The sequence below is a fragment of the Paraburkholderia phymatum genome (assembly GCF_038900715.1).
Lineage (GTDB): Bacteria > Pseudomonadota > Gammaproteobacteria > Burkholderiales > Burkholderiaceae > Paraburkholderia > Paraburkholderia phymatum_A.
In genome coordinates, this window is the sequence record NZ_JAYMRZ010000025.1 from 1 (window position 1) to 56,513 (window position 56,513).

Consider the following 56,513-nt stretch of genomic DNA (forward strand, 5'->3'; position numbering starts at 1 on the left):
TCGTAAATGGGCCGCATATATGGCTTGAGAAGACCTGTGCGCCCCATCGCCTCATGCACGGTGGCGCTGCCCAGTTCACCGAGTCGCGTCGCGACGTCGCCGTCCGCGCGCTTGATGTTTCGATAAACCACTCCGAGTTCGTACATGTTCACTTTCCTTGAGCTTTGAGCGCGGCATCGAGACGCGGATAAACTCGCCGTGCGTTGCCTTCATAAATCTTGTAGCGCTGTTCCGGATTCATGTCGGCGGCTTCGACGTAGCGCTTCGTATCGTCGAAGTAGTGACCCGTTTGCGGATCGATGCCGCGCACCGCGCCGATCATCTCGCTGGCGAAGAGGATGTTGTCGACGGGAATCACCTTGGTCAGCAGATCGATGCCCGGCTGGTGATACACGCACGTATCGAAGAAGATGTTGTTGAGCAGATGTTCCTGCAACGGCGGCTTCTTCATCTCCTGCGCGAGTCCACGGAAACGTCCCCAGTGATACGGCACCGCGCCGCCGCCGTGCGGAATCACGAAGCGCAAGGTGGGGAAATCGCGGAACAGGTCCGAGGTCAGGCATTGCATGAACGCTGTCGTGTCGGCGTTCAGGTAATGCGCGCCCGTTGTGTGGAAGCATGCGTTGCAGCTCGTGCTCACGTGAACCATGGCGGGAATGTCGTACTCGACCATCTTTTCGTAGATCGGGTACCAGTAGCGCTCGGACAACGGCGGACTGGTCCAGTGGCCGCCCGACGGATCGGGGTTCAGGTTGATCGCGACGTTGCCATATTGCTCGACGCACTTCACGAGTTCGGGGACGCAGGTGGCAATGTCCACACCGGGACTCTGCGGCAGCATCGCGGCGGGAATGAAATGCTCGGGAAAAAGCTGGCTCACGCGGTAGCACAGCTCATTGCAGATCGCGGCCCAGGTGCTCGACACATCGAAGTCGCCGATGTGATGCGCCATGAAGCTCGCGCGCGGGCTGAACACGGTCAGATCGAGGCCGCGCTCGCGCATCACGCGCAGCTGGTTGGTTTCGATCGATTCGCGCAGTTCGTCGTCGCTGATGTGTAGTTCCGACGGCCTGGGCATCTCGGAGGGATGGCCCAGAGCAGCGATCTGACGGTTGCGCCACGTTTCCAGCGCCTTGGGTGCTGTTGTGTAGTGGCCGTGAATATCGATGATCATCGTTGCATTGCTCCGATAAGCCGGTTGGGCTCGGGCGCTCTTCGGCGAGGATCAGCTCGCGGACGGCGCCTTGTGCCTTAGAAGGTGTGCTGCATGCCTATGCCGTACGTGCTGCCCGATGGATTCCCTGTCAGCTTGTCGTAGGAGTAGACCGCGTACACATAGGTGCGCTTTGAAAGGATGTAGTCGTAGGCGACGCTACCGGTATTGCGTACATCGCTGCGATCGAGTGGCGCGCTGTGTTTCGTGCGCGCCCATTCTGCGAGAATCACGTTCGCCGGATTAAGGGGAACGGATACGCCGAGCTCATACGTATGAGAGCCCGTTTCCACATTGTCATTGCTGGTCAGCTGTGCGGCGCCGTAGACCTTGATGAACTTCGCATCGTAGGCGGCACCTATCAGATACAAATCCTGTCCCGTCGAAGGGGCGACTGCCACCGAACGTACGCGCTGTGCGGAGAAAACGGCCGTCAGCGGTCCGTGTACGTACGTCAGATGCAGGCCGGCATTGTCACGTCCCTGATGCCCCGTCGTGCTGCTCACGCCGTAGATCGCCGTGCCCGTCAAGCCGTCAAAACTGGGCGACACATACTCGACTGCGTTCTGCCAGACCGTATCGCCGATCTGCGTGTTGTTGTAGCTCGCCGTGTACGACTGTACGATCAGCGGCGAGAACACGACCGACGAACCAAAAGGATTGACGAACTGCTGGTTGATATACGTCGGGTTGGTCTGCTCGCCGAGCTTCACAGTGCCGAACGCGCCCGTCAGGCCGACATAAGCGTTGCGCGAAAACAGTCCATCCGTCGTGTTGCGCCCCATCTGGCCCGTGTTCGGCCGGAAAAAGCTTTCGAGCGAGAAAACCACCGCATTGCCGCCGCCGATATCCTCGCGGCCGCGCATGCCCCAGAACGACGTGGTCATCCCGCCGCCGCCCATCTGCACCGTGCTCGCTTTACTCGTGCTGAGTTTCGAGCTATCGATATACATTCCGATCAGGCCATACATCTGCACGCCAGGCGAAGTCATCGTCGCTGCGCCCGCTGCGGCTTGCGAAGAATCGGCATGCGCGACGCCGGCTGTAGCCGCGAAGCACGCTGCTGCGACACAACGGGAATTGAAGCGCCAGTTGTGCTTCTGATTGTTTTTGCTTTTTCCGGTTAACTTCACCGTATCTCCGATGGTTCGCTTTTTTTCGGGCGTGAGCGGTCCCGCTGCGTGTGCTCGACGCACACGCAGGCCGTGAATCCCTCAGGCGTTTTCCTTGTTCGGCTAGCCGTTTATCCTGCGCGCCGGCGCAGCATTTCGACGTTCAGTTTGGAACGATCGAGTTCGTGTTCCCATGCGGCCACCACCAGCGTCGCAACGCCATTGCCGATCGTGTTGACAATGGCGAGCCCAGTGCCCATAAAGCGGTGAATACCGAGAATCAGCACCATGCCTGACACGGGGATCAGCGGGAACACCAGTAGCGTCGACGTCAGCATGACAAATGCGGCTCCCGCCACACCGCTCGCACCCTTCGACGTCAACATGGACACACCGACCAGCGTGAGCTGTTGCGTCAGGCTCAGCTCGACGTTAAAGGCCTGCGCAATGAACAGAACTGCCATCGTCAGGTAGATGTTCGTGCCGTCGAGATTGAACGAGTAGCCAGCAGGAATGACAAGACCTACCACCGACTTCGAACAGCCAAGGCGTTCGAGTTTCTCGAGCATTTGCGGCAAAGCAGCCTCTGACGAACTCGTGCCGAGCACAATCAGAATTTCTTCACGGATATACCCCATGAAGCGCACGATGCTGAAACCGAGCAGCCTCGAAATCGCGCCGAGGACGGCCAGGACGAAGACAACGAGCGTCAGATAGAACGCGCCAATCAGTTTCAGTAAGGGCAACACTGCGCCGATGCCGTACGTGCCGATCGTGAACGCAATCGAGCCGAACGCACCGATTGCCGCGACCTTCATGATGATGTGGACGATGCCGAAGAACGTGTGCGCAAAGCCCTCGATCATCGCCACAAGCGGCCTCCCGCGTTCGCCAGCGGCCGCAAGCGCAGCGCCGAACAGCACCGAAACCAGGAGAATTTGCAGCACGTTGCCGGACGTGAACGCACCCGTTATCGTGTCGGGGATGATGTGCATCAGGAACTCGACAGTGTTCTGCTGATGCGCAGCCACCGTGTAACCCGTGAGCGCCTTGGTATCGATTTTCGCCGGGTCCAGGTTGAAGCCGCTGCCGGGATGAAAGAGATGCCCGGCCACGAGACCCACCACGAGCGATATTGTCGATACCACTTCGAAATACAGCAACGCCTTGCCACCCACACGACCGACTTTCTTCATGTCGCCCATGCCCGCAATACCCGTGACGACGGTGCAGAAGATGATCGGGCCAATGACCATCTTGATCAGCTTGATGAACGCATCGCCGAGTGGCTTCATCTGCACGGCTAGCGTCGGCACGAAATGACCGAGCAGCACCCCGAGCATGATCGCGACGAATACGTGGAAATACAGCGCGCGATAGAAAGGCTTCTTCGCCTCCCGTGCGCGCGACGTCATGACCGCGCCATTACTCATGACGTCCATCCTCGACGGACGGTGTAGCAAAGCATCTGAATCATCGTGTCTCCTGACCATAATTTGTTATCGAATGCACGGGACATACTGCATCACCGTCTGTCTGCGCATCGTGCGCGGCAGTTAACGCAATTTGTCTTGAAGGGCACTTCAGAATCCGTAAAGGCGCGCGGGATTCGTGACGAGCAGCTTCTCGCGCTGCGCAGCGTCCGGACAGAAACGGAACAGCAGATCGACCAGCTCGCCATCGTTTGGCATGTCCTTGCTGATGTTCGGATGCGGCCAGTCGGTACCCCACAGCACGCGGTCAGGCGCCGCTTCGATCAACGTACGGGCGAAAGGGATCGCGTCGTCGAAAGGCCGCTTGCCGACGGACACACGTTCCGCGCCGCAGACCTTAACCCATGCGAGCGGATTGCGCATGAGCTCGAGCAATTGCCTGAACGGCTGTTGATCGAGCCCCGCTTCCGCGCGCACGCGGCCCATGTGGTCGATCACGAATGGCACTTTGATGCGCGCGATCCGCTCCGCGTATTGCAGGATGTCCTGCGCGTCGAGATGCAATACGACGTGCCAGCCCAGGCGTTCGATGCGCTCCAGCACCGAGTCGAATACGTCAAGATCGGGCGCACCACCCAGATGCGCGACAAAATTGAAGCGCACGCCGCGCACGCCATGCGCGTTCAGATGAGCAAGCTGCTCATCGGTCACATTGCCGTCAACGATTGCGACGCCGCGATAGCGGCCATTGCTGCGCGCAATCGCGTCGAGCATCGCGGTATTGTCCGTGCCGTGGCAGCTTGCCTGCACGATCACGCCGCGCTCCGCGCCGAGAAAATCGTGCAGCGCGACGAGACGCTCAAACGGTGCGTCGGGTGGCGTGTAACTGCGATCCGGCGCATACGGAAATACGTCTGCCGGGCCAAAAACGTGGCAATGCGCGTCGCAAGCGCCGGCGGGCAACGCGCAAGCAGGTCGAACGGGATTCGGATCGGGCGGCAAACAGGATTTCAGACTGGAATTCATTGAGCGTCGTCTCTTTATGCATCTTCCGCGTGGGCGCGGACTGAATTGAGTGATTGGGTGAGCGGATTGTGGCTGCCCCGCGTTCTGACTACAATTGCCATATCCAACTAGCTGATATGTGAATTTCACATAGCTCACAATGGAACTGAAACAGCTCGAGGCTTTCGTTCAAGTCTCCGAACTCGGGAGCTTCACGCGTGCCGCCATCACGCTGGACACCAATCAACCTGCCTTGAGCCGACTGGTACGGCAACTGGAAGTGGAATTACGTCATACGCTGCTTGAGCGCAACGGGCGCGGCGTCGCGCCGACGCCTGCCGGTCAGCGAATGCTTGCGCACGCGAAGGGCATCCTGCAGCAGGTGCAGCGCGCGTCGCAAGATCTGGACGGATTGCATGGCGCGCCTGGAGGGCATTTCGCCATTGGTATAACGCCCAGTTTCGCGAAGGTCGCGACGCAAGAACTCGTGAAGAGCTTTCGCTCGACCTTCCCGGGTGCAACCATTTCGGTCGCGCAGGGGCTGTCCACCTATCTGATCGAATGGTTGATGATGGGCCGCATCGACGTCGCGGTCCTGTACGACACGTTCGATACACCGTTGATTGACAAGCGAACCATCTTTACTGAGGAACTGTTTCTGATCGGTCCGGATACATGCGAAGTCGATGACGATGTATCACTCGCGCGTCCGGGTGCTATCCCATTGCGGGAAATCGCGCGCTATCCACTGGTGATTCCAGGTCGCATGCATGCAATAAGGCGGATGGTCGAATCCGCGGCGGCAGAGCAAGGTGTGCGATTGCGGATCGAACTTGAGGTTGATGCTGTTACTTCTATCCTCGACCTTGTCACCGAGGGTATCGGGTATGCAGTACTGTCGCTGAACGCAACGACAAACGACGCGCTCAAGCGGCGTTTCAAGGTCATGCGTATCACCGAACCGACACTGTTCAGCCGCCTTGCGATTGCAACCAGCAGCAAACACACTCTTTCGCAACTGGCGACTCGAACCATTGCGATGCTTGAATCGAATGTAGTACCACTCTACGGTAGCGCCACATCACGATGAGCGTGAGCGCTGCCGGATTCACGCGGGAGTCGTCTCGCGGACCAGCTTGGATTTCGTGTGAGAAAAATTTCGTATTAACGGCACCATCTCATCCAGTTTGTCCTCCAGGGCGAAGTGCCCTGTATCGAGCAGATACAGTTCGGCCTTTGCGAGGTCACGTTGGTAAGGGTTAGCGCCGTCGGGCGGAAGACAACCGTAACGCACTCAGCCGATCATCGTCCGACGCGCGCACCGTTCGGCTGAGAGCGACCCGCGAGAGGCCGGAACGCCGGCGGCCGACCGCGAGAGCGGCGACGGCACCCGGCTACCTGCTCCTTTTACATCGTGCCGATCCGTTCGTGCGGATGTTCACAACAGCAGCCATCGGGATGATCCACGATGCTAACTTTCAAGGACAAGGAGTCGATCATGAGATGGGTTACCCGCGAACGCCCGAAAGTCGACCGCATTGCCTGCCCTTGGCTCGTGCAACGCTTCATCGATCCCGACGCCGAGTTCCTGTATGTGCACCGGGACGACGTCATGCGGATCGCCAGCGAGCTGGAAGGCACGCCGTACGACGTACCCGATGTGGAACTCGGCCACCATGGCGAGCAGTGCAGCTTTGATGCCTTCCTTCAAAGGTTTCAGCTGACTGATCCCGCATTGCACAGACTCGCGAATATCGTTCGCGGTGCCGACACAGGACGCGTTGATCTTGCCCCGGAAGCAGCGAGTCATTATGCGATGTCCAGCGGGTTGTCACGCACCTTTACGAACGGTCACGAACAGCTGCGTTACGGCATGCTTCGTTACGATGCGCTCTGTGTGTGGTGCAAGCACCATGCGCATGCCTAGATGGGCGACTGAGGGAGGGCTCAGATCATGGCTGTCTGCCGTGCTCCTGCCTCAAGGCGTCGCACCGGGCGCCTTGAACCTGCTTGTCGCCCGTGGTCTTCGCGGCATGTGCGACGGCTTTATCGCCGTGCTGCTGCCTGGCTATCTGCTCGCGCTCGGTCTCGGACAACTGGCTGTCGGGCTCATCAGCACGACCACGCTGTTTGGGTCTGCCCTTGCGACGATCCTGGTGGGCATCGCAGTCAATCGCTTCGCGCAACGCAGCCTGTTGCTCTTCGCGGCGGCGCTGATGACGGCCACAGGTCTTGCTTTCGCTGGACTGTCTTCGCTGTGGCCGCTGCTCGTTGTCGCGTTCATTGAGACGTTGAACCCAAGTTCCGGCGATGTCAGCCTGTTTCTTCCGCTCGAGCATGCAAGGCTCGCCGAATCTGCAACGGGTGCTGCCCGAACCGCGCTGTTTGCACGATATAGCCTCGTCGGCGGGCTGTCCGCCGCAGTCGGCGCACTTGCGGCTGGCCTGCCCGATTTGATCGCTGCCCGCTCAGTTGCCTCGCCACTCGCGGCGATACGCGTGATGTTTATCGTCTATGCGGTGGCCGGATTCGTCAACTGGCTGGTCTATCGGCGTCTGCCAGCGCGCCCGTCGAGTAAAGACACGCCCCGCATGCCGCTTGGGCCCTCGCGCGGAATCGTCTTGCGCCTTGCGCTGCTGTTCAGCGTCGACGCGTTTGCCGGCGGACTTCTTGTCAACTCGCTGCTGACCCTGTGGCTGATCCGTCGGTTTGGACTTTCGCTCGGCGCAGCCGGCCAGTTCTTTTTCTGGGCAGGAATACTCAGCGCGGGTTCACAACTCGCCGCGGCACCCTTGTCACGCCGCATCGGTCTGCTCAACACAATGGTCTTCACGCATATCCCTTCGAGCGTGTGCCTGATTGCCGCCGCGTTTTCGCCGTCCCTGTCACTGGCTCTGGCGCTGCTCCTCGCGCGCAGTGCGCTCTCCCAGATGGACGTGCCGACGCGCAGCGCCTACGTGATGTCGGTCGTCACACCGGGGGAGCGTCCCGCCGCGGCAAGCTTTACCGCGGTTCCACGAAGCTTGGCAGCCGCGGTCGCGCCCACCCTCTCAGGGGTACTGTTGGGCGTCGGGTGGCTTGCCGCTCCGCTCGTCGCGTGCGGCGCACTGAAAATTGCATATGACCTCTCGCTGCTTTATGCATTTCGTCAGGTCAGGGCGGATGGAGGATCATCATGACGCACAGGGGTTTTGTCGCGGGAAGGGCAAGATGGCGAACAAACAGCAAAAAGAAAGGAGAACCTCATGCCGAGCGTTGAGCGAGCCCGAGCGACCATGCTTATCGACGCCGTCTGGCGCCTGGTGCTTCGCCTCGGATTTCGGCTCGCTCGCGCCTGGTGGCATCTTCGACGGCCTCGCCATGAGGGCGCGCTAGTCGCCATCTACGTCGGGCAGGCGCTGTTGCTGGTGAAGTCATCGTACCGGGCCGAGTGGGGCCTTCCTGGCGGTAGTATCCGGGCCGGCGAGACACCCGATGCAGCGGCGCAGCGCGAAATGGAAGAGGAGATCGGTTTCTCGTCGCACCCGTTAGTCCCGTTAGTCCCCGTCGGCAGCGTGTGCGGCACCTGGGACGGACGAAGAGACCGCGTGCACTTCTTTGAACTGCACCTCGACTCCATACCCGAACTGCGGCTCGATAATCGTGAGATCATCGCCGCGCATCTGGCATCTCCGGAGGAATTGCGCAGCATCGCGCTGACAGGCGCGGTCACTGCGTTTCTCGACGGGGATCGCTGCTGTTAGTTGGGCACGTCGAGAAATGAAAAAGGTCCAACTCGTCCGCATGATAGGTGTAGATGCGGGTGTGGATGCACCCGCACCCACCCCAACGCTACCGTGCGTCGAACTGCAGATACTTGTGCGCGAAAGCAATTGCCATGCTGCCCTCGCCGACGGCCGAAGCGACGCGTTTCACGGGACTCAACCTCACATCCCCGCAGGCGAACACGCCGGGCACGCTGGATTCGAGCAGGTACGGGTCTCGCCTATGCGACCAGCGGCCCGCCTTGACGACATCGTCACCCGTCAGGACATAGCCGCGTGCGTCGCGGGCAATTTCAGCCGGAAGCCAATCCGTTTGCGCATCAGCGCCGATGAAAACGAACAGGCCGCCACACTCCAAGCGGCGCACCTCTTCGCTCGTTCCATCGCGCACGTCGATCGCGCTCAGACACGTATCGCCATATGCGCCGACGACTTCCGATCGCAACTGCACCGCGACGTTGTCCTTACCGACGAGCTGCTCGATCAGATAGCGCGACATGCCCTTCTCGAGCGAATCGCCTCGCACGACGAGCGTCACCCTGCGCGCGTGATTGGCAAAGTAGAGCGCGGCCTGTCCAGCCGAATTTCCACCGCCGATCAGATGCACATCCAGTCCGTGCGTCGCGGCCGCTTCGCTGCGCGACGCACCGTAGTAGATTCCTTTGCCAATAAAGCGGTCGAAGCCATCGATCGCGAGGCGCCGCCACGTCACCCCGGTCGCGAGAATGATCGTCTGCGAGCGGACGACATCGCCGCCGTCGAGATGAATCTCGCGTCGTTCGACATCGATTCGCGCCACCGACCGCGTGACCAGAATCTCGGCGCCGAGCCGCCTCGCCTGCTGTAGCGCGCGGCTTGCGAGTTCGTCGCCGGAAACGCCGTTCGGGAAGCCGAGATAGTTCTCGATGCGCGACGACGTGCCGGCCTGCCCGCCCGGCGCCTCGCGCTCCAGCACCAGCGTGCGCAGGCCTTCAGATGCGCCGTACACTGCGGCGGCCAGGCCCGCAGGCCCGCCGCCGATGATCGCCGTGTCGTATTCGGCGAAGCGTGGCTGCGTCTGCAAACCCAGCAAGCGCGCAAGCTCGCGCGTCGCGGGCCGGCTCAGCACCGTTCCGTCGACGAGCCGCAGCGCGGGGCACTCCACCTCGAACGGAATGGCGCCGGGCCAGCGCGCCGGCAGTTCGGGCGCGTCGGGCGTGAGCCAGTCATGGCTGATCTGATTGCGCGCGAGGAACTGGCGCAGCGCGGTACAGGCGTCGTCCCAGCGATTGCCGACGATGGTCACGCGTGCCTTCGGCGGCTCGGCGGAGAGGTTCTGAAGACCGCCGATACGCTCGCGCGCGAGGGCCCCCATCTTGAGCGCAACCTCCGGCGACGCGGCAGCGAGCGCGTAGTAGCGCTGCGCATCCACGCGCATCACGCGCGATGGCTCCGCGGCCCGATACGCGCCGGGAAACGGCGAACTCAGCGCAAGCGGCACTTCGCCGAAGATGGTGCCCGGCAGACGCCAGCCCAAAGTGCGCTCGATGCCGTCGAACGTCTTGATGACTTCCATCTTGCCTGACAGCACCGCATAGAGCGCGCGTTCGCCGCCTTCATGGACGGCGAATTCGCCCGCGCACAGATGCAGGTCCGCGGACGTGTGCGCGAGGCTCTCCAGTTCGTTGGCGGGAAGTGACGAGAAGAGCGGAACTGCCCGGATGTCATCGATGGTCAGCATGGCTTCGTCCTGTCCGGCAGGTGCCGCAGAGCCCGGACCATCAGGCCTCGTGGTCGTCACGTCCGACGAAAGGACATGCGCGGGCAAGCGGCTGAGCGATACGGTTACGGCGTCGTTTGTCTTCTGGTCGCAGCGCTCATCGAACGCGCCCGGTACATCCCGATGCATACTCCAAACGCACTGAGCCAGTATATGACTCTTGTCGACGCGGCGATAACTTCGTACATACGATCAGTGAGCAAGGAGCCGCGAAATCCGCGTGCATGCCGCGCGAAGGCGCCGGGCGCGGTCTTCAAAAACATATGAAGCAGCCAGCGTCAGCAGACCCGACGTCACACCCGTTACGACCGCCTCGGCAAAAGGAAGCCCATAGTGATTCGGGTGCGAGTACGCGTCGCCTAACATCGTCAGGAAGCCGACGATCAGCGCATTGCCGTATCGCCGCGTATAGAGCCTCGCCAACGGCGTGAAAGTCAGCAGCACGGCGAGGATTCCGGTGAATAGTCCTGTTTGCAATGCAATCGTCCAGTGGGCAAGACTCAGGACATTGCCCCAGCTACCCGGCATGCAGGTCATGCACGCGCTGGTCGGTTGCCAGAGACGCTTGACGAACAGCCAGACGCGGCGCTTCCACTCGATTGACATCATGCTTCCCATCGATGCTCTTGCCTTGGGCCGATCCGATAATTCATTTGCCCAAGGCTATTTCCTGGCCGTTCCTTCTGTCCGTCCGTTTTCTGCACGCGACTACGGTGTTCTCGCCACGAATGCGAAAGCGCCTTTCCGTCGGTGCCGGAAACTCGGCGCACACGATGGAATGCTACACCGCGATCGCGCAGATTGTGGCAGGCTGGGATGGCGTGTGTTCTTGACGTTGCATGGCGAACCGGGAGAACTGAATGGCCCGCGCACGAATAGCGGGACGACGAATCGTCTGGGCGCTCGTGCTCTGCGTTGCCGTGACGTTTCTGGCAGTGGGCACGGCGCTGCTGTACGAGTTGACAGTGGTCAGCCGCGCGGTGAGCGATTTCAGTCACGACGAAAGCGATGAACAGGTGCGCATCGCTCGCGGGCGGCTTACGCTCGACGAGCGCCTCAATCCTGCCTACCTGAAACGCTACGGCCTGGACCCGACCCGATACGCCGACAGACAGGGCCGCTTTTCGCCAACGGGCGCGGACTGGCAGCGATGGAGCCTGCGAACCAAAGCGGCGGCGACCGTGATGTGGCTCGGCCACAATCCGCCTGGCATCTGGTGGACGCTACTACAGATCAAATGTGTCGACCGCTTTCCCGAAGCCCATGCCGATACCGAGCCCATCGTCGACGTCGCCGATGCGTGTCTCGGCGAACCGCACTGATTGGCGCAGTGCAAGTTCAGTACGAATGCTTCCCTCGACGCTGCGATCACTCGCGTGGATCGATCGGCGACGGCGGCACGCCACGCGCTTCGATAGCCTCACCGGCGAGCAGACAAAGATCCTCACGATAATGAGCCGCGACGATCTGCACGCCCACCGGCACGCCGTCGACCAGTTGCGTCGTCACCGTCAGTCCGGGCAAGCCCATTGCGGGCAACGCCCGCATCGTCAGCTGCGCCTCCCATACGCGATCAAAGCCTTCCGCGCCCCGCTGATCCAGATCGTCAGGAAACGGCAGTTCCGCGGAGACGGGCATCAGCACGACGGCGTACTGGTCCAGGAACAGGCGCCACTGACGAACCAGCGTGGTACGCCGCACCAGCGAACGACTGATGACATCGGCAGGCAGCCCTTGCACTTTGAGGCGCGCTGCAGCCACCACTGCGGCCGCGCCCGGGTCGCCGTCGCGTGCGACGGAATCGGCCAGCGCGTCGAAGCCGTCGCCGAGCCATAGCCGCTCCTGCAATTGCGCCGCTTCACGCATCGACGGCACATCGTCGATTTCCTCGACGCTCCAGCCCGCGTCGACGAGGCGCCGCGCGGCATCGAGCAATGCGTCCTCGACCTCCTTCGCAATCTGCAATCCGCCGGGACGCAAACAGAGCGCCGCGCGCAGCGGCACCGCGCGCCCGTCGACCGGCATCGGCACATGCCAGGGATCGCGAAGATCGGGCGCGGCGAGTGCAACGAGACCCAGCCGCAAATCTTCGACAGTGCGCGCGATCGGTCCCGCCGCCGACATCAACTGCGCACCGATCGCACGTTCCGGCGACGATGCGTTGAACGCCGGCACGCGCCCAAGGCTCGGCCTGAGGCCGTGCACGCCGCACGCGTAGGCCGGATAGCGGACCGACCCGCCGATATCGGTTCCCAGCCCGATATGCCCGATGCCCGCAGTGACGGCGACGGCCGCGCCGCCCGACGAGCCGCCCGGTGTCAGCGACGGATCGCGCGGGTTGATCGTGCGGCCATGCACGAGGTTCGACGTGAACCAGCGCAACGCGAAAGTCGGTGAATTGCTGCGGCCGAGCAATACCGCGCCGGCTCTTTGCAGATTGTCCACGGCGGGGCTGTTCACCTCGGCGACCAGATTTTCCTGCAGACGCGTACCGTTCGTGGTCGCGAAGCCCGCCTGATCGACGTTGATCTTCACGGTCACGGGCACGCCCGCGAGCGGCCCCGGATCTTCGCCGCGCGCAATCGCGCGATCGATGTTGTCCGCTTGCTGGAGCACCCATTCCGGCTTGTGCGCGACGATTGCGTTGACCTTCGGATTCACCGCATCGAGACGCTCGAGCGCCGATTCCGCCGCTTCCTTCGCGGATACGTCGCGGGTTCGAATGCGTTTCGCCAGTTCCGCCGCGGACAGGCGCCATAGTTCGCTCATGTTGCCTCCAATGATGTCTTCGATGTCTTTTGTACCGCAATGTATCTACGGCCGTTCGGGACATAGTGACTTACATTCCCGCGCGTTCGGGAAACAAGCCAGATACACGTGCGGGTTCAAATAACGTCACGCAAGGTTGATTCATGACAGTGCGACTCGCCGGGACGACATGCAATCGCGAATGCAACGTGCAACGCGCGACGGCCGCCCGGAAGCATCACCGCAAGCCATTCAACTTCTGGAGAATACTCATGAAACTCGTGAAAGCCCTTTTCGTCGCAGCATTGATCTCCGCTCCTGCTCTTTCGTTCGCGCAGTCGAACCAGCCGCTGACCCGCGCGCAAGTGCGCGCTGAACTGGTCCAGTTGCACCAGGCCGGCTACAACCCCGCCAGCGACTACACGCAATATCCGAGCAACATCGAAGCAGCGCTGTCGCGCATCCAGGCACAAAAGGATGCGTCCTATGGCGGCGTCGCAGCGGGTCAGGCGAACTCGGGCTCGCGTCATGACACGGCGCAAGCGCCCGCCGCGCAGCAAAACATCATCGGCCTCGAACCGGTCTACGCGCACTCGTGATCGTCGCCGCTCCGAAGCGAACGCGTGAAAGCGCGTTCGCTTCGGAGCATACGAGCCTGCCGGATGCCCGCCGATGCCTCCCGCGCGGACGCTTATTTATGCAGCTTGGCAGGATGGTGAACTGCATCCTTGACACGTTGCATCCAGCCACCCGGCGCAGTCGATAGGGGCTCCGCTCCCACATGCCCATCATCGGCTGGATGACGCTCCGCGTCGTCCATAGTTCCATCGATAAGCCGACGTGACCCGGTGAATCGCACATGCAGCACGGCGGCGAGCGCCCGCTCATAGGCCTCGACACTATCGTCGCCGGGCACTATCGCCGCAAGCGCGTTTGCGAATCCCGATGCGGCTTCGATGGCGGTCTCGCTGTACGTATTGCTCCGCATGAACGTCTGGCGCACATCGGTTTTCAACGCCTGAATAGCCGATGCTACTTTTTCGTATGCTTGAGCGGGTGCTTCGACGTGATGCCGAAGCTCTGATGCGCACGGTGTCGGCGGATAGGCGAGTACATTTCTATTGGCGTCGATCCGCGCTGCGAGGTTCTTGATATACGCGACTTCGACTGCGGGAATGCTATCGCGCCGCCTAAGGGAATCATGCACTCGTGAAGCGCCCTGCATCGCCGACGCCAAACTTGCGAAATCATGGAAGAGCAGATGCCTCGCGGCACAATCGAGCACGGCATCCGGTGGCAATGCGAGTTCGTGAGCGACCGACAGACTCGTCTTCATCACGATCAAAAGCAGGTCACTCCACTCGTCCTTACGGTAGCCTCTCATCGAACCTTCGTTCATTGCGGACCCCGCGTAGATGTGCGTCGCATGAGAAGCCATACTACGCCGCGCGTGCTTTCAGCACCATTACGCGGCAGCCTTCTGCCGATATTCCGATGATTCAAATCTCACACGATGCGCTCTCTTCCTGCAAGTCATATTGAAGAGCGCATATCGCCGGGAAGGATCAATTGTCGTTGAGTCACGGATGTCTGTCCTGGCTTTTCGGCAGCGCCGTTCGACGGCACTCGAAACACCCGCGATCACAACAGTTCACGTGCGGGAAAATTCAACGTGGGCAGTTCCGCTGCGCGCTGGAAAGCACCGTTCTATACTCCCCAGCACTTCGGAAATCAGCACGGCGCTTCGTCCTTGTCGCTTCGTCTTCGTCGCTTCATGTCCCGCCCGCAGCAATTGCACTTCTTCTTACGATATATCGTCGTTGCGCTCGTGCCGGCGCTCCTGCTCGGATCGTTTGCATGGGTCGCGGGATGGGTCCGGCTGCCGGGCAGCGCAGAACCGCTGACGCCCGACCGTCTGGTCGATTCTTTCGAAGCCGTCGCGGGCAGGCATCCGGGGTTTCGGCGCAATCACGCCAAAGGTGTCTGCGTGAGCGGCTATTTCGACGGCAACGGCAACGGCACGGCGCTGTCGCGAGCGGATGTGTTCAGGCGAGTCCGCACGCCCGTCACAGGCCGCTTCTCGGCGCCTGGCGGCAATCCTGCCGAAGCGGACGGCGACACGACAGTACGCAGTTTCGCGTTGCGCTTTCTTCCCGTCGACGGACAGGAATGGCGCACAGGCATGAATTCGGCGCCTGTCTTCGCGGTGCGAACGCCGCAGGCCGTCTATGAGCAGATGCAGGCGTTGCGCCCGGATGCGCACACCGGCCATCCCGACCCCGCAAAAGTCGATGCGTTCGTCGCGCGTCATCCGGAAACGAGCGCGTTGCGCGACTGGGTCGCGAATCATCCGCCATCGTCGGCTTTCTATGACGCGAGCTATTTCAGCATTAACGCATTCCGCTTCACCGATGCGCGCGGCGTCACGCGATTCGTGCGCTGGAGCGTGGTGCCCGACACACCTTATGCGCCGCTCGACGAACACGACGCGCGCGCGAGCGATCCCGATTTCCTCGCACACGGCCTGAGAACGCGGCTCAAGTCCGGCCCCGTGCGCTGGCGTCTCATGCTCACGCCCGCCGGCCCGGGCGATCCCGTCGACGATGCGACACGCGCCTGGCCGGCCGAGCGCGAGTTGCATCGCATCGATGCGGGCACGCTCGTGATCGATCGTGCGCAATCGCAGATAGACGGTGCGTGCCGCGATATCAACTTCGATCCGACGGTGCTGCCGGCGGGCATCGCGCCTTCGGACGATCCCCTGCTCGCCGCGCGCTCCGCCGCTTACGCGGTGTCGTTCAACAGACGCACGAACGAAGAAGCCAATGCGGCCACGAGCGGCCGTTGAAGATACGGAATCAAAGTGGCGGAACAAGTGCATGGAATAAAGCACCACGGCCAGGTGTTCCGTCTTTAGTTAGACCAGATGGCCCGAGCTTCGCGCCCACAGCCAGACGATCGCACACGATCGCATTCGCGCAAGGTCGGCCTGCACGGGGATCATGGAGAAGAACCTTCGATGAGCGGTGCAGACTTACCCGGCATGCTTCCCGGCATGCTGCCTCGACTGTGGGCGTTCGCGCTTCGCCTGTCGGGCGATCGGCATGACGCCGAGGACCTCGTGCAGCGTGCATGCCTGCGCGGGCTGGAACGCGCGCATCAGCTTCGAGCCGACACGGCCCCGTTGAGCTGGATGTTTTCCATCGTTCATTCCACCTGGATCAACGAGTTGCGCGCCCGCAGCGTGCGCAAGCGGGCGAGCTTCGAGTGTGACGACGATTTCCTCGAAAACCTGCCCGATCCCGTCGATAATCGTCCGGAAACCAGACTCATGCACAGCCAGATCGTCGAGGCGATCGAACGCCTGCCCGAAGCGCAGCGTGTCGTGATGCTGCTCGTCGCGGTCGAAGGGCTGACGTATCAGCAAGCCGCCGACGTGCTCGATATACCCATCGGCACCGTGATGAGCCGGCTCTCGCGAGCGCGGCAATCGGTCGGCGCCATGTTCGGCGGCGAAACGCCCAAGGCGCGTTCCGCCCCGCAGCACAAGGACTCCATCGCATGAAGGCCGACGACGCCCAGTTACTCGCCTATGTAGACGGCGGCCTGTCGCCTGACGAACGCGCCGCAGTCGAAATGCAGTTGCGCGAATCCGCCGAGGCACGCAAGAAGGTCGCGCTGTTGCGCGCCTCGCAGGTCGATTTCGCGGATGCCTTCGCCCAGCAGACGCTGCCGCCCGTGCCGGAATCACTGAGGCTTCGCGTCGACGAAATGGTGCGCGCGCATCGTCCTTCCAGCGCAAACGACGCCGCCATGCCGACTTCAACCCAGCCGTCTTCCGCGCCCGTGCGTTCACGTCTGCGCGGCGTGCCCGTGTGGCTTGCGGCGGCGTGCGCTGCGGGCGCGTTCGTGGCCGGCCAGTTCGTTCATCCCGGCGCGCTGTTCGGACCCGGCGCGCCGGGCTCGGGCGGCTCGCAGATGGCAAGCGCATCGAACGTGTCGCCGTGGGTACAGGCGGCCGTCGGCTATCAGAAGCTCTATACGCGCGATACCGTTGCGTATCACGAGGACGATCCGGCGCTCGCCGCGAAGGTGGTCGAGGACATCCGCCGCGACGACCGCCTCGCGCTGCGTGTGCCGGACCTGAGCAGCGCCGGACTCACCTTCAAGTCGGTGCAGCGTCTGCGCTTCAACAACAAGCCGCTCGTGCAGATCGTCTATCTGCCGCGCAACGGTCCACCCATCGCGCTGTGCGTGATGAAGGACGCGCGCCCGGATCAGGCGGTCGCGTCCCGCACCGTCGAATCGATGGAGGTCGCGACGTGGCGTCAGGCCGAGTTGAGCTATGCGCTCATCGGTGAGGCGAACGGAGCCGATCTCGCCGCACTCGGCAAGCGCATCTCGAACCTCGACATGGCCCCTCTGTTCGGCGATGCGCAACAGGCGGACCCGTCGCGTGCGGGATAGCGCCGTCTCGCGGGAACGCTCCGCGCATCGCATGGAATAACGACCCGACACAGGTGTTATGCCATTGACCCGCATGGCGACATGCGGGCGCGGGGCCGCGACATCACTCGTGAAATGCGCGGCACACGCTCTGCGAACCGCGTTGGATCGGCCTTATGAATTCGGACGACATCGGACTGATGGCCTACGTCGACGGCGCGCTGGCCGCCCGGCAACGTGCGGAAGTCGAGCGCATGCTCGACGACGACCCCGACGCGGCACGGTGCGTCGCGTGGCTCGCTGCGTCACGCCTTCCGTATGCGCACGCGTTCGCGCATCAACGGCTTCCGCCCGTACCCGCGAGCCTCGCCAACACCATCGACATCATGTCGCATATGGCGCGGCGCAGAACTGGTCTCACCGCGTCCATCGATTGCCGCGAGAGCGCGAACGACGCCTTCGCAGAGAAGCGGTGCTGCACGGTGTCAGGCACGACCTCACGCACGGCGTCAAGCCAGCGTCGATGGATCGCGCTCGCGGGGTTCGGCGTGGCCCTGGGCATCGCCTTCGTCGCCGGTGCGTGCGTTTGCAGGTTCGCGATGTGTGTCCCGTATGCCGCGAACTAGCACGGAATAATTTCTCCGCCCGGTTGTTGTGCTGACGAGACCGGCGTTTGCCGGACGCGAACGTTTCTTCGATCAACGGCTGAGCATGAACTATCTTTATTCCGCTTTATTTTGTTTGCGTATGGATCTTCTGACCGGACAGATGACTTGCCGTGCTACCTGTAGAACAGGTAAGTCGCGATATAGGGCGAACTGCCGGGCTGATGCTCTGCCGTGCAGGGCCCGGTCGGCTTCACACCGCCGACTGTCTTGACCCGCTGCACATAGCGCGTCGAAGCGAGCGAGCCTTGCGCTCCTGTCGAGCGCGTTTGCAGCAGAAGTTGCGGCACGCTGTCGGGCATATCGCTCGGCTTCTGCGCGATGACGTGTCCCTCGATGCGGCTGCCGTCGCGCGCTTGCCATGAGGGTCCAGCCGAATGCTCGATCACGGCGGCGCCGTTCGCATCGTAGAGCGTCGCGTGCGGCTGGCGGAAAACCCAGCCAAGCGTGTGATCTGAACCGTATTCGCATGCATAGATCTGCACGCCCGATGCGGTCGCACTCAGAAACGCACGCGCGTCGGGCAGATCGATCGATTCCGCTCGGGCGCACGCGCCTGTCACGGCCCAGATCAAACCAGCTCCAATTGCAATTGGCGTCCCGCGTAAATGACGAATCATCGCGATGCTCCTGTTGTCGTTGGGTCGATGCCACTCGAACCGCTCTTCCACAACACTCCATCGCATGGATCTATTCCAGGCATTTCGCGGGATCGCGCTATGTGCAATATTCGACGGCGTCCGGCTGCTTCCTCTCACATCGCGGATACGATTTGCCAACTGATCGCGGTGAAATCCAGAAGCCCACCGTCGATCATCCCGACAACCTCGAACGTTGGTGCTTTTCCAGTTGCGCACGGGGCATCGCTGAGGCAGATACATCCCGCGTGATGCCCTCATGCCAGCGCAACCGTGATTACCGTGCGGCCTTGGGCCCGATCGACGAGTTCAGAGTATGTCGGCGCGCCGCCCAACCAGCGCGCAAGCCCATAACGCCTCCGATGACCGACGACCACCAGGTCGGCGTCAAGCATTTCGGCATGTTGCGCGATGCGCTCGACCACCTTGCCAATCGCGAAGTGTCCACTGACCTTGATGCCGCTGGCCGTCATGTGATCGATTGCTTCCTGGAGCACGTCACGCGCCCTGTTCTCGATCAGCGCGTATGCCGGCTCGCACAACATGCCCGAAGTCGACATGATCGCTGTACTGGTGTCGACGACGGTAAGCACATGAATGTGCGCATCGAGCGCCAATGCTATCCGACTCGCGCGAATGATCGCGGAACGAGCCTCTTCGGTGCCGTCGTAATAGATGAGTATCCGCTGATTCGAAGTCATTTGTTGCTCCAGTTCTGTTGTCGTTTCCTTCGCGAAACGAGGTGACTTCTCGTCGCGTCCGGCTCTCGGAAAACACGTCAGCGCGATTTCTATTCCACGCGCGAGTACCGTTCCGGTTAGTGGGCCGCACAGACGCATGAGCGAAGCGATTGCCCGTCGCAAACCAAGGCTTCGCGAGACAGTTTTTGCGAGCGACGCGCTCTCGTGGGAACCGGCGGGCATGGGCAGGCCGGTGCAGTCAGCCTGGCGCGTGTGTGAAAGCAATTAGCTAGTCAGGCGTTCAACGTATCGGCCATTTCTCTTTCTATCGCAGCACGCAAAGAGGTTGAACCATGAGTCGATTGACTCACTCGGTGGACGGAATAGAGAAGTCGGCGCCATCGACGACTCAGGCGCCTAGGCGCAGGGGCATTCACCCCGCGCACGCGCGAAATCTGGCGCTCACACTCCGCCGCGCTCGCCACAGACGGCTCATGACCGTGCCGATCGGCACATCGAGTACTTTCGCAGCCTCCTGATAGCTTCTTCCCTCGGCGTCCACCAGTAGTACAACGGCACGCTGCGCATCGGGCAGTTGCTCCACGGCCTTGATGATCTGCCGACTCATTGCCTCGCATTCGGGATTACGCGTCGCAGGGTCCGCGACCATTTCGAGCAGGCTGTCGTCCCATGCTGTGCTTGTGCGGCTTCGCATGCTGCGCGAACGCAATTCGTTGATCCACGTGGAATACACGATCGAAAACATCCAGCTCAAAGGCGACGTGTCCGGCCGCAACCGATGCTCGCGTTCGAGCGCGCGCAAGCAGGCGCGTTGCACCAGTTCCTCGGCGTCGTAATGATCTCGTGAAATCCGTAATGCGAATGTCCATAACCTCGGAAGAAGTTCGGGAAGGACCTTGGCTAAATCGCGATCCATCTACGCCGACCTTATGCTTGATCTTGATCTGTCATTGCGGGCGAATTCGCCGAAAAAGAAGCCTCGATTTTTCAGGAGCTTCGACGTTGGCGACCTTTTCCGGACTCGGATCGTCAAAACCGCATGACGGAAGAGTGATCATTCGCGCGAGCAGGTGCTTGAGTGATTCAAGCGCTTTTCGTCGCGGAAATGGTGCCAGTGACAAGCGTATGTGGAATGCGCAGTCCTCGTCCAACCGCATTTCGCGAAAAAGACTTCGTGAAATTCGAACGGTTACTGTCGATGGTGCTGTGGGCTGCAATTCGGATCGCGCGAAAGTTCCTGTCCGACTCCACGGCAGTTGCCGGCATCGCGCGGATCAACGCAACGCGTAGCGTGATCGGCGGCGTGATCGGGCCGATGGTGATGTTCGTGAATAGCCGGCAGACTGATTCACCCACCCGGCGCGGGCGCGATGTTCTGATTCAGCCGGAACACGTTTGTCGGATCGTACTTTGCCTTGATCGACGCGAGCCGACCGAGCTTGGTCCCATACGCTGCGTGCAATCCGTCAAGGCCTTCGTCGCCGCCCAGATAGTTCACGTATGCGCCGGGCGCCGCGTACGGGCGCAGCGCGTCGAGCAACTCGCGCGTCCATGCGATGTTCCGTTCACTATCCTTCGCATCGGACCATGCAGACGTGACCACGATATTCCAAGGCCAGTTGCGATGCCCGAACGCGGTCGCGGATTCGGGAACGCGGCTCCAAGCACTGTTGCCGTAGTTCTCCAGCACGATCACGGTCTGCCGTGACGGGACACGCGCAAAACGATCGACGACGATGTCGATGGCCGCGTCGTCAAGTGCCTTCAGGTAGCTCGATTTCCAGTAGCTGTGCAGGCCCGGCGGCCACAGGAAGTCCGCCATGCGCTGAGCTTCGTTGTATGGCGTGGGTGCGAACTTGTCGACAAGGGGTGGCCCGTATTCGCGCAAGCGCTGCAAGACTTTCTCGCCCTCTTCCACCGGGCCGGCGTAGACGCCGCCGATACCTGCGACGGGGGCGCCGCGCATCGGTGGAGGCAGCGAAGGATCGTCCGGCATGTGAAACAGAAGCGCGCCTATCGTCGATTCATCCGGTGATTCCGCTTCGAGATCCCGCCATCTGCGGATCGCATTCGCCGCCGCGCTGGCGGGATGGAGCACGATGCCGGCGAGCACGGTTCCCGCTGGGTGCGCCTGAAATTCGAACGACGTCACCACGCCGAAGTTGCCCCCGCCGCCGCGTATCGCCCAGAAGAGATCCTCATTCTCGCGGCTGTTGGCTTTCACCTTGCGACCGTCGGCGAGCACCACATCGGCGCCCAGCAAATTGTCGAGCGCGAGTCCATGCTTGCGGACGAGCCAGCCGAGGCCGCCACCCAGCGTCAATCCGCTTACGCCCGTAATCGACACGAAGCCGCCCGTTGCGGCGAGGCCGTGCAACTGAAGTGCGTCGTTGACTTCAGCCCAATTGCAACCGGCTTCCACGCGCACGGTACGCGCCGACGGATCGACTGTGATCGCCTTCATGAGCGACAGATCGATCACCACGCCGTCGTCGCAGACTGCATATCCGGCGACGTTGTGACCCGTGCTGCGTATGGCAAGCGGCAGGTCGTGCTTGCGTGCGAGCGCCACGATCCTTGTCACGTCGTCGGCGTCGACACAGCGCGCGATCAGAACAGGCCGCCGGTCGATTGAGACATTGAACACGCTACGCGCCTTGTCGTATTCCGGATCTCCAGATTGAATGACCTCACCCTGAAAACCGGATTGGCGAATTTCAGAAGAATTGATCATTTCTTTCTCCTTCAATGATTCGCTGATTTACCCGTCACGCAGTAGAACTTTGTCGACGTAAAACGCTACGCAAAGACGTCGCTATCCCCGCGCCGATACTGCATCGGCTTCTTTTCGAAAAGCGGATGGCGCTCGCAGATCAGTCGACGGACTTCTACAGCGCTTCAGTGCAGACGATTACTGATGTTGGGTGGATCGGGCGGTTCAGGATGGGCGTTACTCTGGCCGATACGGCCCAGTTCACTTTAGGAAAATGTAAGCCGTATATCAAGGTTCGCGACAGGATAGGATTGATTTTCGTTGCGCGTGCAGCGTGTGGTTCCGCGCATTGATCCGACGCACGGTGAAGTGCTTCGTTAATACAGCGGCAGTGGCGGTGGTATTGGATATCGGCCGTTCATCCTGCGAGTCAGTTCAGCGTCTGCGCCTGCGGTGGCGTGAGCTCACGCATGTGGAATTTGCGGTTGTCGTTGAACAGCCAGTCCTCGAAGAGTTCCAGTTGCCCGCGTCCGTCGAGCAGTTGCGCCGGCGGCTGTGGCAATGGCGAAGAGCGACGAAGCGTTGCGAGCGCAATGCTCTCGGCGTCGCCGTCGCCATTCGTCCGATACACCGAAGATTCGATTACACGTCCGTCGCGATCGACGATGAACGAAAGCACCACAACCGAGCGCAGCATCGCCTGCGGATTGTCGTGCAGCACGTCCGACGGGTTGCTCTTCTCGATGCGTTGCGCGACGGCGACCTGGTACTGGTCGAGCTGAGCGGAGGGCGCTTGCACGTCTTTCGCCATCAGTTCGCGATGTATGTCGCGCGCGCGTTTTTCAACGCTATTTTTCTCAGCGCTATCGAGTGGATGCGTCACCTGCCCCAAACGATCATCGACGCCACCTGTATTCGCCTGCCGGCTTCCGGCATTCCCTGCGTCGAGGATCGTGATGGCAACGCTCATCGGTTGCCGTGCGCGGACCAGTTGTACTGCGATAGGCACCCCTAGGCGCAGTTTTGCCACAGCCTCGGAGAATGCGGCCGCATTGCCGATCGCGACCTCGCCGATCCGGACGATCACGTCCCCCGGCAAGATGCCAGCCGCTGCGGATGAGGATTCCGGCTTGACCGCGTTGACCAGCACCCCTGACGGCTGAGGCAAGCCAAGCGCAGCGGCAACGCCGCTACTGACATCCTGCACGTCCAGACCCAGACGATCGGCTCCCCGTCCCATCGGACGTTCCTGTCGGCTTTGCAATGTCCTCAACAGCGCGCTCGCGGCGCCGACGGGAATCGCGAACGTCATTCCCGTATTCCGATCGACATCCGGATGCATCTGCACGCCAATGCCGATGACCTCGCCGGCCCGGTTGAACAGCGGACCACCGGAGTTGTCCGGATTCGTCGCTACCTCGGTCTGGAAGAACGCGAACAGCTTGCCATCGGCAAGGGTGGTCGGCGCAGCGCTCACGATGCCCTCTGTTACCACGTTGTCGCCCGCAGCTGTCGTTCCGATCGCCAGTACCGCTTCGCCGACGCGCACGTGCGAGGCATCGCCCAGCCTCACGACGGGCAGATTCTTTGCATCGATCTTGAGAATGGCCACGTCGCTTGCGCTATCGACCGAAAGCACTTTCGCCTTGTATGCGCGATGGTCGGTCATCGTAACCGTCACGTCGCGCGCGTGATCGACGACATGCGCTGTCGTCAGGATGAGGCCATCGGCACTCGCGATGAAACCCGATCCAGCGCCCGTCATCACGCCCGGAAAATGGCCCGTCGTCGGCCGCATCTTTGGCGATGAAGTGGTGAAAAACGCAACGAGTGGATCGGCGGGATCGACGGCCTCGACCGCCGGTGGCGTCTGCCTGGACTGCGCTTTGACGCTGACTACGGCAGGCCCATAACGATCGACGATTGCCGGAAAACTGCCTGGCTCGCTTTCCGCTGATCCGACTGGCAAAGCGTCGGTTTTTCCTGGCGGAGGTCGAACGATATCGGCAGCGAACGCTGCAGGTAGCGAACAGGAAATACCGACGACCACGGCGAGCGCGCCAGTCCGCAAAGCCCTGCGAACGCGCTTTTGGAGTAACACGGACTACTCCTGCTTCTGCTTCGTCGGTTCGACCGAACGCCTTCTGGCGGCAACGCAACTGCTGCTAAGGATGGCGAGAAGAACCGGCACGCATCTCGCGCGTTCGACTTAGCTCAAGCATACCGAATGCCAGGCTGTGTGCCGCCAGTAGGCGGGCTCTTACCTTAGCGCAGAAGCACGTTTGATTGCTCCGCTGGCCGTTACGGAACACGCCAGTCAACCGCTCGAGTACATCCCCGACGCGTTAATGTTTCAATGGCTATTGCGATTTTTTTCTTCGCTCGCTTTTCGATCCGGTTTCAATTGCCAGACTGGCGTCGTTCAGTGATGTCGCGACGGCCGCAAACGTAAAATGGTTCTAACCGCGCGGCGCAACAGGTTTTCGACGAGCCGCCGCGCCCGCATTGATCCCGTTCTGCACTGAGTTATCGAAGGGAGGCGTTGCATGAAGAACTCGCCGACGATCGGGCCAGTGCTTCTCGCATTGGCCTTCTCGCTCGCTGGATGCGTCACAAGCGGAACGCCGGACGGCGCGCCACATCTGAGCGCAGCGCAATGCCGCGACCTCACCGCTCTCAGAAACCACGCGCCCCTCACATCCCAGCGCAACACGAGTGAACTCGCCGCGCTCGAGGCGGCTGGGTACGACCCGTTCAGGTGGTCTGATCCGTACTATCCGGATGATCTACAGGCGGCGCAACGTCAGGTGGATCGTTGGTACCAGCAGGATTGCCAGCAGGCGCGAACCGAGTGAGGCCGAAGCACGCACGGCACCGCTTGCAGGCTGCTGCGCTGTTTGTCGATTCACAGGCGAAACGTTCGTCGTATCTACGGACCGACCGCGTCCATAGATCTGGAGAACATTATGCGCAAGCTCGTCGTTTCCGCTTTCATCAGTCTGGATGGCGTGATTCAAGCCCCTGGCGGGCCGGGAGAAGATCCCAGCGACGATTTCCGCCTTGGTGGCTGGATCGTTCCCTATGCCGACGAAGCCATCAGCCGAAACTTGCAGGACCTGCTCTCGCAGCCGTTCGACTTGCTGCTGGGCCGTAACACCTACGACATATTCGCGGCATATTGGCCACACGTACCGGCCGATTCGGGCAGCCGGGCCATCGCCGACCTGTTCAACAGCGTACCGAAGCACGTCGCGACGCATCGATCCGATACCCTCGACTGGCAGAACAGTCATTCACTGACGGGCGACCTTGCGGACGCGATACGCGCGCTTCAACGTGAGGACGGCGCCGATCTATTGACGTTCGGCAGCGGCGACATGGTGCGTCAACTGCTCGCAGCGGGTCTCGTGGACGAGCTTCGGCTCGTGATTTACCCCGTCATACTTGGGCGCGGCAAACGCTTGTTCGGCGATGACGCACTGCCGTCCGCCTTCACTCTGGCGCGCTCGATCAGCACGCCTGGCGGAGTGCTGATTGCGCGCTACTTGCGCGACGGCGAGGTGCGCACAGGAGCGTTCGAATAAGACGATCGATACGCGATGCGCAAAGTCGCTTGAGCAAGGTCTGCCGCCCGCGTTGATTCAGGTTGCGCAATTCGACGTGCTGCGCGACGAAGGCGAAGCATACGGACGCAAGCTCGGCGCCGCGGGCATCGAAGTCACGACGACGCGCTACAACGGCACGATCCACGATTTCGGTCTGCTCAACGCGCTCGCCTCCGATGCGCCGACGCATCGCTACTTCGGAAGGCACGTTGGAATCACTCGACAGAAAGCTGCTTGCGACGGCAAGTGCTTCTTGAAGAGAGGCTGATATCTCATTCGCAGCCAAGCTCGGCGCGCAAAACCGAACCCAGGCCGTCGCATCATGAAGAGAGAAAGGCTCGATCCCCTGACGCGTACTTCGCCTTCAACGTCATCTCGTCGAAGTCGCATCGCCGACTTGCATGTCGACGAACGGTGTCGCTGTCATCGCCGCGGCGACATGATCCGATGCGGGCAAAAGCCCGGCAAACGCCGCGATACCCGTTGCGCACATCACCGCAACGGAGATAGCGGCGACGATGGCGAGCGAACGACGGGTTGCGAAGGATGCGACGACGTTCCGCAGGATGAGCATGTCCATCTCCTGAATTGACGCAGCGATTGTTTGCAACAACCGCGCCAATGGGGATGGCATGCGCTCCACTCTGTTCGCCAGAGTGGCGTCTGGCCGTGCTATCGGCGTTTGCACGCGGCGAGCGATTGGCGAACGAGTCGCGATGTTGGATTCGGCCCGACACTGCACCGCGTCCGCTGCGCTCCGGGCCAACACCTGCACCGTTCAGACACACGTCTTCGAATCAAGCAACCGCATTGACAATCCAATCGGCAATTGACGAACTGTTAACTGAGACGATGACGCGGGCGAGTGGCGCGACGCGTCGCCTTGAATAGAAATCAAATAATCAAGCTTCCCTTCCGTTCTTCCTCTTTCAAGTACTTTGCTAATTCCGTATAAAAGTTTCGGGTACTGAAAGAACCATTTCACGTCACTTACGACCGTATTCCGGCGAACCGATTGCTACCTTCGAGAAATCCCCGCGCCATTAGTTGTTCATCACGATCCCGGTCAACGAGCGCTGTGTAGCATTTGATTAACGCAGTGGGTACTACGACAATCATGACTTCATGTGGAAGAAGCAGCGCCGGGTGACTCGCTGACTGACATACGGCTTTCCCACCTTCGATCCCCGCGAAGAGCACACGTCTCAAACATCAGTCGAAAGGCACGTTTCGTTGTCGCAGCCTCGTGTTGCGTTTGGTCTGCGCGCCGGTGCGTTATTGGCACTTCGGGCACTTCGGGCACTTCGGGTTCAGGAAGAAGCGAACAATGGATACCATCCGGGGCAATTCCAGGTTCAAGCTTTTCCTGCACATCGGGATCGCTGCATTGGCCTATTACGCGGGGGCAAAGACAGGTCTCGCCTACGCGGTCGTGGGCGGCGCGATCTCACTGGTGTGGCCTTCCAGCGGTATCGCGCTTGTTGCGCTGCTCGCGCTGGGCTTCAGAGTTGCGCCGGGAATTGCCATTGGCTCATTCCTCGCCAATGTATCCGGGGGCGTGCCTGTTGCAGTGGCCGCGGTGATCGGCACCGGGTCGATGGTCGGCACCTTGACGGCGGCCATCGTGTTGAGCCGCGCGACCCGATTCCAGATCACCCTCGATCGCGTCAATGACGTGTTGGCCTTCATCTGCGTCGCTGCCGTGATGAGCACGGCTGTCAGTGCACTGGTCGGCACGACCGCCCTGCTAGGAGGGGGCCTGGTGCCCGCCACCCAGTACGTTACGGCCTTTCTGAAATGGTGGCTCGGTGACATGATGGGGGTCCTGGTCGTGGCGCCGCCGCTATTCAGCATCCTCACGTACTCGAACCCTGTCCGCTCCGCCGAGCATGCCATCGAGGCGTGCGCACTGACCATCGCGACTTTCTGGGTCAGCTATCTCGTCTTCGGCGCTCCGCAACTTGCGGGGCTTGGCTACTACCCTGCGGCTCTCGCGATCTTTCCGTTCATCATCTGGGCGGCTCTGCGCTTTCAGCACCTCGGCGCCAGCATCGCGACCCTGATGGTCTCTGTCGTGGCCATCTGGGGCACCACGCACGGCACGGGTCCGTTCGCCGCCGCGTCTCCAGTCGACAGCCTCGTGAGGTGGTGCACCTTCGCGAACGTCGTGGCCGTAACGGGACTGCTGCTGGTGGCGGCACGCGCTCAGGAGCAGCGCGTCTATCGCCTGCTGCAGGAAGCTCATATCGAACTGGAACGACGCGTCCAGGAGCGAACGGAAGACCTCGAGAAGGCAAACAATGAACTGAAGGAGGAGATGGCGCGGCGACGTCTGCTGGAAGGAGAACTGATCCAGATCGGCGATCAGCAGCAGAGGCTCATCGGCCGCGATCTGCATGATGGACTCGGGCAACAGCTGACCAGCCTGGGCCTGTACTGCACCGCGTTGAATCAGAAGCTGCAGACGCAAGGCCACCCCGCCGCCGCCGATGCCGCTACCGTCGTCGGCCTGGTGAAGCAGGCGTCCTTGACGACCCGCAGGATCGCCCACGGCCTGGACCCGGTCGCGATGGAATATGGTGGCCTTGCGGCCGCACTGCATGGGCTGGCGGACACGACTCACACGCTCAACGGCGTCGATTGCACGCTGCGGATCGCGCCGGACGTGGACCTGCTCGATCCGCTCATGCAGATCAACCTTTACCGTGCCGCGCAGGAAGCAGTCAACAACGCGCTGAAGTATTGCCACGGCCACCGCATCTGGATCGACCTGGAGCGCGCGGGCGGTCTGCAAACGCTTTCGATCAGCGACGACGGCGTAGGCATCGGCCAGGAAGACATGGAGCGTGCGTCAGGACTGGGACTGCACAACCTGCGTCACCGCGCGAGCCTGCTGGGCGGCTCCTGCACCGTGACGCGCAATGGTCTGGGCGGCACCACGGTCGCCATCAGCTATCCGCTGCCGGAGGGTTCTGGCCATGCACGAGAAATCCGCTAGCCCAGGCCATACGACCCAGATCCTGATCGTGGATGACCACCCCATCATCCGCGAAGGGATGACACATCTGTTGAATCTGCAAGAAGATCTCCACGTCTGCTGCGCAGCCGGCAGCGCAGTACAGGCTCTCGCGGCGATGGACTGCCGGCCCGACATGGCCATTGTGGACATCAGCCTGCAATCGGACTCCGGCCTGGAACTCGTCAAGACGCTTCGTCATCGCTATCCGGATCTGATCATTCTCGTGCTCAGCATGCATGACGAAAGCCTCTTTGCCGAACGCGCGCTGCGGTCCGGGGCAAACGGATATCTGATGAAGCTCGAAGCCACAGAGCACGTCATGAGCGCGATCCGCGAAGTGCTGGCAGGCAATGTCTACTTGAGCGCCGCCATGCACGAGAAGCTGGCGAGAGCCCTTACAGCGCCCCATAAAAAGCCGGAGGGCCGAATTGCGAGTCTTTCGGAACGGGAATTCGAAGTACTGCACCTGATCGGCCTCGGCTTCAGCACCCGCGAAATTGCAGAGAAGCTTAACCGGAGCGTGAAGACCATCGAGGCGCACCAGGCCAATATCAAGGAAAAGCTGAATATCCGAAGTGGCAAGGAACTGATGCGCTTCGCCATTCAGTGGATCGAGAGCCAATAGAAGCTAATAGAAGCGAATAGAACGAAGCCAGCCCGCCGAATAGGGCAATCCCCGATCCTCTTTTAGGACCGGGTCCTTATTCATGCGCATGTGACCAGCGAATACAGTCGACGATGCCGGCGTACTGCGTCGGCAATGTCAATGCACCATGCTGGAGAATGCGATGAAAGCCATGATTTTGATTCCCGTCGCAGCATTGTCACTGTCTGCGATGCAGGTCTATGCCGCCGATGCGGCGAGTACTTCGAGTACGGGTTCCGAAAGCAATGCCGCGATGGCAACCGACTCCGTCGGCGGAACGACGGCAGGTGCGACCACCAGCGGAGCGAGCGTCGGCAAGACGCGCGCCCAGGTCTATCAGGAACTGATCCGAGCCGAGAAGGATGGGTCGCTAAATCGGATCAACGAGTACTACGGTGGAAACTGACGGCTAAGAACTGCGCGGCGCCCGTCTGGAGCCGGCGACTCCCGGGCGCTGCTCGACATATATGGTGACGCCCGGATGCGCAACCGCACGCGGCCGACACGCAGCCAACACGCAACCGACACGCAGCCAGACTGAAATCGATATCCGCGTTGATCGTTCTGCAATGGTGCGATGACGCTCGACGCTTCACGGTCGCATCGGACTAACAGTACGAAGATTTCCCTTCACAGCGCGGCTTTCACAACAGGCAGTCCCCAACCGGATATCACATCGGCTCATTGAACCCAGGCGCCTCAGCACCGAGCGATCCGCTGCCGGTGCGTCTGCCGGAACCATGCGACGGGTGCAGAAGAAGAGGACCCGACGCGACACGCTGAAGGAACAATCATGCGCGCACTCGACATCATGACTACGCCCGTCGTTACCGCTACACCAGACATGACGATCCACGACGCTGCAAGACTGTTCGTCGACAACCATATCAGCGGCATGCCCGTCGTCGACGAGAACGGAAAGGTCATCGGCATCGTCAGCCAGGAAGACCTGTTGCATCGTGTGGAGAACGGCACGGGCCACGGAAAGCGTCAGTGGTGGCTCGAATTTTTGTTGTCGTCGCCGCGCGAGCAGGCCGCGAGGTACGTGAAGGAGCACGGTCACGTCGTCGGCGACGTGATGCGCAATCAGGTGATTTCGATTTCCGAGGACATGCCGCTCGTCCAGATTGCGGACCTCATGGAGCACCGGCACCTTAGCCGCGTGCCCGTGCTCAAGGACGGCAAGCTGGTCGGAATCGTGAGCCGTTCGAATCTTATTCGCGCACTGGCGAGCGTCGTGCCGGCCGTCGACGCTATTTCGCACGACGATGCGAGCCTGCGCGACGCGATCGTTCTGGCGATGCACGGCCAGCGCTGGAGGCTGCCGAAACAGGGCGTGCTCGTCAAGGACGGCGTCGCGCACCTGTGGGGCGTCATCGAATCCGAAGAGGAAAAGCGCGCGATTCACATCGCGGCCGAGTGCGTGCCCGGCGTCAAGCGAGTGGAATACCACCTGGAGTTTCCGAGCGTGATTCCGACGCTTTAGCCGTTGTCCGCGCGCGCCAAACAACATCGCCTGGAGCAAGTCCAGCGACAAGATCGAACCGGAGACCATTCATGAGAACATTGCGCACCTTGACGGCCAGTCTGCTTTGCTGCCTTTTTGCAGCCGCAGCCTATTCCGCCGACATTACGGGGGCCGGCAGCACGTTCGCCGCGCCTCTCTATACCAGGTGGGCCAGCGACTATCAGAAGTCGGGCGGAAGCAAGGTGATCTATCGCAGCACGGGCTCGTCGAATGGACTCAAGCAGGTCATCGCCCACGAAGTCGACTTCGCCGGATCGGATGCGCCGCTCACCGACGATCAACTGGCCAAGAACGGATTGCGGCAATTTCCAACGGCGATCGGCGGCGTGGTGCCCGTCGTCAACCTGCCCGGTCTCAAAGCGGGCGAGGTCATCCTGACGGGGCAGGTACTCGCCGATATCTTTCTCGGCAAGATCCTGTATTGGGATGACCCCGCTATCGCGCGGTTGAACCCGAAGATCAAGATGCCCAACTACCCGATTGCCGTCGTGCGTCGTCAGGACGGCTCAGGCACGACGCTCATCTGGACGCACTATCTTGCGCAAGTCAGCCCGGAATGGAAGCGCAGGGTCGGCGAAGGCACGAGCGTGCGCTGGCCGCTCGGCATCGGCGGCAATGGAAACGAAGGCGTTGCCACTTACGTCGGGTATCTGCCTGGCGCGATAGGCTATGTCGCGTGGGACTTCACGAAGCAAAACCACTTGACGTACACGGCCATGACCAACGCTGCGGGCAACGTCGTTCAGCCCGGCGTCGCGACGTTCAAGGCAGCGGTGGCAAGCGCCGACTGGTCCGGTTCGCTCTATCTGTTGCTGACGAACCAGCCGGGCAAGGATGCGTGGCCGGTGATGGGGGCCACCTACGTGTTGCTTCGTCAAACGGCGGACAAGCCAGGCGACGGCGCAACGTTGAAGTTCTTCGACTGGGCGTTCAACCACGGGGGACAGACGGTCAATACGCTGGACTACATACCGCTTCCGGAGTTGGTCCTGACGAAAATCCGCGCGCAATGGCCTGTGAATGCGGGTGAAACCGTCGCGGGCAAGCGGCTCGCGGGCCAATGATCCGGAACCGCTGACGTGAACGCGCCGCGCGTCGGGCGTCCTTCAGATGAGGTCATGAAGCGATATCGGGCACTGCACGCAGCAGACGAATCCGTAACGTGTGCATTGTCCGATTGCATGGGACAGTTCGGGGCTGTGTCCGCCCGACGATGCACTCACCGTCCCATCCGCCTGTCATAGCTGCGCGAGATGCGATCGAGCAGTGAAGGGTCGCGCGCGTCCTTCGCATTGAACTGCACGACGACACTTCCATCGGCTTGCTGTCGTACGGTCGAGGTCACAGTAGCACCGTTGAATACGCCGACGATCGTGCCGCTCGCAGGGTCCTGTACGGTAATCGACACAGCCTCGTCGTTCATTGCGCCCGCTGCGGCGGCGAAAGAGCGGTCAAAACTGGCCGGCGTGGTGATGACGGTGCCGGGAGGCACCGCATAGTACGGACATCCCGTCAGGGACAGCAGCGAGCCGACAACGCCCGTCAGCAACAGGCACCTGAAGATGACGCCGCCGGGTCCTGGCTTGCCGCGCATAACCTTCTTCGTGCCTGCGCGAAGGCGGCTTGTTCCGCGAAGAATCATCGCTGTTCACCTGGATCGATGCACGGTTGGCTGTCGGCGTTCGCGCTTCATATGTGATGTTCCGCGCCGCTTTTACTGCGTGGCACCGGGCGTGACCGTGATCGCGACGGCTTCCGTGTAGACGATCTCCACCTGATCACCCTTGCGGACGTTCTTCATCTGCTCCGGGTCCTCGACGTGCACGTCGACCAGATTGCCCTGCGGCCCCTTCAACGTGACCGTCTTCGCCTTCGTATCGACCGCGACGACATCCGCCATCACGGTGATCTCCCGGCCAACCGTGCCGCCTGGCTTGGCTCCGGGAGCCGCGCGCTCTTCAATCAGCCGTTGCGTCGCCGAACGCGGACCGTTGGTTTTCGAAAGGCTCAGCGACATCGCTTCCCTGTATTCGGTCGTGACGATATCTCCGACCTTTAGCTGATCGAAATTGCGCGCCTCTTCTCCGACCTCCAGCTGGATCACCTTGCCTTTCCTGTCCTTGAGCGTAACCGTCCGCGTCGCCGGCTCGATTGCGACGACCGTGGCCGTCACCTTCGACGTTCCGACGACCGTCGCGCTTCCCGCCCCTTTCGTGATGTCCACTGAGGTTTGCGGTTGGGCAAGTGCCGGGCACGCCGTCATCACGACGGCCATCGCAAGAAAAACGTGACTCGCTTTCATTTCTGCGCTCCCGGCGATCAACCAGTCGTCCGCCGTCCCGGAACAGGTTCTGCCGGAGGACGAGTGCGGACAACGGTCAATGGCGATTGAATTGAAGAATCCAGCATGGCTCATGTGCGCACAGACGCTCGACGCTTCGTGGTCAGTGTGCGCGCATTCAGTCTAGGCGCTGCCTCTGTTCGACGGTATTGGACTTTGGTCTTATGGACTGAGGACGTCCGGAGCGCGCATTCTTCCTGGACAGGCCGCGCGACTTATTTATTGCCGTCGGCGTGACTGGACTATTCTTCTTTTGAAACGGCATTGCGTCCGCTATCCGGTTAGTCGCTCTTTCGATCACGAGCATCGACACATGCAATCCGATCATCCCCTTCCTGAGGCCGGGCAGGTTGCGGCCAGAGCGCCTGGATGGTTGCGCTGGCTGCCGGGCCTGACGACGCTGAAGCAGTATCAGGCGAGCTGGCTGCCTAGCGATCTGACCGCCGGGCTCGTATTGACCACCATGCTGGTGCCCGTCGGCATTGCTTATGCCGAGGCGTCCGGCGTGCCGGGCGTCTACGGCCTCTACGCGACGATCGTTCCGTTGCTTGCGTATGCCATTTGGGGACCCAGCAGAATCCTCGTCCTGGGTCCGGACTCCGCACTTGCCGCACCGATTCTTGCCGTCGTGATATCGGTCGCGGGCAGCGATCCGTCGCGCGCGATCGCGGTGGCCAGCATGATGGCGGTCGTCTCCGGCCTGTTCTGTATCGTGATGGGCCTGTTGCGACTCGGCTTCATCACGGAACTGTTGTCCAAGCCGATTCGATACGGCTATATGAACGGCATTGCGTTGACCGTCCTGATCAGCCAGTTGCCGAAGCTCTTTGCCATTTCCTTCGACGATCAAGGCCCGCTGCGCGACCTCCTGACGCTCGGCAACGCGATCGCCGCGGGCAAAGCCAACTGGTACAGCTTCGCCGTGGGCGCGGGAAGCCTTGTGCTGATCCTCGCGCTCAAGCGCTTCGAGAAGGTTCCGGGCATTCTGATCGCGGTCGTGCTGGCGACGCTGAGCGTCATCGTATTCGACCTCGACAGCGCCGGCGTGAAAGTGCTCGGCAAGATTCCGCAAGGCCTGCCGTCATTTGCGCTGCCGTGGGCAAGCGATGCCGATCTCGTCAGGATATTGCTTGGCGGCTGCGCGGTCGCGCTGATCTCGTTCGCGGATACGAGCGTGCTGTCGCGCACCTTCGCGGCGCGATTTCACACGCGCGTCGATCCGAATCAGGAAATGGTGGGACTCGGGGCAGCCAATCTGGCAGCCGGGTTCTTTCAGGGTTTCCCGATCAGCAGCAGCTCGTCGCGAACGCCCGTGGCGGAAGCGGCGGGTGCCAAAACGCAGTTGACGGGCGTTGTCGGCGCGGTGGCGGTGGCGTTTCTTCTGATGGTGGCGCCGAATCTGATGCGCTATCTGCCCAATAGCGCGCTGGCCGCCGTCGTCATTGCCGCAGCCCTCGGACTCTTCGAATTTGCAGACCTCAAGCGCATCTATCGCATTCAGCAATGGGAGTTCTGGCTGTCCGTCGTCTGCTTTGCAGGAGTTGCCGTTTTCGGCGCGATTCCCGGCATCTGCATCGCGGTGGTGATCGCGGTCATCGAATTCCTATGGGACGGATGGCGGCCTCATTTCGCCGTTCTCGGCCGCGTGGAGGATTTGCGCGGCTACCATGACATCAAGCGCTATCCGCAGGCCACGCAGATTCCGGGACTGATGCTGTTCCGCTGGGATGCACCGTTGTTCTTCGCGAATGCAGAGCTCTTTCAGGAACGCCTGCTCGAAGCGGTAGACGGATCACCGACGCCCGTGCGCAGAGTCGTCGTGGCCGCCGAACCCGTGACCAGTGTCGACGTGACCTCTGCCGACATGTTGCGCGCGCTGACGCGAATGCTCGGCGAGCGCGGAATCGCATTGCACTTCGCGGAAATGAAAGATCCCGTGCGCGACAAGCTCAGACGTTTCGAACTGCTCGACATTCTCGACGACGAGCACTTCCATCCTACCGTCGGCAGCGCAGTGGATGCCTACGTCGGAACCGATGGACAGCGGCCATGATCGACGACCGATCGCCGGCATCTGCATAACGAACGGCCGACGTTTGCGGGGAAAATCAGAAGCTCACCGCCAGCCCGAACGACACGCCGTGCACATTGTGTCCGAACACGTATCTGACGAGCGCGCGCGTGCGAGTGATGACGATCGGATATTTGCTGCTGTCGAGTTCCAGTCCGACGCCCAGCGACGTCAGATCGTTGAAGCCCAGCACGCCGGCGCTGTCGCCGAAGTAGTGAGAGTACGCAAGCTCCAGCACGTAGCGGACTGGCCGGTCCAGCGCATGCCAGCCGGTCGGCGCGCGCCAGCGCGTCCACAGGCTCAGTTGCTGCGCCATCGCTGAACCCTGGACGGCGTCGGAACCACCGAAGCTGCGCAGATAGATATCGGTCGCTCGCAGTTCAGCATCGATTTCGTAGTTCTCGCGATAGTGCTCGTAATCGAGCATCAGCGAGCCGCCATAGCCGTATGCATCCAGCGATCCGTTCTCGAGAAACTGGAGGTTGCTGTCCGTGACGTGGTTGAAGATCGACTGCCCGACCTTCAGATCGCTCGACACGCGTCCGATCGTACCGTTCAGGATGGGACGGAACACGAGTTCATCGGTGATCCGGAAATCCCAACCGAGGCCCACCGTGCCGCTGAAGGTGTTCCATTTTGTCGGCACCGCACGCTGCTCGGAGCCATCCGAGGCGACGAACGTCGGGTCGTAGCGGCTGTAGGCGAGCGTGCCCTCCATGTACAACGGAAAGGACTTGCTGATCGTGAACCCGCCGCCTAACTGCGTCTGGCCAAAACCCGGGTTGCCCGTCGCACCGCTATTGATCGAGAGCGAACTGGTGGTGACATCGGGCACTGTCGTGTACGTCATGACGGCGAGCACGGCGTCGGCATGCTGCTTCACGTTACCGCCTATCACCGTGCGGTTCGACAGTTGATTCGATATCCCCTGGGCATGTGACTGCGAGGAAAACAGCGCGATCAGCAGATACGCGCCCACCATCCATCGCGCGCAACGCGACCGTTTCCACCGGACAGCGCCGGTTTTCATGCGAGCTCGCGGACCGTCGAGTTGACCGCACGCCCATCTGTTGGTGTGCGCCTGCATATGTGCTCCGTCGATTTGCTGCGTCTGATTGCTCCCTGCAACTTCCCGCCGACCATTCCCGCTTTCTATCCGGCTAATCCTCCGCGCCCGCCAGGCGCGCGGCTTCCTGCACGCCGCGGACGGCCGCCGCAACGATCAGCCCCGTGAACACCACGCCGATCAGCCCGAGCAATGCGGCATCGATCCGACCAAACGTCGAAGTGGGCACCACATCGCCATATCCGACCGTCAGCGCCGTAATCGCGCAGAAGTACACGGTTTCATCCATCGGCGACGGTGTGCGGTTCAACGTCTCCACAGGGCCGCCCCAGTGGTACATGGCGAGCGTCAGCAAAACGAACAGGACGAGAAGGCCAGCCAGAATCGTGCGGAGATACCAGAGGGTCCTGCCGATTTCTCGCAGAATCTCACGAGCACGCAGGCGGACGATGGTATCCGTTGTCGCATTTCCCATTGCAGGCTCCTCTCAGAACACGATGGGCCGCTGCCGGCCAGTCATCTTGTCGATAGCCACCCGACCAGGTTCGGCTGGCTGGCACACGACTGCGTACCGCCTCATCCCGCCTGGCGGCGTTGCTCGAAAAGCAGAAGCATGAAACACGCGTAAATCGTTACCGCCAGAAAGAGCGCCATGCGCACCGCGAACGCCGTGTACACGTCCTTGCCCGCGACGCTGTCCTGCACCGATTGCCCCAGCAGAATGATCATCGTGACAAGACTGTTCAACCAGAAACCCGGCGAGTAGCGCGTCTGGCTAAGGGCGTAGAGCTTGCGTCCCACCAGCAGGCCGAAAAGCAGCATCCACAGGAAGAACATCCACAGATGCACAAAGAGCCTGAGTGAAAACCAGAACCCGATGGCGAGCACGCCGCCGAGCAGCGTCGAGCCGATCAGATCGCGTGCCGCGCTGCGGGCCGTCGTCGTGCAGCTTTGTCTTCCGAGGCTGACGGACTTCATGATGATCGGCATGTAGCTCGCCGGGTCGGTCATGGCGAGCAGATACGCGGGCATCACCACGAGCGCGGCGCGAAGCGCGATGTACGCGGCCTGATCGTCGGGCATGGCGCGCGCGGCAGGCTGCGGCCGCGCGCTCGCGGGTTCGGGAATAAGCCCGTGCATCAGCGCGGATATCAGCACGGCGAGCAGGAGCCCCTTCACCAATGCACCGACGACGGTCATGGCCAGTTCGAAGTCAGCCGTGCCTGCTGCGGAGATCATCGTCAGTCCGGCCACCAGAAACGTCGCGACGAGATTGTTGCCGCCGCGCAGCCCGTATCGAAAGGCGAGGAAGAGCATGAGGCCAATGAGCGCCACGCCGGCGAACGCATAGTGACGAAGCAACGGAACGAGGAGAAGGCCGCTGCCCGTGGTCAGCGCCACGACGAGCGCGAGAAGCACGCCCGCCTTCAACGGCAGTGGCCGGTTTCGCGTCGCAAGCAGATAGACGGCAAACACCGGCGCGACGACGGGAATCGACAGGTCCAGCGCGAAACTGAGCGCGAGACACAGCGCCGTTCCGATAGCCAGGCGGAGCGCGCGTCGACCGGGAAGCAGGAGCCTGTTTTCCATAGCCGCCATCAGTAGAGGTAGGAGATCCAGCTCATCACACGCAGAAACACGCGGCCCAGCGGATTGAGCGGATTGCCCTGACTGGGAAACGCCATGACCTCGGCCTGCCCGCCCACGCGAATGTCGTGCAGACGCGCGCGCTCGTCGCGATCGAACTCGACGATCACGGGAAAGCGTTGAGCGGGACGCAACCAGTCGCGGCTGTTCTGCACGGTGGGCAGGGAACCGGGCGGCGTATCCTGACCCACGCTCACGCCATAGCCGATACTGCGGACCCGGCCTTCGAAGACTTCGCCCGGCAGTGCGTCCAGCGCGATCGCGACGGGCGTGCCCGGCTTCAGATGACCCAGGTTGTTCTCGGTCATCTCCGCGCTGATCCACACATCGCGAATCGCGATCAACGTCATCACCGGCTTGCCTGCCGACGCGAACTGTCCGACCTCGGTGCTGAGATCGGTGATGACGCCTCCCGTGCGCGCCTTGATGCGCGTGTTGGCCAGATCGAGTTCGCTTTTTTCGAGTGCGGCGGCGGCGCTGCGCAACTGCGCGTTCCCCGCCTCTTCGCCACCCTGCTGCTCGCGTGCGCGTTCGACTTCGGCGCGCGCCGCCGCAACCTGGCTCTGTGCCTGCTCATGCGTCGCTCGCGCCACTTCCAGGCGCCGTAGCGAGACCGTACCTTCGTCCTCGCGATACAGCCTTTCGAGCCGCTCGCTGTCCTGCCGCGCCTTGACCTCGTTTGCAATCGCTGCGCGCAGCGACGCGAGCGCCGAATCGATGCCGGCCGTGCTCGCCCCGACCTGGCGTCGTGTGGTTTCGAGGTCGGCCCGCGCGCGATCGGCTGCGATGCGGTACTGCTCGCCATCGATTTCGAAGAGCACGTCGCCCGCGTTGACCTCCTGGTTGTCGTGGACGAACACGCGCGTCACCCGCCCCGATACTTCTGCGGCGACAGGGACGACAAATGCCTGCACGCGCGCCTGCTGCGTGTACGGCGTAAAGCGGTCCGCGAGCAGATACCAGATCATGCTCGCCACGATCAGCGCGACGATCCACTTCACCGCCCTGCGCGACGGATCGGCGGGGGGCGCTGGCGGCGGGCCCGGGGACGGCGACGGCGCCGTCGTCGATCGGGAGGTCTCGGTCGTTTCGCTCATGGCGACGTACCTTCGGATGGTGCGGTGGCCACTGGCGCGGCCGTTTCGTTCAGCATGTCGCCCCAGTCGGTGCGTTGCTGCATCTGCTCGCGCGTCGCGGCATCGACGAGCGGCTGCTGGCTGGTCCAGCCGCCGCCGAGCGCCTTGTATAGCGCGACCAGACTGCCTACCGCATTGCTGCGGTTGACGATGTACGCGTCCTGCTGCGCGAAGAGCGCGCGCTGCGCATCGAGCACGCGCTGGAAGTCCGAATACCCTTCGCGGTAGACCGTGTTGGCGAGCGTGAGCGAGCGCCGCGCGGCCGTCTGCGCGTCGTTCAGGATCGAGTCCCGCTGCAACGCGGCGATCAGCGCGGTGGCGGCATCGTCGGCCTCGCGCGCCGCCTCGCGCACGGTGTTCTGGTAGGCGACCGTCAACTGCTGCAGCCGGGCATCCTGCACGCGCACGTTGTTCGTGATCCTTCCATGATCGAATACGTTCCACGTCACGCTCGGACCGGCGGCAAAGGCCAGCGTGTTCGGCGAGCCGGTCAGCGAACTCGCGCTCCAGACGAGCGAGCCCAGCAACGAAACGGACGGATAGAGATCGGCCTTGGCCACGCCGATGAGTGCCGACTGCGCTGCCATCTGATACTCGGCGGCACGCACGTCCGGGCGGCGCAACAGCAGATCGGCGGGAACGTCCTGGAGTACGGCGCGATCCACGAGCGGCACCACGCCTTCTTTTCCGGACTGCACATCCAGCTCGGGAAGCGGGCCCGGTGGCCGCCCCATCAGCACCGACAGCGCGTGACGCGCGAGCACGATCTGGCTTTCGAGATCGGGGATGCTGCTCAGCGTGCCGAGATACTGCGTCCTCGCCTGCTGGAGATCCAGTTCATCCGTCTCGCCGGCCTTGAAGAGCTTCTGTGTGATCTCGTAGCTGCGCTTTTGCAACTGGGCGTTTTCGCGCGCAATGCGCAGACGCGCCTCGGCCGTGCGCAGCACGAAATAGGTATCGGCGACCTGCGCGTGCAACAGCACCAGTGCTGCATCGCGGTTGGCCTGCGCGGCGAAGAACGCGGCGTCGGCCGACTCGATCGCGCGGGCGAAACGCCCCCAGAAATCAAGCTCCCATCCGAGCGTGAAGCCCGCGCCGTACTGCAAATAGACGCCCGAGCGGGAATTGAATCCATCCGAGCGCTTGCGCGCCGACGCAAGGACGTCGGCGCTCGCCTGTTGCACCTGCGGGTAGCGCCCCGCGAGCGCGATGCCGAGCTGGGCGCGCGCTTCGAGTACGCGCAGGCCCGCGATCTTCAGATCGCCATTGCCGGCATCGGCTTCGGCGATCAGATGCTCGAGATTCGCGTCGCCGAATACCTGCCACCACTGCCGCACGTCGGGCTGCGCCGCCTGCTGCGTGACCTGTTCGATCGACGCGCTGCTCCAGTGTTCGCTCCATGCCTCACGTTGCGGATGAAAGTCGGGGCCCACGCGCATGCAGCCCGTCAGAAACCCGGCAAGGCACGCGACGCACACGATGAAGCCGCCCGGCCGTTGCGGCGGCAGCGGCCCGTATCGGCGAATCGAAGGCAACATGGCGCCATCTCCGCAGCATCTTTCAGGGCTGCTTCGGCTTTTGCCACGGCTCGCGTTCCGGCTGCTCTCTCACCCAACGCCAGAACAACTGGTAGGCCACGGCGAGCATCACGGGACCGATGAACAGACCGATCACCCCGCCCGTCACCATGCCGCCGAGCGCGCCGATCAGCACGACGGGCATCGGCACCGCGACACCGCGTCCAAGCAGCAATGGCTTGAGCACGTTGTCGGCGAGACCCGCGACGAAAACATAGACGGAGAAGATGATCGTCGCCGTGCTCACGCCTTCCGTGACGATCACGAAGACGATGACGGGAATCGTGATCAATGTCGCGGGCAACTGCATGATGCCGATCAGCAGCACGGCGAGCGCGAGCAGACCCGCGCCTGGGATGCCCATCACGATGAACGCGATGCCGATCAGCAGCATCTGGATAAACGCGATCCCGACCACGCCCTGGGCCACGGCCCGGATGGTGGCCGTGCAAAGATCGGCGATCTGCCGGCCGTTTTCGGGTCCCGAGATGCGCGACGCGATCTGCACTGAGCTTTCATAGCCCTTCTCGCCGTGAGCCATGAAAATGCCCGCGACGATCAGCGCGAAGAAGAAGACGAGCAGCCCTGCGCCAAGCCCCGTGACCGTGCCCAGCAGCGCGAGGCCCGCTTCCTTGAGTTGCGGCGCAAACTTTTGCGCAAGACCGGTCATGTCGGTCGAGGCCTGCGCCCAGAAGTCGTACACCCGCTGGCCCACTATCGGCCACGCGGCAATGGATTCGGCAGGCGGCGGAATCTGCAGATTGCCGCTCCTGAAAACGGCTATCGAGCGCTCGATCGAATTGGCCACCGCGACGCCCAGCAGATAGGTCGGCACCAGAATGACCGCAAACGCGACGAGAATGATCAGCGTGGCAATCAGGCCGTCCTTGCCGCCAAGCGGACCGCGAAGTTTTACCTGAAGCGGATACAGCGTGATCGCGAGAATCAAAGCCCAAACCATCAGGTTGAGGAACGGGACGAAGATCCGGAAACAGAAGACGGCCAGAACAGCGATCAGTCCGGCGCGAATCAGGACGTCGAGCAAGTCTCTCGATAACGTCCGTTGGGTAATCGGCGTGAGCATCATCACGTGTCTCCTAACAGGATGCGCAAACAGTTGTCGCTGCCCTGGCGACCCAGGGCCTGCCTGGGACAGGACGCTATCGAGTGCGCGACCTGCCGGCAGAAGTTCGTCAGGACGGACCAGGCCGTCCCGACGTGCCGTCTACTGGCATGCGCTCAAAGTACTTGCCGCGCAGCCGCCGTTTTAACGAATCAGTTTCGTCCCTGTTGCTTCTCGCAACGTCAAGCGGCCGTCGCGATTCCGACCGAATTCAAGCGCGCAAATGTGCTCACGCTTACTCATGTTATTTGACGGACCCAAAAATTCAACGCTGCTGCAATGTCCAATCCGTTTTGCCCGTACCGCAAAAGTCAGGGTGGAGAAGCATCGACTGCCCTTTCGCGGACAGGACGACGGAAACACGACGGCACGTCTTTTCGCCTTCGTGGCTTGTGCTCTCCGGTGTCATCGCCGCATCGATCGTTACGCTATTTCCCGTGCCTTCGTTGATCCATCGAGTGGTCTCGCCGTCGCTCTTCGTGTTGAGCACTTCGACCAGCGCGCTTTTGATCGAGTCCATGTCGCGCTTTTTAACGTATGACAACGGCGTGTCCTTGAGGAAATTGAGGTTGCTCGCTTCCGCAGCCGCCGTGCCAGCCAATAACAACGCCGCTAGCATCACGCGCACGCAATGCGTCGACAGCAGGAACTCGAGTTTCCGTAACGACATAAAAACCTCCTCGTTCTGCCGCCGCTCAGTGCATTGCATGTTCGTCGCGATGCGTGAAGCGCATATAGCAGAGATTAGTTCACGACGCACTACCACGATCCATATTTCATTTGAGGCGCACCCACAGGGGCACCGATTCGAGCAGGTCATCAATGCCCAGCCACAAGATCTGAATTCCGATGCAAAAGAGTACGAACGCGAAGAGCCGCTCGGCGACTTGAGTGCCGACTGGTCCAAGCAGCTTCTCGATGTTCGCGGTGAACCGGATGCACAAGTAGATGCTGCACCATAGAACGGCCAAGGCCATCAGCACACCGGCGAGGTGAATCAACGAGACGCCTCCCCGCGGCCTGCCTGTGCCGAGTGCAATCGCGACGGCGATCGATCCTGGGCCGACGGTGATCGGAAGCGTCAACGGATAAAAAGCCCTCGCGCGCAACGAGGCCTCGCGCGTCGCGTCGGACGCGGTCTTCTGTTCGGGCTCGCGATCCGCGTCCGTAGGCGCGTGCAGCAGATTCCATCCGGCAAACGCAATCACCATTCCGCCGGCCACCCGCAACGCCGGCAGCGATATGCCGAAGAAGGACAACACATACGCGCCAATCGAGAGCGACAGAAACAGGATGACCAGACTGTTGATCGAGATGCTTTTGGCAAGATAGGCTCGCTCAGCCGGCGTCGCTTGCGGGACCAGGCTAAGGACGATGAATCCCGCCGCCGGCGGATTGATGACGGGAAAGAGACCCGCGACGACGAGAAGAAAGGTCTCGGCAAACTGATTCAGCATTCTGCCTCCAGGCCTTCGCGAAAGTCGGATCAACGGAAGGCGTACGCGATCCCGACGCCGTACGTGATCTGGTTGCGTGTTCCTCGCTGCGTGACGATGGGGCTGTTGGCAGCGTCGTCCATCAGGCGCTGGTAGTACACCATCGCTCCCGCATACCAGCTCGGGCTGATCTGATAGATCGCGGCGACCCAGCTGGTGATCTGGTTCAGGCCGCCACCCGGCGTATAGGCCGGAAGTCCGCTCTTCGCCGCATCCTGCGCGGTCACGCCGTAATACGTTTCATTGAAGCCGCCGCTTACCCAAGTGGCGCCGAGTCCGCCGCCGATGAATATCCGCGCGTGCACCGGAAACCACGCGCTGGTGTTCAACGACACGCGCGCGCCCGAGTAGACGACGCCGGCGTTCGTCACCACCGTGATCTCGCCGCGCAGACGATACGGCACGTCGCCGACATGACTGTACTCATAGCCGACGAACCCGCCGCCTTCGAGCGTCGTGTCCACGTTGTGTACCTGGGCGACAACGGGATCGTCGACATCGTTGCGGCCGAGTCGCAGCGCAAGCGCCGGCCCCCATTGGAAGCCTGTCAGGCTGCCGAAGTTGTATTGCGCATAGGTGCCATACCATTCGAAGAGATGGCCGCCGCTCGTCACGTAGCGCATGCCGGGAACCGCCCCGACGATGCGATTGTTTCCGCCCGCGTACTCCGTGGTCGAGCCGACGCCCGCGCCGAAGAAGTTCGGCAACGCATTCGACAGATCGACGGGACTGGCGAGCACGCTCTGCGAGAGCGTACTCGCTGCCACTGCAACGATATGTCTCAACGGCTTTGCCATTAGACGCTTCTCCTCGATGGCAATGACCTATGCTTCAGCAACTTCATTGGCGTCCTTCCACGCACGGCAAGCGAGTGCGGAAATGCCGCCGTTTTTACTTGACTCGTCGTCTGCCGGAGCCATACTCCAGCCGTACTCTTCTATCGCTGCAATCCATCGGGATACTGGAGGGCGCATCATGTTCACCTGGAATCGTGAGTTCACTCGTGGGTTCACCGTTGCGATCGCTGCGATAGTCCTGGCGATGTCTTCCGTTCATTCCGCTGCGACCGAGCAGGCGCAACAACGTCGTGCGGGCCGGGACGTTCGGCAGGAAACCCGTCAGGGGGCCCGCCATACGAAGCAGGAATGCCGCGCCGCCGATCAGAAGAACAATGCGCAATGCCGGCAGGACAAGCGACAGACAAAGCAACATGGACGTCAGGTCGCCCGCGATATCAAGTACTGAGCAGCGAGCCGCGATAACACGGACAGCTTTCATCAAAACGGACCGACGACCAGGCACACGCGCAATCCTGGTCAAGGCCCGCCCTCGCCTTTTTTGGTTTCCCCTTTTTGGTCCCTCGTTAGCAGGCGACAGGAAGCATCGTCACCTGTGACGCGCAATGGCATCGATGGCTGTCGTCACCACCGGATCCGCCTGCGGCCACGGCGCGTACAACCCGCGTTCTTCATGTTTCTTCCTCGCGGCCGTACCGGCGCACGCGAACACACGTGCCCCCCGCCCGCGATGACTCGCGGAAACGTGGCGCGTTACCTGCAACGCGCCATCGGCCAACATCGCGCGCACAGCGACGAGCACCTCGTTGCGGCTCGTGCCCAGTTGCTGCGCAATCTGCATCGCGGTGCGCTCGCCGCCATCCGCCAGCAATGACTTGATTTGCCCAGCCAGCCGTTCCGTCCTCTGGGGCTGACGATCCACAGCGTGGGGAATCAATGTCCCGCTCTTTTCACACATGTCTCGCCTGATCAAAGGCGAACAGGCAGTTAGCCCGCTGTCGTGCTTGCCGGGATTGCGCGCGCGATAGCAACGCTGATCGACATCGAGTCGGCAGAGCGGGTTTTCGAAGATCGTCGTCAGTTGATCGACGGTGAAGCGCGCGCGAAGCGCACGCCATACGTCCTGCCATCCGTCGCAAACTCCGCTGCGAGCGAGCTCATAGGCAGCGTGCCTGATCGTTTCGCGAGTCTGGAGGATGTCCCAGTCGGGCACCCGTTTCATGGCCGGCTTCGCCGTGCGCGGCCCGTGTTTCCCCTGCCCGGCATACGGGCTGTGTGCAATGGGCCCTGAACGGAACACTCTGCCGGCAACATCGCCCGAAATCGGGTCATAGTCGAAGCGTACGGCCAGGCGAGCGCCGCACGGATCATGGCTAGCAGCAGATTCTTTGACGTCGTCATGCGAATCTCCGAAGAAACATACGCGAAGTCAAGAATAGGCCGGGCGTGCGCGAGCGGATATTGGACCTTGGTCCAATACCATCAGGACCAGGCAACCAGTCGACGGGAACCTTGAGCGCGCCCTGTATTGCGCGAAGTAGTCGAGCGATGCGCTCGCGAGGCCGGAGCTTCTTTGCCCATCTTGCGTTGCGGCATATCCGCGCGGACGGATTACGACGATGCGGACCGACGACATGGTCGCGTTGCCGTGGTTCGAAGCGTCACGCCGGAACAGTCCGATTCGCTCACCAAGGCCTGAGCGCTTTTATCGGCGTTCGCCACTTCGTTCACCGTATTCGGTCACGATTACCTGCCAGATGCGGTTTAGCAGATTCCCTGGCGGTTTTCCTATTTCGCTTTCCCTATAACGCGTCTTCTATTCCGTCATATTCTTGCCGAAAAATTGACCGGCAGATGCGGCAATGGCATGAATTACTGGTAAATACGACTCCCCGCAAGGGCGGCTCGTGTGTCGTTGCCCTCCAGCACCTCCACGGTTTGTTTCCGGTACTCGGCAGCGGAAAACTCACATGATCAAAAGACGCCAGATTCTCGGCTGCCTGACGGCGCTCGGCGGCAGCTATGTTCTTAGCGGATGCGGGGGCAGCGGTTCCGGCCCGAGCGCCGTCACCAATAATCCGCGCGTCGTCAATGCTGCGACTGCGGGCACGTTTTACGGTATCAACGGACATTACGACTATCGTTACACGCCTGCCCAGGTCGTCTCGATCATGAAGAGCCTGGGCTGCTCGACATATCGGCTCGGCTGCACGGACGACCCGACGCAACTGAACGCCGTCGCGAAACTCGCTCAGGCATTCCAGTCGGCGGGACTGACCTTGTTCGTGCTCATCGATCTCAGCATTTACGACAGCAACCGCAGAATGTTCGCGAGCGAATCGATCGCGTACGACCGTGGGCAGTCCTGCGCGGCAACCGTCGCCAGCACGCTTGCGCCTTATGGCGTGACGATGTACGAGTGCGGCAATGAGTTGACGCGGGCAGGCGACATCATTCTCGATGCCACCAATGCCGGCACGAAAGCCGTCGATTTCAACAACACCAACTGGCCGATCATGCGCGGCATCATGCGGGGAATGATCCAGGGCGTGAAGTCGGTGCAGCCCGGCGCGAGTTGCGGCATCAATTTCTGCGTCGCCGACATCGGCGCATCGGATGCTTTGTGGGACGGCATGCAGCCGGACGGAACAGGCGGTCATCCGACAGTGCGATGGGACATGACGACGTGGCACAACTTCGAGGTCTACGGGAACATCTTCAATATCGGTTCCGATGGGTCAGGTCCGGGATTCGACCTGCCCGCGTACTGCAAGTCGCGCTACGGTGTGCCGTTCCTGCTCACCGAGTGGAACACGGGGCCCGAAAAGTCAGAGGCATATCGGGCGAGCTATATCAGTGCGCAGTTTGCGAACTACTTCGCGGCCAGAAAGACGGAAAACATCCAGTCGGTGATGTACTACGAACTCGATAGCGGAGACTCGACGTATGGCCTGATGATCGACGGCACCATATTGAGTCAGCCGTATGACGCATTCACCAGCTTCATCGCGGGACACCCCGATACCTGACGGCGCCGCCCCTTGAGCCTGAGCCTACGCGCTGATTCACAGCGCAGCGCGCCGGGATACGCACGAAGCGCCTGGCCCGATCACGGCGAAACGGTCTGTCGCAGACGCAGATGCGTTTCGCCGTGACGGGCCAACGAAGAAAGATCGGTGCTGTTTTACGTCAATCAGTCCGGCATGCCCGCGCCGCGCGTCTCGGGCAGGAACCACGGCAGCACGATGCCGAGCACGTACACGGAACCGAGCGCGAGCGCCGCGTGCGACACGCCGCCGAACGACTTGATCATGCTGCCCGCGATGATCGGGAACACCCATGCGATCAGCCGCGCCGCGTTGAACACGAAGCTGATCGCCGTCGAACGGACGGAACTCGTGAAGAGCTCGCAAGGATAGATGGCCATCCACACATACGCGCAGCCCAGCGTGAAGAAGCCGTTGATGGGCGCGATCACCATCATCGCTTCGACGCTCGACGTCAGCTTGTATGTGATGAACGTGGTCACGAGCGAGCCGACGAACGTCAGCGACAGGAACGTGCGCCGCCCGATCGCATCGACGATGAAGCCTGCGAGCATATAGGCGACGATCGCGCCGACCGTATAGACGATCGACACTTTCGAGCCCCACGACACGGCGTCCTGGATGCCCTGTGCTTTCGCGACGGCCACTGTATAGGTCGGCAGCCAGCTCGATATCGCCCACCAGCCGACCGTCGTGATGATCGACAGCGCAAGCAGGATCAGCGTGCGGCGCAGCGCCACGCGCTCGGCAAACAGCTGTGCGAGCGTGAACGGACGCTTGCCGGCTTGCGGCGCATCGCCGGCCGCATCGCCGGCAGCCGATGCAACCGTGCCAGCCGTGCCAGCCGCGCTCGTGGCCGCCCACCGCTTTTCGCGCACGGCGCGCTGCCACTTCTCCGATTCGCTCACGCCGCGCCGGATATACAGCACGAAGAACGCCGGCACCGCGCCGAGCACGAACATCAGCCGCCACGATTCGGCGCCGAGCGGATGCGTCGACGCAAGCGCATACCAGATCACGGCGGCCGCCAGCGTGCCCCAGCCGAAGCCCGATTGCAGGAAGCCCGCGCCTTTCGCGCGCGCCTGCTCGGGCCACGTCTCCGACAACAGCGCGATGCCCGTGCTCCACTCGCTGCCCATCGCGAGGCCCGTCAGGAAGCGCAACGCGCACAACGTCCAGACCGTCTGAGAAAACGCGGTGATGCCCGAGAAGAGCGCATAGAGAAACACGGACCACAGCATCATCCGCTTGCGGCCGACATAATCGGCGAGAATGCCGCCGACCAGTCCGCCGATACCCCAGCCAAGCAGCGTGATGCCGATCACGAGGCCCGCATACACGGTCTGTGACGCGGCCTGCTCCGCCGTGAGCACCGAATGCAGCATCGGCCCGAGCACGACGACGATCGCGAGCGCCTCATAGCCGTCGAAGATCCAGCCGAGAAAGCTCGCCTTGAGCACCTTCCAGTGCATCGACGTCAGTCCGTCGTACCAGCGGGTGCGCACGCCGACGGCAAGTTGTCCGTGTTCCATCTGTGTCTCCTTCATGCATTCGTTCTGGAATGTCGAATGCCGGTCGCGCGCCGGCTCATCGATCAACGTGATTCGACCTCATTCGAGGTCATTCAATGCCGGGGTGACGGCTAGCGCTGGCCGAACGACGCGCCCTCGAACACGCGTCCCGCGCCGCGCGGCTCGCATCGCCAGTATTGCGGCGGCGCCTTGATCGTCGAGCCGAGTTGCGCAGCCGCGTGCCACGGCCAGCGCGGGTCCCACAGCACCGCGCGCGCCAACGCGATCAGATCGGCCTCGCCTTCGCGGATCACGCGATCGGCTTCGGCGGCATCGGTGATGAGGCCAACGCCGATGGTCGGCATGCCCGTCGCTTCGCGCACCGCGCGCGCAAACGGAACCTGGTAATGCGGCCCGAGCGGAATCTTCTGCAACGGCGACACGCCGCCCGTCGATACGTCGATCCAGTCGCAGCCCCGCTCGCGCAGGCGCTTAGCAAGCTCGATGGTCTGCTCGAGGTCCCAGCCGCCTTCGACCCAATCCGTCGCCGACACGCGCACGCCGAGTGGCTTGCCCTCAGGCCAAACGGCGCGCACCGCTTCGTAGACTTCGAGCGGAAAGCGCATGCGGTTTTCGAGCGAGCCGCCGTACTCGTCGTCGCGCCGGTTCGCGAGCGGCGAAAGGAACTGATGCAGCAGATAGCCATGCGCGAAGTGCAGTTCGATCGCGGCGAGGCCGAGACGCGCCGCGCGCTTCGCGCTGTCCGCGAACGCATCGCGAATGCGCGCGAGCCCCGCGTGATCGAGCGCGACGGGCGCGATCTCGCCGTCGCCTTGCGCGATCGCGGAAGGACCGACCGCCCGCCAGCCGCCGTCCTGCGGCGCGATCTGCACGCCGCCGCGCCACGGCGGTTCGCTCGATGCCTTGCGTCCCGCGTGGGACAGCTGGATGCCGATCGGCATGTCGCTGAACTGCCTCACTTCGTCGAGCACGCGGCCGAGCGCCTCCTCGTTCGCATCGGAATAGAGGCCGAGGCAATACGGCGTGATGCGGCCCGCCGCTTCGACGGCCGTCGCTTCGAGCAGCATCAGGCTCGCGCCCGACAGCGACAGATTGCCGATATGCGTGCGATGCCACGCGCTGGCCGATCCGTCGATCGCGCTGTACTGGCACATCGGGCTGATGACGATGCGGTTGCGCAGCGTGAGCGAGCCGAGTTCGAGAGGAGAAAAGAGTGAAGCTGAAGCGCTCATTGATCTGGTTCCTGAACGAGTGACGCGAATGACCGGCACGCATACGCACATGCGGGCGCGTCGCGGACAGCCTCGACGACGGCATCGGCGGAGCGCCTTAGAATGACGAATCGCGATGCTTGTGTATGCCGATCGAGTCGCGCCGGGCGGCGTGACATGCCTTGTATCGCCGAGAGGATGGGCGTTTCCGGCCTGTTTGAAAACTTCTCAATCTTCAACAGAGCCATCGCGAAACGCGATGTCCGACCGCCTCGCAAATCAAGCGGATCAAGCGGATCAGGGAAAACCCGAGAAAGGAGTGCCAATGCGTGCTGTACCGGACCGGCCAATGCGCTTCGACATGGAGTCGCTGCGCATCTTCGTGGCCGTCGTGGAGGAAGGCAGCATTGCGGCGGCATCGGGGCGCACGCACCTCGTCGCATCGGCTGTCAGCAAGCGCGTGTCCGATCTGGAAACCGACGCGGGCACGCCGCTTCTCTATCGCCATAGCCGGGGCGTGCAGGCGACGCCTGCGGGCGAAGCGCTCTATCACCACGCGAAGCGGCTGATCGAACACGTGCAGCAGATATCGGATGAACTGTCGGAGTATTCACAAGGCCTGCGCGGACACGCGCGCATCTATGTGAACTTCACGGCGATGGTCCAGTATCTGCCGGGCGCGTTGCACACGTTTCTGCGCGCGAACCCCGAGGTGCGCGTCGACATGGTCGAGAAGAGCAGCGACGAAGTGGTGCAGGGCATCGCGAGCGGCATGGCGGATCTCGGCATCTGCTCCGCGCCCCGCGATTCGCTGCAAGACCTGCAATGGCGCACCTATAGCGTCGACAAGCTGGTGCTGATCGTGCCGGACGGGCATCGGCTGGCGCGGCGCCCGGCCGTCAAATTCGCCGATGCGCTCGACGAAGACTTCATCATCATGCCCTACGCCACGTCGATTTCGAAGCTGTGCCGCGCGGCGGCGGAGCGCGAAGGCCGGCGCCTGCGCGTGCGCATCGAAGTGACGAGCTTCGAGGGCGTGCGCAATATGGTCGGCGCGGGCCTTGGCATCGGCGTGCTGCCCGAGGGCAGCGTGATGCCCTACGCGCAGACGGCGAGCTATCGGGTGATCGAGCTCGACGAGCCCTGGTCGCTGCGCCCGATGCTGATCGTCGCGCGCAACTTCGATACGCTGCCGCTGCCCGCGCGCATGCTCGTCGATCATCTGACCAGGCACAAGGCGACGTCTGCGGGAGCGATGGCCGTCAGCTCTCCACCTTCGACATGACGGCCGTGGAAGGATCGTACCGATAGCCTTTCTGGGCCAGTTGCTGCGCCATCGTCGAGCCGATCAGCTTCTTTTGCGCTTCGCGGAAGATCAGTTCGTGATCGGGCTTCAGCCGCTCCAGCTCGAACGAGAGCCGGCGCAACAGCGCCACTTCGCCGGTGCTGCGCGCGTCGATGAACAGGATCTTCTCGTTTGCCTGCTCGAGCCGCTGTTTGATTTCCTTCGCGTAGGTGACCCACTGCTCGGCATTGGCGCGCAGCTCGTTATAGGCCTTCGTGTGGGCTTTCGACTGAGCGTCGATCTGGCGTTGCAGCTCGGCGATTTCGTCCGCGGCGGTGGCGGCTCCCGCCTCGATGGTGGCCTGGTGCTCGCGTTGCGCGTCCCTTGCGGCTGTCGCTGCGCGCTCCTGTTCGGCGAGTCGCTGCTCCAGTTGCGCGGCATGCTGTTCGGCTGCGTCGGCGCGTTCCTTTGCGGCGGATGCTTCGTGAGAAATGCGCTCGCGCTCGGCGTCTGCGGCAGTCCTGGCCTCGCTCATCGCGTCGATTCGCGTTTTCGCTTCTGCCAGTTCCCGCGTGATGCGCTGATGTTCTTCGCGCTGCGCCGCTGCTTCTTCTGCCCGTGTAGCGCTTGCCTGCTGTTCTGCTGCAAGGGTTTGCTCAAGCTGCGCTGCGCGCTGTTCGGCTGCGTCGGCGCGCTGCTTTGCGGCGGATGCTTCGTGCGAAATGCGCTCGCGCTCGGCCTCTGCGGCGGTTTTGGCCTCGCTCATCGCGTCGATTTGCGCTTTTGCTTCCGCCAGTTCCCGCGTGATGCGCTGATGTTCTTCATGCTGTGCCGCTGCTTCTTCTGCCCTCGCAGCGCTTGCCTGCTGCTCTGCTGCGAGACTTTGCTCAAGCTGCGCTGCGCGCTGTTCGGCTGCATCGGCGCGTCCCTTTGCGGCGGATGCTTCGTGCGAAATGCGCTCGCGCTCGGCCTCTGCGGCGGCTTTGGCCTCGCTCATCGCGTCGATTTGCGCTTTGGCGTCTGCCAGTTCCCGCGTGACGCGCTGATGCTCTTCATGCTGTGCCGCTGCTTCTTGTGCCCGTGCAGCGCTTGCCTGCTGTTCTGCTGCGAGGCTTTGCTCAAGCTGCGCTGCGCGCTGTTCGGCTGCATCGGTGCGTTCCTTTGCGGCGGATGCTTCGTGAGAAATGCGCTCGCGCTCGGCGTCTGCGGCGGTCCTGGCCTCGCTCATCGCGTCGATTTGCGCTTTTGCTTCTGCCAGTTCCCGCGTGACGCGCTGAAGTTCTTCAAGCCGCGCCGCCCCTTCATCCGCGCGTGCCGCGCTCGTCTGCCGCTCGGTTGCGAGTGCGCTGCGGGTTTCGTCGAGTTCGGCCTCCACCGCCGCGAGCCGCGCCCGGCGCTCGCTCGCCTGCGCCTCGGCGGCTTCGGCACGCGATGTCGCCGCGCCCGCCTCCTGTGACCATCGCGCCACTTCTTCCGTCTTCGCCCGGCACGCGTCGCTCAACGTCGACACTTCGCGCCGTGCGTCGTCGCGCTCCTGTGTGAGCCGCGCGACCTCGTCGTTCTGACTCGACACCGTCGCGGCCAGCCGTTCATTCTCGTTGCGCTGCTCGTCGAGCGATGCCTGCATGGCTTCGAGCTTCGTTTCCGCCGTCGACGCGCGTTGCCCGAGTTCCTCGACCTTCGCCTCCGCCGTTTCCGCGCGGGCAATCGCAGCGGCCAGTTCGGCCTGAACGCGTGTCGAGGTCTCCTCCGAAGCCTGCAACTGGCTGCGATGCGCCTCCAGATCGGCTTCCAGCGCGGCGACCCGCGCGAGGCTCTCGCTTGCCTGCGCGGTGGCGGCATCGGCACGCGACACGGCGGCGCCGGCCTCCTGCGTCCATCGCTCGACTTCGGCGGTCTTCGCGTGACATGCGTCGTTCAACGTCGCGATTTCGCGCCGGGCGTCGTCGCGCTCCTGCGTGAGTCGCGCGATTTCGTTGTTCTTGCCCGAAACCGTCGCGGCGAGCCATTCATTCGCCTTGTGCTGCTCGACCAGCGACGCCTCCGCCGCCTCCCGCCCGGCCTGTTCCGCCGATGCGTGCTGCGCGAACTCCCCGGCCTTCGCCTCGGCCATCCCGACGCGCGCGGTCGCCTCGGCAAGCTCCGTGCGGGCGCGCGTAGCCGCCTCGTCCAGCGCCTGCAGTTCGCTGGTCAGTCCGTCGAGCCGGTCGCGGCCGGTTTCGACTTCCTTTTCCGTCTTCTGATATTCGGACAGCGCCTCGTCACGCTCCTTCAGCGCGACGGCGAGCTGATGGTCCACCGCGCCCAGACGGTCGCCGAACACTCGCGATGTCGCGTCGTGCGATGCCGTCCAGAGTCGGTGGGCGATGTTCATCAGCGCCTCGGCGAGGTCGTGCGGCACTTCGGCCTGGACCTGTGCGGGCGGCGTCTGCGGCTGTCGCGCGTCGCGCCAGCGTTGCAAGGCGACGGCAACCGTGACGATCGATCCGCTGTGGACCTCCGACCAGATCGTCACAGGGGAAACGTCACGGCCTTCCTGGGTCATGCGGTCTGCGATTGCGGCAACCTGTTCGTCGATAGTGGTGTCTGCGTCTTTGGACATAAGCGCCTCGAGAATCAAAGGGGCCGGGCGAAAACTGGCTCCCGCGATACATTACTACGTTCTGCGCGATACGCTATGAAAGAAGCATGCCCATAGTCATTCAGAGGGCATTTCGTGGCAGGGGTCGTTCGCGAAGGGCGCGAGAAAGTCATGCCGCGCAGGCTGCGCAGAACCGGCCAATTGACGGCTACGACGACGACGCCGAAAACGCCGTCACCGCGCGTTGCGCAGCGAAAACTGCCACGCAAAAAGGCCCGGAATGAAGATCAACAGATCACGGATGCGCCGCGCGCCGGCCAGCGCAAGACTGGTCGCCGGCTCGATGCCGAGCCATCCGCCGATCAGCACGAAGGCGCCTTCCTGAATCCCCAGCGCGCCCGGCACGACGAAGGCCGCGCTGCTCACGGCCTGGATCAGCACTTCGATGGTCAGCGCCGCGAGAAAGCTCACGTTTGCGCCGAGAAAATGGAGCGCGAGCCAGATTTCGAGCGCCGTCGCGAGACATTGCAGCGGTTGCCAGAAGAACAGATAGCGAAGAACGACGGCGCGCCTGCGCCAGATCACCTTGATCGACTGGTCGGTTTTCACCGAGTGGCCGACCAGTGCGGTGAGCTTGCCGCTCGTCATCCGGTCGAGTCCTCGGGACACCAGCGCGAACGGGTTCGCATGCTGGACGAGCGCGAAGAGGATGGGTACGGGCACGAGCAGCGCCGTGCTCCATGCGAGGCCGCCGACCACGTGTCCCGTTGACGAATCGCCGCGAGCCGCGAGAAATCCGATCCCCGCCATCGTAAAGATGAACTGGCTGATGATCGTCAATTGCATGTCGACGACGAGACTCGCGGCCGCCGTCGACGCGCGCACGCGCCAGCGCCGCAACAACTGGAACGAGACCAGCTCGCCGCCGACGCGCGCAACGGGCAACATGCAGTTCACCGACTCGCGGATCCACACGAGCTTCAGCATCGAAAGCAGAGTGGGCCGATTGGCACCGCGTATCAGCGTTTGCCAGTCGCGGGCGTTCGCCAGCATCGGCAGGACATGCGCAAGCCCGGCGACGAGCAGCCCCGCGCCCGCATCGCGCAAGAGACCCAGTACCTCTGCGGGATGACTGCGCCACACGACGAAAAGCGCAATCACAAGACCTGCCAAAGCCGCGAACCTGCTGACGTGCCTGATCATCGAATTGGAATGGGGTGGGAAGCTACCGTTGCTCAGTCGGTGGAAGAACTGGCGGGCGCGACTTTCAGCAGGCCATCGTCGTCTACGTCGAAACTCACGCCTCTCCAGACAACGCGCGAAGAAAGCAGACTTGCGAAAAGAATGGCAAATGCCATCACGTCCCACAACGGCAGAAGCCAGGGTTCACGAACGGAGCGCTTCAGCGCAAGATCCATGCGGCACTGAAGCGCGAGCCTCGCGCACAAGGCCGCCGCGAGCAGATACAGGGTCCACGGCGGCGCGCTTGCGAACAGCAGCGCGAGTAGCGCCAATGGTACCGGGTAACTCACGGCCGAGCCAAGATGGCCATACGGATCGATTCGCCGGATGGTTCGGCTCCAGCGCAACTCATGCTCGACAAGCCGCGCGGGCGTGGACTCGGGGCACGCGTGGCCGATCACGAAGCCGGGGACCACGACGCGCTGCCCTGCCGCTCTCACCGCCATACCGATCGCGTGATCTTCGGCGAGCAGATCCGCGAACTGACGCAGCCCGCCGATGCTATCGAGCGTTTCGCGACGCATCGCAATCGTCTGGCCAAAGCATGGTTGCGCAAGTCCCAACGCAAGCGCGACCAGGACGCCGGGAAGAAACTGATAATCGACGGCTCTCGCCGAAAGCTTCGGCCAGAATCCCGGGTCGCGCGCGCCCACGTAAGCGCATGTGACAAGACCGACGCCTTCCGCCTGAAGTTCGCCCATCACTCTGCTGAGATAATCGCGGCCGACCGCGACGTCGCTATCCGCAAACACGTAGTGCTCGTGGACAGCCAATGGGAGCATGTTGAGAAGATTGCTGACCTTCCGGTTGCAGCCGTGCAATTCGCTATTCGCGACCACGGTGATATGCGCGTCGGGATAGAGCTGTTGAAGCTCTTTCACGACATCGAGCGCGGGATCGCTCGGATCGTGGACACCGAACAGGTACTGCACTTCCCCTTCGTAATCCTGTTCGCAGAAGGTTCGCAGATTCGACAGAAGCGCGGTCTCCATGCCGCGCAGCGGCTTGATCACCGTGACGGGCGGAAAGCCTTTCGGATTGGGCGAGCTTCGCGCGAAGAACCAGCCGACCAGCGCGGCGGCCGCGACGGTGTACAGAATGCCGAGTGCTGCGCATGCGCCGCACAGCCAAGCCGTAAATTCGCGTAAGAGCCCGACATTCGAAACCAGCGCATTAATCGCCATTGGAGTGCCCAATGTGAAGGATCTGTGAACCAGGCGTTCTACTGACGCCGTAGTCGATGGGCCGCATAGCCGCACGTGAAGAACCCGGCAGTGCGGAACCGGCACGAAGCGGAAACGCTGGGGACGTCCGCCGTTCCGATGACCGCCTCGCGACGATAGAAGAGGCCGATCATACGACGACG

At 62.2% G+C, this 56,513-nt stretch carries 51 protein-coding genes and 3 pseudogenes; 22 read left to right on the forward strand and 32 right to left on the reverse strand.

Going from position 1 to position 56,513, the window contains the following annotated elements:
- From VSR68_RS33645 to VSR68_RS33665, 5 genes and pseudogenes are all read right to left on the reverse strand, one after another.
- Positions 1-146, reverse strand: a pseudogene (locus VSR68_RS33645) (4-carboxy-4-hydroxy-2-oxoadipate aldolase/oxaloacetate decarboxylase); the annotation flags it as partial.
- Positions 147-148: 2 nt separating this feature from the next.
- Entirely contained in the window at positions 149-1,174 is a 1,026-nt protein-coding gene (locus tag VSR68_RS33650) for an amidohydrolase family protein (protein ID WP_342943900.1), read from the reverse strand.
- 77 nt (positions 1,175-1,251) lie between these two features.
- Positions 1,252-2,346 (reverse strand): porin, encoded by a 1,095-nt coding sequence (locus VSR68_RS33655; RefSeq protein WP_342943901.1) that lies wholly within the window; start codon positions 2,344-2,346, stop codon positions 1,252-1,254.
- Between the two features lie 110 nt (positions 2,347-2,456).
- Positions 2,457-3,758 (reverse strand): dicarboxylate/amino acid:cation symporter, encoded by a 1,302-nt coding sequence (locus tag VSR68_RS33660; RefSeq protein ID WP_342943902.1) that lies wholly within the window; start codon positions 3,756-3,758, stop codon positions 2,457-2,459.
- A 150-nt stretch (positions 3,759-3,908) separates the two neighbouring features.
- Positions 3,909-4,772, reverse strand: a complete 864-nt coding sequence (locus tag VSR68_RS33665) for an amidohydrolase family protein (RefSeq protein WP_342944014.1) — start codon at positions 4,770-4,772, stop codon at positions 3,909-3,911.
- 151 nt (positions 4,773-4,923) lie between these two features.
- Here VSR68_RS33665 and VSR68_RS33670 point away from each other — a divergent pair, with 151 nt between their 5' ends.
- From VSR68_RS33670 to VSR68_RS33685, 4 genes are all read left to right on the forward strand, one after another.
- On the forward strand, positions 4,924-5,853 hold the full coding sequence (locus VSR68_RS33670) for a LysR family transcriptional regulator (protein ID WP_342943903.1): 930 nt from the start codon (positions 4,924-4,926) through the stop codon (positions 5,851-5,853).
- 408 nt (positions 5,854-6,261) lie between these two features.
- Positions 6,262-6,690 (forward strand): chromate resistance protein ChrB domain-containing protein, encoded by a 429-nt coding sequence (locus VSR68_RS33675; RefSeq protein ID WP_342943904.1) that lies wholly within the window; start codon positions 6,262-6,264, stop codon positions 6,688-6,690.
- The gene (locus VSR68_RS33680; protein ID WP_342944015.1) at positions 6,677-7,942 is read left to right on the forward strand and encodes an MFS transporter; all 1,266 of its coding nucleotides are present in this window, start codon (positions 6,677-6,679) and stop codon (positions 7,940-7,942) included. The genes VSR68_RS33675 and VSR68_RS33680 overlap by 14 nt, the downstream gene beginning before the upstream one ends.
- 66 nt (positions 7,943-8,008) lie before the next feature.
- Positions 8,009-8,506, forward strand: a complete 498-nt coding sequence (locus VSR68_RS33685) for an NUDIX hydrolase (protein ID WP_342943905.1) — start codon at positions 8,009-8,011, stop codon at positions 8,504-8,506.
- 88 nt (positions 8,507-8,594) lie between these two features.
- On the opposite strand, the gene VSR68_RS33690 is transcribed toward VSR68_RS33685, so the two are convergent.
- A complete protein-coding gene (locus tag VSR68_RS33690) occupies positions 8,595-10,247 on the reverse strand; it encodes an FAD-dependent oxidoreductase (protein WP_342943906.1) in 1,653 nt (550 codons plus the stop codon).
- Positions 10,248-10,478: 231 nt separating this feature from the next.
- Complete coding sequence (locus tag VSR68_RS33695) at positions 10,479-10,892, reverse strand: hypothetical protein (RefSeq protein ID WP_342944016.1); 414 nt, start codon at positions 10,890-10,892, stop codon at positions 10,479-10,481.
- Positions 10,893-11,146: 254 nt separating this feature from the next.
- On the opposite strand from VSR68_RS33695, the gene VSR68_RS33700 reads away from it, so the two are divergent.
- Positions 11,147-11,608 carry a hypothetical protein gene (locus tag VSR68_RS33700; protein WP_342943907.1) on the forward strand — a complete coding sequence of 154 codons (462 nt, stop codon included), beginning with the start codon at positions 11,147-11,149 and terminating at the stop codon, positions 11,606-11,608.
- A 46-nt stretch (positions 11,609-11,654) separates the two neighbouring features.
- On the opposite strand, the gene VSR68_RS33705 is transcribed toward VSR68_RS33700, so the two are convergent.
- Positions 11,655-13,055: an amidase family protein gene (locus tag VSR68_RS33705; RefSeq protein ID WP_342943908.1), complete on the reverse strand. Its 1,401-nt coding sequence runs from the start codon at positions 13,053-13,055 to the stop codon at positions 11,655-11,657.
- A 251-nt stretch (positions 13,056-13,306) separates the two neighbouring features.
- Between VSR68_RS33705 and VSR68_RS33710 the strand changes: the two genes are divergently transcribed.
- Positions 13,307-13,633, forward strand: a complete 327-nt coding sequence (locus VSR68_RS33710; RefSeq protein WP_342943909.1) for a DUF4148 domain-containing protein — start codon at positions 13,307-13,309, stop codon at positions 13,631-13,633.
- A 92-nt stretch (positions 13,634-13,725) separates the two neighbouring features.
- Here VSR68_RS33710 and VSR68_RS33715 read toward each other — a convergent pair whose 3' ends face one another.
- Positions 13,726-14,433 (reverse strand): hypothetical protein, encoded by a 708-nt coding sequence (locus VSR68_RS33715; protein ID WP_342943910.1) that lies wholly within the window; start codon positions 14,431-14,433, stop codon positions 13,726-13,728.
- A gap of 375 nt (positions 14,434-14,808) precedes the next feature.
- Between VSR68_RS33715 and VSR68_RS33720 the strand changes: the two genes are divergently transcribed.
- The 4 genes from VSR68_RS33720 (at position 14,809) to VSR68_RS33735 (ending at position 18,106) form a co-directional block, all read left to right on the forward strand.
- Positions 14,809-15,882: a catalase family peroxidase gene (locus VSR68_RS33720; protein WP_342943911.1), complete on the forward strand. Its 1,074-nt coding sequence runs from the start codon at positions 14,809-14,811 to the stop codon at positions 15,880-15,882.
- 171 nt (positions 15,883-16,053) lie between these two features.
- Positions 16,054-16,599 (forward strand): RNA polymerase sigma factor, encoded by a 546-nt coding sequence (locus VSR68_RS33725; RefSeq protein ID WP_342943912.1) that lies wholly within the window; start codon positions 16,054-16,056, stop codon positions 16,597-16,599.
- Positions 16,596-17,501 (forward strand): anti-sigma factor, encoded by a 906-nt coding sequence (locus tag VSR68_RS33730; protein ID WP_342943913.1) that lies wholly within the window; start codon positions 16,596-16,598, stop codon positions 17,499-17,501. The genes VSR68_RS33725 and VSR68_RS33730 overlap by 4 nt, the downstream gene beginning before the upstream one ends.
- Positions 17,502-17,656: 155 nt before the next feature.
- A complete protein-coding gene (locus tag VSR68_RS33735; RefSeq protein ID WP_342943914.1) occupies positions 17,657-18,106 on the forward strand; it encodes a hypothetical protein in 450 nt (149 codons plus the stop codon).
- Between the two features lie 155 nt (positions 18,107-18,261).
- Here VSR68_RS33735 and VSR68_RS33740 read toward each other — a convergent pair whose 3' ends face one another.
- The 5 genes from VSR68_RS33740 to VSR68_RS33760 form a co-directional block, all read right to left on the reverse strand.
- Complete coding sequence (locus VSR68_RS33740; RefSeq protein ID WP_342943915.1) at positions 18,262-18,765, reverse strand: DUF3455 domain-containing protein; 504 nt, start codon at positions 18,763-18,765, stop codon at positions 18,262-18,264.
- 275 nt (positions 18,766-19,040) lie between these two features.
- Complete coding sequence (locus tag VSR68_RS33745) at positions 19,041-19,484, reverse strand: universal stress protein (RefSeq protein WP_342943916.1); 444 nt, start codon at positions 19,482-19,484, stop codon at positions 19,041-19,043.
- Positions 19,485-19,896: 412 nt separating this feature from the next.
- A complete protein-coding gene (locus VSR68_RS33750; RefSeq protein WP_342943917.1) occupies positions 19,897-20,400 on the reverse strand; it encodes an RNA polymerase sigma factor in 504 nt (167 codons plus the stop codon).
- 432 nt (positions 20,401-20,832) lie between these two features.
- Complete coding sequence (locus VSR68_RS33755) at positions 20,833-22,218, reverse strand: FAD-binding oxidoreductase (protein ID WP_342943918.1); 1,386 nt, start codon at positions 22,216-22,218, stop codon at positions 20,833-20,835.
- 409 nt (positions 22,219-22,627) lie between these two features.
- On the reverse strand, positions 22,628-24,166 hold the full coding sequence (locus VSR68_RS33760) for a TonB family protein (protein ID WP_342943919.1): 1,539 nt from the start codon (positions 24,164-24,166) through the stop codon (positions 22,628-22,630).
- A 577-nt stretch (positions 24,167-24,743) separates the two neighbouring features.
- Here VSR68_RS33760 and VSR68_RS33765 point away from each other — a divergent pair.
- From VSR68_RS33765 to VSR68_RS33775, 3 genes and pseudogenes are all read left to right on the forward strand, one after another.
- Positions 24,744-25,052: a DUF4148 domain-containing protein gene (locus tag VSR68_RS33765; protein ID WP_342943920.1), complete on the forward strand. Its 309-nt coding sequence runs from the start codon at positions 24,744-24,746 to the stop codon at positions 25,050-25,052.
- A gap of 111 nt (positions 25,053-25,163) precedes the next feature.
- Positions 25,164-25,781, forward strand: coding sequence for a dihydrofolate reductase family protein (locus tag VSR68_RS33770; RefSeq protein ID WP_342943921.1), 618 nt, complete (start codon positions 25,164-25,166; stop codon positions 25,779-25,781).
- Positions 25,782-25,815: 34 nt separating this feature from the next.
- Positions 25,816-26,070 (forward strand): annotated as a pseudogene (locus tag VSR68_RS33775) (alpha/beta hydrolase fold domain-containing protein); the annotation flags it as partial.
- Positions 26,071-26,172: 102 nt separating this feature from the next.
- Here VSR68_RS33775 and VSR68_RS33780 read toward each other — a convergent pair.
- Entirely contained in the window at positions 26,173-26,376 is a 204-nt protein-coding gene (locus VSR68_RS33780; RefSeq protein WP_342943922.1) for a hypothetical protein, read from the reverse strand.
- 753 nt (positions 26,377-27,129) lie between these two features.
- Between VSR68_RS33780 and VSR68_RS33785 the strand changes: the two genes are divergently transcribed.
- From VSR68_RS33785 to pstS, 5 genes are all read left to right on the forward strand, one after another.
- Positions 27,130-28,800 carry an MASE1 domain-containing protein gene (locus VSR68_RS33785; RefSeq protein WP_342943923.1) on the forward strand — a complete coding sequence of 557 codons (1,671 nt, stop codon included), beginning with the start codon at positions 27,130-27,132 and terminating at the stop codon, positions 28,798-28,800.
- Positions 28,781-29,446: a response regulator transcription factor gene (locus VSR68_RS33790; protein ID WP_342943924.1), complete on the forward strand. Its 666-nt coding sequence runs from the start codon at positions 28,781-28,783 to the stop codon at positions 29,444-29,446. The genes VSR68_RS33785 and VSR68_RS33790 overlap by 20 nt, the downstream gene beginning before the upstream one ends.
- 163 nt (positions 29,447-29,609) lie before the next feature.
- Positions 29,610-29,873: a DUF4148 domain-containing protein gene (locus VSR68_RS33795; RefSeq protein ID WP_342943925.1), complete on the forward strand. Its 264-nt coding sequence runs from the start codon at positions 29,610-29,612 to the stop codon at positions 29,871-29,873.
- Positions 29,874-30,260: 387 nt separating this feature from the next.
- Entirely contained in the window at positions 30,261-30,953 is a 693-nt protein-coding gene (locus VSR68_RS33800; protein ID WP_342943926.1) for a CBS domain-containing protein, read from the forward strand.
- Positions 30,954-31,024: 71 nt separating this feature from the next.
- The gene (pstS, locus tag VSR68_RS33805) at positions 31,025-32,059 is read left to right on the forward strand and encodes a phosphate ABC transporter substrate-binding protein PstS (RefSeq protein WP_342943927.1); all 1,035 of its coding nucleotides are present in this window, start codon (positions 31,025-31,027) and stop codon (positions 32,057-32,059) included.
- 155 nt (positions 32,060-32,214) lie between these two features.
- Here pstS and VSR68_RS33810 read toward each other — a convergent pair whose 3' ends face one another.
- Together VSR68_RS33810 and VSR68_RS33815 are read right to left on the reverse strand one after the other, a co-directional pair.
- Positions 32,215-32,589, reverse strand: coding sequence for a hypothetical protein (locus VSR68_RS33810; protein ID WP_342943928.1), 375 nt, complete (start codon positions 32,587-32,589; stop codon positions 32,215-32,217).
- Between the two features lie 120 nt (positions 32,590-32,709).
- Complete coding sequence (locus VSR68_RS33815) at positions 32,710-33,297, reverse strand: hypothetical protein (RefSeq protein WP_342943929.1); 588 nt, start codon at positions 33,295-33,297, stop codon at positions 32,710-32,712.
- Between the two features lie 352 nt (positions 33,298-33,649).
- Between VSR68_RS33815 and VSR68_RS33820 the strand changes: the two genes are divergently transcribed.
- Positions 33,650-35,389, forward strand: a complete 1,740-nt coding sequence (locus VSR68_RS33820; RefSeq protein WP_342943930.1) for a SulP family inorganic anion transporter — start codon at positions 33,650-33,652, stop codon at positions 35,387-35,389.
- A 55-nt stretch (positions 35,390-35,444) separates the two neighbouring features.
- Here VSR68_RS33820 and VSR68_RS33825 read toward each other — a convergent pair whose 3' ends face one another.
- From VSR68_RS33825 to VSR68_RS33865, 9 genes are all read right to left on the reverse strand, one after another.
- Positions 35,445-36,389: a hypothetical protein gene (locus VSR68_RS33825; RefSeq protein ID WP_428983652.1), complete on the reverse strand. Its 945-nt coding sequence runs from the start codon at positions 36,387-36,389 to the stop codon at positions 35,445-35,447.
- Between the two features lie 178 nt (positions 36,390-36,567).
- Entirely contained in the window at positions 36,568-36,948 is a 381-nt protein-coding gene (locus tag VSR68_RS33830; RefSeq protein WP_342943932.1) for a potassium channel family protein, read from the reverse strand.
- 101 nt (positions 36,949-37,049) lie between these two features.
- Positions 37,050-38,063 (reverse strand): DUF2955 domain-containing protein, encoded by a 1,014-nt coding sequence (locus tag VSR68_RS33835; RefSeq protein WP_342943933.1) that lies wholly within the window; start codon positions 38,061-38,063, stop codon positions 37,050-37,052.
- An 8-nt stretch (positions 38,064-38,071) separates the two neighbouring features.
- Positions 38,072-39,217, reverse strand: coding sequence for an HlyD family secretion protein (locus VSR68_RS33840; RefSeq protein ID WP_342943934.1), 1,146 nt, complete (start codon positions 39,215-39,217; stop codon positions 38,072-38,074).
- Positions 39,214-40,794: a TolC family protein gene (locus VSR68_RS33845; RefSeq protein WP_342943935.1), complete on the reverse strand. Its 1,581-nt coding sequence runs from the start codon at positions 40,792-40,794 to the stop codon at positions 39,214-39,216. The genes VSR68_RS33840 and VSR68_RS33845 overlap by 4 nt, the downstream gene beginning before the upstream one ends.
- Before the next feature lie 22 nt (positions 40,795-40,816).
- Entirely contained in the window at positions 40,817-41,920 is a 1,104-nt protein-coding gene (locus tag VSR68_RS33850) for an AI-2E family transporter (protein ID WP_342943936.1), read from the reverse strand.
- Between the two features lie 301 nt (positions 41,921-42,221).
- Entirely contained in the window at positions 42,222-42,626 is a 405-nt protein-coding gene (locus VSR68_RS33855) for a hypothetical protein (RefSeq protein ID WP_342943937.1), read from the reverse strand.
- Between the two features lie 106 nt (positions 42,627-42,732).
- The gene (locus tag VSR68_RS33860) at positions 42,733-43,413 is read right to left on the reverse strand and encodes a MarC family protein (protein ID WP_342943938.1); all 681 of its coding nucleotides are present in this window, start codon (positions 43,411-43,413) and stop codon (positions 42,733-42,735) included.
- Between the two features lie 29 nt (positions 43,414-43,442).
- Positions 43,443-44,249 (reverse strand): MipA/OmpV family protein, encoded by an 807-nt coding sequence (locus tag VSR68_RS33865; protein ID WP_342943939.1) that lies wholly within the window; start codon positions 44,247-44,249, stop codon positions 43,443-43,445.
- A 178-nt stretch (positions 44,250-44,427) separates the two neighbouring features.
- Between VSR68_RS33865 and VSR68_RS33870 the strand changes: the two genes are divergently transcribed.
- Positions 44,428-44,697 (forward strand): hypothetical protein, encoded by a 270-nt coding sequence (locus VSR68_RS33870; protein WP_342943940.1) that lies wholly within the window; start codon positions 44,428-44,430, stop codon positions 44,695-44,697.
- A gap of 141 nt (positions 44,698-44,838) precedes the next feature.
- Here VSR68_RS33870 and VSR68_RS33875 read toward each other — a convergent pair whose 3' ends face one another.
- A complete protein-coding gene (locus VSR68_RS33875) occupies positions 44,839-45,471 on the reverse strand; it encodes a hypothetical protein (protein WP_342943941.1) in 633 nt (210 codons plus the stop codon).
- A gap of 853 nt (positions 45,472-46,324) precedes the next feature.
- Between VSR68_RS33875 and VSR68_RS33880 the strand changes: the two are divergent.
- Positions 46,325-47,278 (forward strand): annotated as a pseudogene (locus VSR68_RS33880) (hypothetical protein); the annotation flags it as partial.
- A 164-nt stretch (positions 47,279-47,442) separates the two neighbouring features.
- On the opposite strand, the gene VSR68_RS33885 reads toward VSR68_RS33880, so the two are convergent.
- Positions 47,443-48,828, reverse strand: a complete 1,386-nt coding sequence (locus VSR68_RS33885; protein WP_342943942.1) for an MFS transporter — start codon at positions 48,826-48,828, stop codon at positions 47,443-47,445.
- Between the two features lie 110 nt (positions 48,829-48,938).
- Positions 48,939-50,060 (reverse strand): NADH:flavin oxidoreductase/NADH oxidase, encoded by a 1,122-nt coding sequence (locus tag VSR68_RS33890; RefSeq protein WP_342943943.1) that lies wholly within the window; start codon positions 50,058-50,060, stop codon positions 48,939-48,941.
- 304 nt (positions 50,061-50,364) lie between these two features.
- On the opposite strand from VSR68_RS33890, the gene VSR68_RS33895 reads away from it, so the two are divergent.
- On the forward strand, positions 50,365-51,324 hold the full coding sequence (locus VSR68_RS33895; protein WP_342943944.1) for a LysR family transcriptional regulator: 960 nt from the start codon (positions 50,365-50,367) through the stop codon (positions 51,322-51,324).
- On the opposite strand, the gene VSR68_RS33900 is transcribed toward VSR68_RS33895, so the two are convergent.
- The 3 genes from VSR68_RS33900 to hpnI form a co-directional block, all read right to left on the reverse strand.
- Positions 51,302-53,926 (reverse strand): DNA-binding protein, encoded by a 2,625-nt coding sequence (locus tag VSR68_RS33900; protein WP_342943945.1) that lies wholly within the window; start codon positions 53,924-53,926, stop codon positions 51,302-51,304. The genes VSR68_RS33895 and VSR68_RS33900 overlap by 23 nt on opposite strands.
- A 213-nt stretch (positions 53,927-54,139) precedes the next feature.
- Positions 54,140-55,108 (reverse strand): lysylphosphatidylglycerol synthase domain-containing protein, encoded by a 969-nt coding sequence (locus tag VSR68_RS33905; RefSeq protein WP_342943946.1) that lies wholly within the window; start codon positions 55,106-55,108, stop codon positions 54,140-54,142.
- Positions 55,109-55,140: 32 nt separating this feature from the next.
- Positions 55,141-56,331, reverse strand: coding sequence for a bacteriohopanetetrol glucosamine biosynthesis glycosyltransferase HpnI (gene hpnI, locus VSR68_RS33910; protein ID WP_342943947.1), 1,191 nt, complete (start codon positions 56,329-56,331; stop codon positions 55,141-55,143).
- Positions 56,332-56,513 lie beyond the last annotated feature (182 nt).

What these genes read in the sequence shown, in the direction of transcription:
- VSR68_RS33810 (WP_342943928.1), bottom strand. Translation starts at nt 32,589, where the DNA reads ATGCGCGGCAAGCCAGGACCCGGCGGCGTCATCTTCAGGTGCCTGTTG.
- VSR68_RS33895 (WP_342943944.1), top strand. Translation starts at nt 50,365, where the DNA reads ATGCGTGCTGTACCGGACCGGCCAATGCGCTTCGACATGGAGTCGCTG.
- VSR68_RS33730 (WP_342943913.1), top strand. Translation starts at nt 16,596, where the DNA reads ATGAAGGCCGACGACGCCCAGTTACTCGCCTATGTAGACGGCGGCCTG.
- pstS (WP_342943927.1), top strand. Translation starts at nt 31,025, where the DNA reads ATGAGAACATTGCGCACCTTGACGGCCAGTCTGCTTTGCTGCCTTTTT.
- VSR68_RS33695 (WP_342944016.1), bottom strand. Translation starts at nt 10,892, where the DNA reads ATGTCAATCGAGTGGAAGCGCCGCGTCTGGCTGTTCGTCAAGCGTCTC.
- VSR68_RS33875 (WP_342943941.1), bottom strand. Translation starts at nt 45,471, where the DNA reads ATGAAACGGGTGCCCGACTGGGACATCCTCCAGACTCGCGAAACGATC.
- VSR68_RS33790 (WP_342943924.1), top strand. Translation starts at nt 28,781, where the DNA reads ATGCACGAGAAATCCGCTAGCCCAGGCCATACGACCCAGATCCTGATC.
- VSR68_RS33715 (WP_342943910.1), bottom strand. Translation starts at nt 14,433, where the DNA reads ATGAACGAAGGTTCGATGAGAGGCTACCGTAAGGACGAGTGGAGTGAC.
- VSR68_RS33850 (WP_342943936.1), bottom strand. Translation starts at nt 41,920, where the DNA reads ATGATGCTCACGCCGATTACCCAACGGACGTTATCGAGAGACTTGCTC.
- VSR68_RS33740 (WP_342943915.1), bottom strand. Translation starts at nt 18,765, where the DNA reads ATGATTCGTCATTTACGCGGGACGCCAATTGCAATTGGAGCTGGTTTG.
- VSR68_RS33725 (WP_342943912.1), top strand. Translation starts at nt 16,054, where the DNA reads ATGAGCGGTGCAGACTTACCCGGCATGCTTCCCGGCATGCTGCCTCGA.
- VSR68_RS33830 (WP_342943932.1), bottom strand. Translation starts at nt 36,948, where the DNA reads ATGGGAAATGCGACAACGGATACCATCGTCCGCCTGCGTGCTCGTGAG.
- VSR68_RS33900 (WP_342943945.1), bottom strand. Translation starts at nt 53,926, where the DNA reads ATGTCCAAAGACGCAGACACCACTATCGACGAACAGGTTGCCGCAATC.
- VSR68_RS33840 (WP_342943934.1), bottom strand. Translation starts at nt 39,217, where the DNA reads ATGAGCGAAACGACCGAGACCTCCCGATCGACGACGGCGCCGTCGCCG.
- hpnI (WP_342943947.1), bottom strand. Translation starts at nt 56,331, where the DNA reads ATGGCGATTAATGCGCTGGTTTCGAATGTCGGGCTCTTACGCGAATTT.
- VSR68_RS33720 (WP_342943911.1), top strand. Translation starts at nt 14,809, where the DNA reads ATGTCCCGCCCGCAGCAATTGCACTTCTTCTTACGATATATCGTCGTT.
- VSR68_RS33750 (WP_342943917.1), bottom strand. Translation starts at nt 20,400, where the DNA reads ATGGATCGCGATTTAGCCAAGGTCCTTCCCGAACTTCTTCCGAGGTTA.
- VSR68_RS33755 (WP_342943918.1), bottom strand. Translation starts at nt 22,218, where the DNA reads ATGATCAATTCTTCTGAAATTCGCCAATCCGGTTTTCAGGGTGAGGTC.
- VSR68_RS33690 (WP_342943906.1), bottom strand. Translation starts at nt 10,247, where the DNA reads ATGCTGACCATCGATGACATCCGGGCAGTTCCGCTCTTCTCGTCACTT.
- VSR68_RS33745 (WP_342943916.1), bottom strand. Translation starts at nt 19,484, where the DNA reads ATGACTTCGAATCAGCGGATACTCATCTATTACGACGGCACCGAAGAG.
- VSR68_RS33885 (WP_342943942.1), bottom strand. Translation starts at nt 48,828, where the DNA reads ATGGAACACGGACAACTTGCCGTCGGCGTGCGCACCCGCTGGTACGAC.
- VSR68_RS33855 (WP_342943937.1), bottom strand. Translation starts at nt 42,626, where the DNA reads ATGTCGTTACGGAAACTCGAGTTCCTGCTGTCGACGCATTGCGTGCGC.
- VSR68_RS33780 (WP_342943922.1), bottom strand. Translation starts at nt 26,376, where the DNA reads ATGCTCATCCTGCGGAACGTCGTCGCATCCTTCGCAACCCGTCGTTCG.
- VSR68_RS33785 (WP_342943923.1), top strand. Translation starts at nt 27,130, where the DNA reads ATGGATACCATCCGGGGCAATTCCAGGTTCAAGCTTTTCCTGCACATC.
- VSR68_RS33770 (WP_342943921.1), top strand. Translation starts at nt 25,164, where the DNA reads ATGCGCAAGCTCGTCGTTTCCGCTTTCATCAGTCTGGATGGCGTGATT.
- VSR68_RS33815 (WP_342943929.1), bottom strand. Translation starts at nt 33,297, where the DNA reads ATGAAAGCGAGTCACGTTTTTCTTGCGATGGCCGTCGTGATGACGGCG.
- VSR68_RS33705 (WP_342943908.1), bottom strand. Translation starts at nt 13,055, where the DNA reads ATGAGCGAACTATGGCGCCTGTCCGCGGCGGAACTGGCGAAACGCATT.
- VSR68_RS33685 (WP_342943905.1), top strand. Translation starts at nt 8,009, where the DNA reads ATGCCGAGCGTTGAGCGAGCCCGAGCGACCATGCTTATCGACGCCGTC.
- VSR68_RS33660 (WP_342943902.1), bottom strand. Translation starts at nt 3,758, where the DNA reads ATGAGTAATGGCGCGGTCATGACGTCGCGCGCACGGGAGGCGAAGAAG.
- VSR68_RS33670 (WP_342943903.1), top strand. Translation starts at nt 4,924, where the DNA reads ATGGAACTGAAACAGCTCGAGGCTTTCGTTCAAGTCTCCGAACTCGGG.
- VSR68_RS33650 (WP_342943900.1), bottom strand. Translation starts at nt 1,174, where the DNA reads ATGATCATCGATATTCACGGCCACTACACAACAGCACCCAAGGCGCTG.
- VSR68_RS33870 (WP_342943940.1), top strand. Translation starts at nt 44,428, where the DNA reads ATGTTCACCTGGAATCGTGAGTTCACTCGTGGGTTCACCGTTGCGATC.
- VSR68_RS33835 (WP_342943933.1), bottom strand. Translation starts at nt 38,063, where the DNA reads ATGGAAAACAGGCTCCTGCTTCCCGGTCGACGCGCGCTCCGCCTGGCT.
- VSR68_RS33845 (WP_342943935.1), bottom strand. Translation starts at nt 40,794, where the DNA reads ATGTTGCCTTCGATTCGCCGATACGGGCCGCTGCCGCCGCAACGGCCG.
- VSR68_RS33825 (WP_428983652.1), bottom strand. Translation starts at nt 36,389, where the DNA reads ATGGTGGGCGCGTATCTGCTGATCGCGCTGTTTTCCTCGCAGTCACAT.
- VSR68_RS33710 (WP_342943909.1), top strand. Translation starts at nt 13,307, where the DNA reads ATGAAACTCGTGAAAGCCCTTTTCGTCGCAGCATTGATCTCCGCTCCT.
- VSR68_RS33700 (WP_342943907.1), top strand. Translation starts at nt 11,147, where the DNA reads ATGGCCCGCGCACGAATAGCGGGACGACGAATCGTCTGGGCGCTCGTG.
- VSR68_RS33735 (WP_342943914.1), top strand. Translation starts at nt 17,657, where the DNA reads ATGAATTCGGACGACATCGGACTGATGGCCTACGTCGACGGCGCGCTG.
- VSR68_RS33765 (WP_342943920.1), top strand. Translation starts at nt 24,744, where the DNA reads ATGAAGAACTCGCCGACGATCGGGCCAGTGCTTCTCGCATTGGCCTTC.
- VSR68_RS33890 (WP_342943943.1), bottom strand. Translation starts at nt 50,060, where the DNA reads ATGAGCGCTTCAGCTTCACTCTTTTCTCCTCTCGAACTCGGCTCGCTC.
- VSR68_RS33680 (WP_342944015.1), top strand. Translation starts at nt 6,677, where the DNA reads ATGCGCATGCCTAGATGGGCGACTGAGGGAGGGCTCAGATCATGGCTG.
- VSR68_RS33905 (WP_342943946.1), bottom strand. Translation starts at nt 55,108, where the DNA reads ATGATCAGGCACGTCAGCAGGTTCGCGGCTTTGGCAGGTCTTGTGATT.
- VSR68_RS33795 (WP_342943925.1), top strand. Translation starts at nt 29,610, where the DNA reads ATGAAAGCCATGATTTTGATTCCCGTCGCAGCATTGTCACTGTCTGCG.
- VSR68_RS33865 (WP_342943939.1), bottom strand. Translation starts at nt 44,249, where the DNA reads ATGGCAAAGCCGTTGAGACATATCGTTGCAGTGGCAGCGAGTACGCTC.
- VSR68_RS33675 (WP_342943904.1), top strand. Translation starts at nt 6,262, where the DNA reads ATGAGATGGGTTACCCGCGAACGCCCGAAAGTCGACCGCATTGCCTGC.
- VSR68_RS33860 (WP_342943938.1), bottom strand. Translation starts at nt 43,413, where the DNA reads ATGCTGAATCAGTTTGCCGAGACCTTTCTTCTCGTCGTCGCGGGTCTC.
- VSR68_RS33800 (WP_342943926.1), top strand. Translation starts at nt 30,261, where the DNA reads ATGCGCGCACTCGACATCATGACTACGCCCGTCGTTACCGCTACACCA.
- VSR68_RS33820 (WP_342943930.1), top strand. Translation starts at nt 33,650, where the DNA reads ATGCAATCCGATCATCCCCTTCCTGAGGCCGGGCAGGTTGCGGCCAGA.